At 65.7% G+C, this 56,254-nt stretch carries 51 protein-coding genes and 1 tRNA gene (2 of these 52 running past the window's edge); 31 read left to right on the forward strand and 21 right to left on the reverse strand.

Going from position 1 to position 56,254, the window contains the following annotated elements:
* The 3 genes in view from ACQY78_RS23250 to ACQY78_RS23260 are tightly spaced (at most 20 nt apart) and all read left to right on the forward strand, a layout consistent with a single transcriptional unit that may run on beyond the window.
* A protein-coding gene (locus tag ACQY78_RS23250) for a VOC family protein (protein WP_428679332.1) crosses the window boundary here: on the forward strand, positions 1–520 show its 3' portion. It extends 335 nt beyond the left edge of the window; the window shows 520 of its 855 coding nt (coding positions 336–855); the start codon falls outside the window, past its left edge; the stop codon is at positions 518–520.
* 20 nt (positions 521–540) lie between these two features.
* Positions 541–1,086, forward strand: coding sequence for a hypothetical protein (locus ACQY78_RS23255; protein ID WP_428679335.1), 546 nt, complete (start codon positions 541–543; stop codon positions 1,084–1,086).
* Position 1,087: 1 nt separating this feature from the next.
* Positions 1,088–2,074 carry a ketopantoate reductase family protein gene (locus ACQY78_RS23260; RefSeq protein WP_428679338.1) on the forward strand — a complete coding sequence of 329 codons (987 nt, stop codon included), beginning with the start codon at positions 1,088–1,090 and terminating at the stop codon, positions 2,072–2,074.
* 167 nt (positions 2,075–2,241) lie between these two features.
* On the opposite strand, the gene tldD is transcribed toward ACQY78_RS23260, so the two are convergent.
* From tldD to ACQY78_RS23285, 5 genes are all read right to left on the reverse strand, one after another.
* A complete protein-coding gene (gene tldD / locus ACQY78_RS23265; RefSeq protein ID WP_428686470.1) occupies positions 2,242–3,603 on the reverse strand; it encodes a metalloprotease TldD in 1,362 nt (453 codons plus the stop codon).
* Positions 3,604–3,823: 220 nt separating this feature from the next.
* Positions 3,824–4,747, reverse strand: a complete 924-nt coding sequence (locus tag ACQY78_RS23270) for an NADP-dependent oxidoreductase (RefSeq protein WP_428679340.1) — start codon at positions 4,745–4,747, stop codon at positions 3,824–3,826.
* Positions 4,748–4,757: 10 nt separating this feature from the next.
* Entirely contained in the window at positions 4,758–5,729 is a 972-nt protein-coding gene (locus tag ACQY78_RS23275) for a zinc-binding dehydrogenase (protein ID WP_428679342.1), read from the reverse strand.
* A gap of 58 nt (positions 5,730–5,787) precedes the next feature.
* Positions 5,788–7,329, reverse strand: a complete 1,542-nt coding sequence (locus ACQY78_RS23280; RefSeq protein ID WP_428679345.1) for an AMP-binding protein — start codon at positions 7,327–7,329, stop codon at positions 5,788–5,790.
* A 122-nt stretch (positions 7,330–7,451) separates the two neighbouring features.
* Positions 7,452–9,785 carry a Tex family protein gene (locus tag ACQY78_RS23285; RefSeq protein ID WP_428686472.1) on the reverse strand — a complete coding sequence of 778 codons (2,334 nt, stop codon included), beginning with the start codon at positions 9,783–9,785 and terminating at the stop codon, positions 7,452–7,454.
* A 200-nt stretch (positions 9,786–9,985) separates the two neighbouring features.
* Here ACQY78_RS23285 and fghA point away from each other — a divergent pair, with 200 nt between their 5' ends.
* Together fghA and ACQY78_RS23295 are read left to right on the forward strand one after the other, a co-directional pair.
* Positions 9,986–10,825: an S-formylglutathione hydrolase gene (gene fghA, locus ACQY78_RS23290; protein ID WP_428679347.1), complete on the forward strand. Its 840-nt coding sequence runs from the start codon at positions 9,986–9,988 to the stop codon at positions 10,823–10,825.
* A 91-nt stretch (positions 10,826–10,916) separates the two neighbouring features.
* A tRNA-Leu gene (locus ACQY78_RS23295) sits at positions 10,917–11,001 on the forward strand.
* A gap of 1,137 nt (positions 11,002–12,138) precedes the next feature.
* Here the strand turns inward: ACQY78_RS23295 and ACQY78_RS23300 are convergent.
* From ACQY78_RS23300 to ACQY78_RS23310, 3 genes are all read right to left on the reverse strand, one after another.
* Entirely contained in the window at positions 12,139–12,780 is a 642-nt protein-coding gene (locus ACQY78_RS23300) for a Crp/Fnr family transcriptional regulator (RefSeq protein ID WP_428679349.1), read from the reverse strand.
* A gap of 381 nt (positions 12,781–13,161) precedes the next feature.
* Entirely contained in the window at positions 13,162–14,328 is a 1,167-nt protein-coding gene (locus ACQY78_RS23305) for a hypothetical protein (protein WP_428679352.1), read from the reverse strand.
* A gap of 9 nt (positions 14,329–14,337) precedes the next feature.
* Positions 14,338–15,630 (reverse strand): aspartate aminotransferase family protein, encoded by a 1,293-nt coding sequence (locus ACQY78_RS23310; RefSeq protein ID WP_428679354.1) that lies wholly within the window; start codon positions 15,628–15,630, stop codon positions 14,338–14,340.
* 103 nt (positions 15,631–15,733) lie between these two features.
* On the opposite strand from ACQY78_RS23310, the gene ACQY78_RS23315 reads away from it, so the two are divergent.
* The 5 genes from ACQY78_RS23315 (at position 15,734) to ACQY78_RS23335 (ending at position 21,540) form a co-directional block, all read left to right on the forward strand.
* The gene (locus ACQY78_RS23315) at positions 15,734–16,672 is read left to right on the forward strand and encodes a LysR substrate-binding domain-containing protein (RefSeq protein ID WP_428679357.1); all 939 of its coding nucleotides are present in this window, start codon (positions 15,734–15,736) and stop codon (positions 16,670–16,672) included.
* Between the two features lie 82 nt (positions 16,673–16,754).
* A complete protein-coding gene (locus ACQY78_RS23320; protein WP_428679360.1) occupies positions 16,755–19,127 on the forward strand; it encodes a molybdopterin-containing oxidoreductase family protein in 2,373 nt (790 codons plus the stop codon).
* Positions 19,128–19,292: 165 nt separating this feature from the next.
* Positions 19,293–19,961: a methyltransferase gene (locus ACQY78_RS23325; RefSeq protein WP_428679363.1), complete on the forward strand. Its 669-nt coding sequence runs from the start codon at positions 19,293–19,295 to the stop codon at positions 19,959–19,961.
* On the forward strand, positions 19,958–20,800 hold the full coding sequence (locus ACQY78_RS23330; protein WP_428679366.1) for a hypothetical protein: 843 nt from the start codon (positions 19,958–19,960) through the stop codon (positions 20,798–20,800). The genes ACQY78_RS23325 and ACQY78_RS23330 overlap by 4 nt, the downstream gene beginning before the upstream one ends.
* 35 nt (positions 20,801–20,835) lie before the next feature.
* Entirely contained in the window at positions 20,836–21,540 is a 705-nt protein-coding gene (locus tag ACQY78_RS23335) for a hypothetical protein (RefSeq protein ID WP_428679368.1), read from the forward strand.
* On the opposite strand, the gene ACQY78_RS23340 is transcribed toward ACQY78_RS23335, so the two are convergent.
* A complete protein-coding gene (locus ACQY78_RS23340) occupies positions 21,523–23,247 on the reverse strand; it encodes an aminotransferase class III-fold pyridoxal phosphate-dependent enzyme (RefSeq protein WP_428686474.1) in 1,725 nt (574 codons plus the stop codon). The genes ACQY78_RS23335 and ACQY78_RS23340 overlap by 18 nt on opposite strands.
* Positions 23,248–23,273: 26 nt before the next feature.
* Between ACQY78_RS23340 and asd the strand changes: the two genes are divergently transcribed.
* A complete protein-coding gene (gene asd / locus ACQY78_RS23345) occupies positions 23,274–24,146 on the forward strand; it encodes an archaetidylserine decarboxylase (protein ID WP_428679370.1) in 873 nt (290 codons plus the stop codon).
* A 234-nt stretch (positions 24,147–24,380) separates the two neighbouring features.
* On the opposite strand, the gene mnhG is transcribed toward asd, so the two are convergent.
* The 6 genes from mnhG to ACQY78_RS23375 are packed head-to-tail and all read right to left on the reverse strand — an operon-like array spanning position 24,381 to position 30,393.
* Positions 24,381–24,761 (reverse strand): monovalent cation/H(+) antiporter subunit G, encoded by a 381-nt coding sequence (gene mnhG, locus ACQY78_RS23350; RefSeq protein WP_428679373.1) that lies wholly within the window; start codon positions 24,759–24,761, stop codon positions 24,381–24,383.
* Positions 24,758–25,039, reverse strand: a complete 282-nt coding sequence (locus tag ACQY78_RS23355) for a K+/H+ antiporter subunit F (RefSeq protein WP_428679375.1) — start codon at positions 25,037–25,039, stop codon at positions 24,758–24,760. Before ACQY78_RS23355 ends, mnhG begins: the two co-directional genes overlap by 4 nt.
* Positions 25,036–25,521 (reverse strand): Na+/H+ antiporter subunit E, encoded by a 486-nt coding sequence (locus ACQY78_RS23360; RefSeq protein WP_428679378.1) that lies wholly within the window; start codon positions 25,519–25,521, stop codon positions 25,036–25,038. Before ACQY78_RS23360 ends, ACQY78_RS23355 begins: the two co-directional genes overlap by 4 nt.
* The gene (locus ACQY78_RS23365) at positions 25,518–27,137 is read right to left on the reverse strand and encodes a monovalent cation/H+ antiporter subunit D (RefSeq protein WP_428679380.1); all 1,620 of its coding nucleotides are present in this window, start codon (positions 27,135–27,137) and stop codon (positions 25,518–25,520) included. Before ACQY78_RS23365 ends, ACQY78_RS23360 begins: the two co-directional genes overlap by 4 nt.
* Entirely contained in the window at positions 27,137–27,472 is a 336-nt protein-coding gene (locus ACQY78_RS23370; RefSeq protein ID WP_428679382.1) for a Na+/H+ antiporter subunit C, read from the reverse strand. The genes ACQY78_RS23365 and ACQY78_RS23370 overlap by 1 nt, the downstream gene beginning before the upstream one ends.
* Complete coding sequence (locus ACQY78_RS23375; RefSeq protein WP_428679384.1) at positions 27,472–30,393, reverse strand: monovalent cation/H+ antiporter subunit A; 2,922 nt, start codon at positions 30,391–30,393, stop codon at positions 27,472–27,474. Before ACQY78_RS23375 ends, ACQY78_RS23370 begins: the two co-directional genes overlap by 1 nt.
* Before the next feature lie 300 nt (positions 30,394–30,693).
* On the opposite strand from ACQY78_RS23375, the gene ACQY78_RS23380 reads away from it, so the two are divergent.
* A complete protein-coding gene (locus ACQY78_RS23380; protein WP_428679386.1) occupies positions 30,694–31,524 on the forward strand; it encodes an alpha/beta fold hydrolase in 831 nt (276 codons plus the stop codon).
* 41 nt (positions 31,525–31,565) lie between these two features.
* Positions 31,566–32,912, forward strand: coding sequence for a dihydrolipoyl dehydrogenase family protein (locus ACQY78_RS23385; RefSeq protein ID WP_428679388.1), 1,347 nt, complete (start codon positions 31,566–31,568; stop codon positions 32,910–32,912).
* Positions 32,913–33,086: 174 nt separating this feature from the next.
* Here the strand turns inward: ACQY78_RS23385 and ACQY78_RS23390 are convergent, their stop codons facing one another.
* Positions 33,087–33,503, reverse strand: coding sequence for a response regulator transcription factor (locus ACQY78_RS23390; RefSeq protein ID WP_428679391.1), 417 nt, complete (start codon positions 33,501–33,503; stop codon positions 33,087–33,089).
* Between the two features lie 362 nt (positions 33,504–33,865).
* On the opposite strand from ACQY78_RS23390, the gene ACQY78_RS23395 reads away from it, so the two are divergent.
* From ACQY78_RS23395 to ACQY78_RS23405, 3 genes are all read left to right on the forward strand, one after another.
* Entirely contained in the window at positions 33,866–36,205 is a 2,340-nt protein-coding gene (locus ACQY78_RS23395) for a PAS domain-containing sensor histidine kinase (RefSeq protein ID WP_428679394.1), read from the forward strand.
* Positions 36,206–36,375: 170 nt separating this feature from the next.
* A complete protein-coding gene (gene rclC / locus ACQY78_RS23400; protein ID WP_428679397.1) occupies positions 36,376–37,026 on the forward strand; it encodes a reactive chlorine resistance membrane protein RclC in 651 nt (216 codons plus the stop codon).
* Between the two features lie 175 nt (positions 37,027–37,201).
* Complete coding sequence (locus ACQY78_RS23405; protein WP_428679399.1) at positions 37,202–37,855, forward strand: response regulator transcription factor; 654 nt, start codon at positions 37,202–37,204, stop codon at positions 37,853–37,855.
* 131 nt (positions 37,856–37,986) lie between these two features.
* Here the strand turns inward: ACQY78_RS23405 and ACQY78_RS23410 are convergent, their stop codons facing one another.
* Positions 37,987–38,706 carry a hypothetical protein gene (locus ACQY78_RS23410; protein ID WP_428679402.1) on the reverse strand — a complete coding sequence of 240 codons (720 nt, stop codon included), beginning with the start codon at positions 38,704–38,706 and terminating at the stop codon, positions 37,987–37,989.
* Positions 38,707–38,895: 189 nt separating this feature from the next.
* Here ACQY78_RS23410 and ACQY78_RS23415 point away from each other — a divergent pair, with 189 nt between their 5' ends.
* Positions 38,896–39,615 (forward strand): cysteine hydrolase, encoded by a 720-nt coding sequence (locus ACQY78_RS23415; RefSeq protein WP_428679405.1) that lies wholly within the window; start codon positions 38,896–38,898, stop codon positions 39,613–39,615.
* A 68-nt stretch (positions 39,616–39,683) separates the two neighbouring features.
* Here the strand turns inward: ACQY78_RS23415 and ACQY78_RS23420 are convergent, their stop codons facing one another.
* Positions 39,684–40,388: a carbonic anhydrase gene (locus ACQY78_RS23420; RefSeq protein WP_428679408.1), complete on the reverse strand. Its 705-nt coding sequence runs from the start codon at positions 40,386–40,388 to the stop codon at positions 39,684–39,686.
* A 129-nt stretch (positions 40,389–40,517) separates the two neighbouring features.
* Between ACQY78_RS23420 and ACQY78_RS23425 the strand changes: the two genes are divergently transcribed.
* The 3 genes from ACQY78_RS23425 to ACQY78_RS23435 are packed head-to-tail and all read left to right on the forward strand — an operon-like array spanning position 40,518 to position 43,405.
* Positions 40,518–41,294, forward strand: a complete 777-nt coding sequence (locus tag ACQY78_RS23425) for an SDR family NAD(P)-dependent oxidoreductase (RefSeq protein ID WP_428679410.1) — start codon at positions 40,518–40,520, stop codon at positions 41,292–41,294.
* 28 nt (positions 41,295–41,322) lie between these two features.
* Positions 41,323–41,799 (forward strand): hypothetical protein, encoded by a 477-nt coding sequence (locus tag ACQY78_RS23430; protein ID WP_428679413.1) that lies wholly within the window; start codon positions 41,323–41,325, stop codon positions 41,797–41,799.
* Position 41,800: 1 nt separating this feature from the next.
* Positions 41,801–43,405: a GMC family oxidoreductase gene (locus ACQY78_RS23435; RefSeq protein ID WP_428679416.1), complete on the forward strand. Its 1,605-nt coding sequence runs from the start codon at positions 41,801–41,803 to the stop codon at positions 43,403–43,405.
* A gap of 14 nt (positions 43,406–43,419) precedes the next feature.
* On the opposite strand, the gene ACQY78_RS23440 is transcribed toward ACQY78_RS23435, so the two are convergent.
* Positions 43,420–43,884: an Lrp/AsnC family transcriptional regulator gene (locus ACQY78_RS23440; protein ID WP_428679419.1), complete on the reverse strand. Its 465-nt coding sequence runs from the start codon at positions 43,882–43,884 to the stop codon at positions 43,420–43,422.
* Positions 43,885–44,046: 162 nt separating this feature from the next.
* On the opposite strand from ACQY78_RS23440, the gene ACQY78_RS23445 reads away from it, so the two are divergent.
* The 3 genes from ACQY78_RS23445 to ACQY78_RS23455 are packed head-to-tail and all read left to right on the forward strand — an operon-like array spanning position 44,047 to position 46,390.
* Complete coding sequence (locus ACQY78_RS23445; RefSeq protein ID WP_428679421.1) at positions 44,047–45,060, forward strand: 1-aminocyclopropane-1-carboxylate deaminase; 1,014 nt, start codon at positions 44,047–44,049, stop codon at positions 45,058–45,060.
* A gap of 6 nt (positions 45,061–45,066) precedes the next feature.
* Entirely contained in the window at positions 45,067–45,372 is a 306-nt protein-coding gene (locus ACQY78_RS23450; protein ID WP_428679424.1) for a hypothetical protein, read from the forward strand.
* Complete coding sequence (locus ACQY78_RS23455; protein WP_428679427.1) at positions 45,350–46,390, forward strand: succinylglutamate desuccinylase/aspartoacylase family protein; 1,041 nt, start codon at positions 45,350–45,352, stop codon at positions 46,388–46,390. Before ACQY78_RS23450 ends, ACQY78_RS23455 begins: the two co-directional genes overlap by 23 nt.
* Before the next feature lie 7 nt (positions 46,391–46,397).
* On the opposite strand, the gene ACQY78_RS23460 is transcribed toward ACQY78_RS23455, so the two are convergent.
* Entirely contained in the window at positions 46,398–47,690 is a 1,293-nt protein-coding gene (locus ACQY78_RS23460; RefSeq protein ID WP_428679429.1) for a tetratricopeptide repeat protein, read from the reverse strand.
* 137 nt (positions 47,691–47,827) lie between these two features.
* On the opposite strand from ACQY78_RS23460, the gene ACQY78_RS23465 reads away from it, so the two are divergent.
* Together ACQY78_RS23465 and ACQY78_RS23470 are read left to right on the forward strand one after the other, a co-directional pair.
* Positions 47,828–48,478 (forward strand): LysE family translocator, encoded by a 651-nt coding sequence (locus ACQY78_RS23465; RefSeq protein ID WP_428679432.1) that lies wholly within the window; start codon positions 47,828–47,830, stop codon positions 48,476–48,478.
* A 34-nt stretch (positions 48,479–48,512) separates the two neighbouring features.
* On the forward strand, positions 48,513–49,676 hold the full coding sequence (locus tag ACQY78_RS23470; RefSeq protein WP_428679434.1) for an MFS transporter: 1,164 nt from the start codon (positions 48,513–48,515) through the stop codon (positions 49,674–49,676).
* A 15-nt stretch (positions 49,677–49,691) separates the two neighbouring features.
* Here the strand turns inward: ACQY78_RS23470 and ACQY78_RS23475 are convergent, their stop codons facing one another.
* Complete coding sequence (locus ACQY78_RS23475) at positions 49,692–51,323, reverse strand: GMC family oxidoreductase (protein ID WP_428679436.1); 1,632 nt, start codon at positions 51,321–51,323, stop codon at positions 49,692–49,694.
* 183 nt (positions 51,324–51,506) lie between these two features.
* Here ACQY78_RS23475 and ACQY78_RS23480 point away from each other — a divergent pair, with 183 nt between their 5' ends.
* The 6 genes from ACQY78_RS23480 to ACQY78_RS23505 all read left to right on the forward strand — a co-directional run.
* Positions 51,507–52,511 (forward strand): Bug family tripartite tricarboxylate transporter substrate binding protein, encoded by a 1,005-nt coding sequence (locus ACQY78_RS23480; protein WP_428679438.1) that lies wholly within the window; start codon positions 51,507–51,509, stop codon positions 52,509–52,511.
* Between the two features lie 24 nt (positions 52,512–52,535).
* Positions 52,536–53,372: a phytanoyl-CoA dioxygenase family protein gene (locus ACQY78_RS23485; RefSeq protein ID WP_428679441.1), complete on the forward strand. Its 837-nt coding sequence runs from the start codon at positions 52,536–52,538 to the stop codon at positions 53,370–53,372.
* 13 nt (positions 53,373–53,385) lie between these two features.
* Positions 53,386–54,150 carry an SDR family NAD(P)-dependent oxidoreductase gene (locus ACQY78_RS23490; protein ID WP_428679443.1) on the forward strand — a complete coding sequence of 255 codons (765 nt, stop codon included), beginning with the start codon at positions 53,386–53,388 and terminating at the stop codon, positions 54,148–54,150.
* 82 nt (positions 54,151–54,232) lie between these two features.
* Positions 54,233–54,640 (forward strand): hypothetical protein, encoded by a 408-nt coding sequence (locus ACQY78_RS23495; protein WP_428679445.1) that lies wholly within the window; start codon positions 54,233–54,235, stop codon positions 54,638–54,640.
* Positions 54,562–55,674 (forward strand): two-component system sensor histidine kinase NtrB, encoded by a 1,113-nt coding sequence (locus tag ACQY78_RS23500; RefSeq protein ID WP_428679447.1) that lies wholly within the window; start codon positions 54,562–54,564, stop codon positions 55,672–55,674. Before ACQY78_RS23495 ends, ACQY78_RS23500 begins: the two co-directional genes overlap by 79 nt.
* Positions 55,671–56,254, forward strand: the 5' portion of a protein-coding gene (locus ACQY78_RS23505; protein WP_428679449.1) for a response regulator transcription factor. The gene runs 70 nt beyond the window's last position; only the first 584 of its 654 coding nucleotides appear in the window; its start codon is at positions 55,671–55,673; its stop codon lies off the right edge, out of view. The genes ACQY78_RS23500 and ACQY78_RS23505 overlap by 4 nt, the downstream gene beginning before the upstream one ends.

The following is a 56,254-nucleotide window of genomic DNA, read 5'->3' on the forward strand; positions in this document are numbered from 1 at the left end:
GACCTTTGGGCTGCCGATGGTGATTTCCGAGAGCACTTATCGCCCAAGGGTCGGGCCGGTATCGTTCCTCTACGAGACCACCAACACGCTGATGAGCGACTGGCGACGAGCCGCCGCGGTCTATGCCGGGCTGTTCGGACTTGATCCGTCGCGCTTCAGCGACATCGGCAGCGAGCGCTTCGGCTATATCGGCACGCTCACTTTGTTCGATCCGCCCAACCGGCTCGACCGCATCGAACTGAGCCAGGTCACCGACAACGTCCATGCGATGGGCCGCTACGCCCACAAGCACGGCGACTCGCTCTACATGTGCTACGTCGAGGTCCACGACTGGCCGAACGTGCGCCAGCGCCTGCTCGACGCCGGTGCGCGCTACACGCCCCGCGGATCCGATCCCGTCACCGATCCCGACGGCGGCTGGATCCACCCGAAGGAACTGCACGGGGTGCTGCTCGGCGTCTCGCGCACCGGGCTGGCCTGGGACTGGTCTGGCCGCGAAGAATTGGTGCCCCCCGCATGAGTTTGTTGAAGAGTATTGGAATGACCCGTCGTTCGTTCGTATTCACCGCTCCGGCCCTGTCGGCGGTACCGACGGTCGCCTATGCCCAGGCGGCCGAGTGGCAGACCGTGGTCGGTCCCGACCTGCGCTTCCGGCTGGAGATGCCGGCGCCGGCCAACAAGAGTGCGGCGGCCGAGAAGGAAAAGGGTCATGCCGGCGAGCGGGTCGCCTGGGCCGCCAAGCGTGCCGACGAGATGTTCGACTTCGACTATGTCGACTACGAGCCCGGCTGGTTCTCGTCGAAGGACAGCAAGGAGATGGCACGCGAGCTGGGGCGCGGCGAGGCCGAGAAGGCTTTCCCGCGCGCCACGTTCAAGTACGTGCTCGACGAGCCGGTGACCCTGCAGGGTTGGGACGGCTACGCGCTCGACATCGCCGATCAGCAGGGCGCGCTGGTGATGATGCGCACCTATATCGTCAAGGACCGGCTCTATCGCCTGCTGGTCACGGCCAAGAACGACGAGGAGACGAAGGCGGCGGCCGCGCGTTTCCTCGGCTCGCTCAGATTTGCGGAGACCAAGAGCTAGGATGCGTATCTGCATTTTCGGCGCCGGCGCGATCGGCGGCAACTATGCCACGCGCCTCGCGGCCGCCGGCAATGACGTTTCCGTCGTCGCCCGCGGTCCCCATCTCGAGGCGATCCGGGCCAACGGCCTCACGCTCCTGACCGGCGACAAGACGATCGTCGCCAAGGTGAAGGCGAGCGACAGACCGGCCGATCTCGGCCCGCAGGACGTGGTGATCTCGACCTTGAAGGCCTCCAGCCTGTCGGCGGTCGCCGAAACGGTGGCGCCGCTGCTGGGCCCCGGCACGCCCGTCGTGTTTGCCCAGAACGGCATTCCCTGGTGGTACGGCCACGGGCTGGGCAAGGGCCGGCCCAAGGCGCCCGACCTGTCGCGGCTCGATCCCGGCGGCGCGCTGCTCAAGGCGGTGGGGTTCGACCGCACCCTGGGTGGCGTCATCACCTCGTCCAACCACGTGATCGAGCCCGGCGTGGTGCGCAACATCTCGCCCGAGCGCAACGTGCTGTGGGTCGGCGAGCCGGACGATCGCCAGACGCCGCGCATCGAAAAGCTGCGCGAGACTCTGATCGCGGCCGGCATCTCCTCGCCCTCGACCACCGACATCCGCTACGACATCTGGCACAAGCTGATGGCCAACTTCACCGGCTCGACGCTCTGCCTCATCCTGCGCCAGCCCACGACCATCCAGGCGACGCCGATGGTCAATCGCCTGGCGCGCCGCGCCCATGCCGAGGCGCTGGCCATCGCCGCCGCGAACGGCGTCGTGCTCGACGATTCGCCCGAGGTCCGCTACGGGCCGAAGCGCGTCTATCCCGACCACCGCCCGTCGATTTTGCAGGACTATGAGGGTGGCCGTCCGATGGAGGTCGAGGCCATCGTGCGTGCGCCGCTTGCCTTTGCGCGGAGCGCCGGCCTCGACACGCCCACGCTCGACGCCATCGAATCGATTTGCGTCAGCCTCGCGGAATCGAAGGGCCTCTATCAGTCCTGAGGATTCGCGCTGCCGCCTCGGCGGCCAAGGAAGAGCTGCGCGCATGACCCCTCCGTCGGCGTGAGACGCCGCCACCTCCCCATTTGAATGGGGAGGATAGGACTTGTGACATCGCCTCCCCATTCAAATGGGGAGGTGCCCGCGTCGTCGCGGGCGGAGGGTCGAAATCAGGTCGCGGTGCCGCCCACGGTGAGGGCGTCGATGCGCAGGGTCGGCTGGCCGACGCCGACCGGAACGCCCTGGCCGTCCTTGCCGCAGGTGCCGATCCCGGGATCGAGCGACATGTCGTTGCCGACCATGCCGACGCGGGTCAGTGCCTCGGAGCCGGCGCCGATCAGGGTGGCGCCCTTCACGGGGCGGCCGATCTTGCCGTCCTCGATCAGGTAGCCTTCGGTCACGCTGAACACGAACTTGCCCGAGACGATGTCGACCTGGCCGCCACCGAAGTTGGCGCAGTACAGGCCCTTCTTCACGGAGGAGATGATCTCCTTCGGGTCCTTGTCGCCACCCAGCATGAAGGTGTTGGTCATGCGCGGCATCGGTGCGTAGGCATGGCCCTGGCGGCGGCCGTTGCCGGTCGGCTTCACGCCCATCAGGCGGGCGTTCATGCGGTCCTGCATCAGGCCGACCAGGCGGCCGTCCTCGATCAGCACGTTGCGCTGCGTCGGCGTGCCCTCGTCATCGATGGTCAGCGAGCCGCGGCGGTCGTTCAGCGTGCCGTCGTCGACCACGGTGACACCCGGCGAGGCGATCATCTCGCCCATCAGGTGGCTGAACATCGAGGTCTTCTTGCGGTGGAAGTCGCCTTCCAGCCCGTGCCCGACCGCCTCGTGCCACAGCACGCCCGACCAGCCGGCGCCCAGCACGACCGGCATCTCGCCGGCCGGCGCGTCAACGGAGTCGAGGTTGACCAGCGACTGGCGGATCGCCTCGTCGGCTTCCTTCTGCCAGTAGGACGGCAGGAAGATGTCGCCATAGGCGGCGCGGCGGCCGCTGCCGGTGCTGCCGGCCTCCATGCGCGTGCCGTCGGCGCAAACCACGCTGACGTTCAGGCGCACCAGCGGGCGCACGTCGGCGGCGCGCCAGCCGCCGGCGCGCACGATCTCGACGACCTGCCACGAGCCCGACAGCGAGACCGAAACCTGGCGCGCCTTGGGCTCCTTGGCCCGGACGTAGGCGTCGATCTCCTGCATCAGCGCGACCTTCTGGGCGAAGGGCACGCCGTCGATCGGATTGTCGTCGGCATAGAGCAGCCGATTGGTGCCGCGCGGCGATTCGTCGGAGGTGCCGCCGCGGCCGGACCGGACGGTCTTCACCGTCTCGGTCGCGCGCTTCAGCGCCTGCTCGTCGAGCGCCGAGGCGTGGGCGAAGCCCGTCACGTCGCCCGCCACCGAGCGCAGGCCGAAGCCCTGCGAGGTGTCGTAGGACGCGCTCTTCAGCTTGCCGTCGTCGAACGACAGGCTCTCGCTCTGGACATATTCGAGGAACAGCTCGCCGTCGTCGGTGCCGGCCAGCGCGTCGTCGACCATCTTCTCGGTCTTGCGCTTGTCGAGGCCGCCCTTGCCGAAGAACAGGCCGTCGGCGGTGGCGAGATGGTTGATCGATTTGCTCATGGGGAACCTTTCCGACTTCGCGTCATCCTGCCTTCGTCCTGTCATCCTTCGCTACGCTCAGGACGGCATCGAGGCCTCGGACGGCACGGACAATCTATTCAAAATGGGCATTGGCCTTCCTGCGTGCAAGCGCCGCTCACCGCAGTTTGAGCACCAGCTTGCCCTTGAGGTGACGGCGGGCGCTGACCCGCAGCGCATCCGCCGCCTGGGCCAAGCTGAATTCAGTGATTGGAGGTACGCGAACGGCGCCGATGCGGTGAAGCTCCACGATGCGTTCGAGGTGTGCGCGGGTGCGGGGAACGGCGGGCCGCAAGGCGGTGACATCCCCGCGGTTGGGCTTGGGTGCCTGGGCCCCCGAGGCGATGAAGGCCGCGCGTCCACCAGGCTTCAGAACCGAAAACGATCGCATCGCGACGTCGCCGCCCACGGTATCGAACACTGCATCGCAATCGCTTGCCGCCTTAGTGAAGTCGGTCGAATTGTAATCGATGACCTGATCGGCGCCGATCTCGCGCAGATACGGAGCGTTGGCAGCACTTGCCGTGGTGATGACATGGGCGCCGAGATGCTTGGCGAGCTGAATGGCGAAGCTCGCCACGCCGCCAGCACCGCCTTGGATCAGGATCGTTTCGCCCTTCTGCAGCTTAAGGGCGTTTTCGATGGTGCACAAAGCCGTAAGGCCAATAAGCGCCAAGGCTGCGGCTTCGACATGCGTGAGCGTCGCTGGCTTCCTCGCAACGATGGGCGCGCCAATTGCCAGCTTCTCGGCATAGGTGCCATCGCGGCCGGTTTCCAGGACACCGAACACCGCGTCGCCGACACGCAAGTCCGACACGCCATCGCCAAGCGTCGCGACAACGCCGGAGAAGTCGCGTCCCAGGCTCAAGGGAAAGCGGGGCTGACCGGGATATTCGCCGGCACAGACTTTCGCATCGGCGCCATTGATGCTGGCTGCCGCCGTGTCGACGACGATCTGGCCTGGGCCGGCGACGGGATCGGGGAGCTCACCGACGATCAGAACCTCGGGTCCGCCGAATTTTTCGATGTATGCGGCTTTCATGAGGTACCTCTCAGACCACCAGGACGATTTTACCGAAATGAGCGTTCGCCTTCATGTGCGCAAGCGCGGCGGCGGCCTCCGACAGGGGGAAGGTCTTGTCGATCGGCAGGCTGAGCTTGCCCTCCTCGATGGCGGTCCACAGGTCCTTGCGGGCCGCCTGCACGATGTCGCGGACCTCCTCGGGGCTGCGGGTGCGGAAGGTGACGCCGATATAGTCGATGCGCTTCAGCGCATGCAGGTCGAAGTTGAACTCGCCCTTCATGCCGCCCAGCCGGCCGACATTGACGATGCGGCCGAGGATGGCGGCGGCCTCCATGTTCTGGTTCATCACGCCGCCCGAGACCTGGTCGACGATCAGGTCGACGCCCTTGCCGCCGGTCGCTTCCTTGACCTTCTCCGGCCATTTCGGGTCGCGCGTGTCGATCGCCACGTCGCAGCCGAACTCGCCCAGCCGCGCGCGGCGGCCGTCGTTGGTCGAGCTGCCGAGCACGACCGAGGCGCCCATGATCTTGGCGATCTGCATGCCGAGCAGGCCGACGCCCGAGCTGGCGCCCTGGATCAGCACGGTCTCGCCCTTCTTGAGACGGCCGGCGCCGACCAGCGCGTTGTGCATGGTCTGAACGGCCACGGGCATGCAGGCGGCCTGCTCGTAGCTCATGTTGTTGGCCGGGATCTTGTGGGCGCGGCCGGAATCGGTGACGGCGTATTCCGCGAAGCCGCCGGCCGCCGCGCTCATGACCCGGTCGCCCGGCTTGAAGTCCTTCACGTCGGGGCCGACCGCCTCGACTTCGCCGGCGCATTCCAGGCCGACGATGGTGCCGGGACCGCCGATGCGGCCGTGCGAATGGCCGGACGCCACCGCGAGGTCGGCGCGGTTGAGCGACGCCGCCTTCACCTTGATCAGGATTTCGCCCGCCTTGGGCACGGGCTTGGGGGCGTCGGTGAACTGGACGCCCTTATCGGTGACGACGGCTGCCTTCATGGTGATCTCCCTAAACTGTGGAGACACCCTTAGCACATCGGCGGAGGCCGGCGACCGCCTAGGCGATCTTGCTCGTCCGGCCCTGCCAGTAGCGGTCGCGCAGCAGGCGCTTGTAGAGCTTGCCGGTCGGATGGCGCGGCAGCTCCTCCTCGAAGTCGACGCTGCGCGGGCACTTGATGGCGGAGAGGTGCTGCTTGCAGTAGGCGATCAACTCCTCCGCGAGCGCCGGGCCGGCGTCGGCCATGTCGCGCGGCTGCACGACGGCCTTCACTTCCTCGCCGAAGTCCGGGTTCGGCACGCCGAACACGGCGCAGTCCATTACCTTGGGATGGTTGATCAGCAGGTTCTCGCATTCCTGGGGGTAGATGTTCACCCCGCCGGAGATGATCATGAAGGCCTTGCGGTCGGTCAGGTGCAGGAAGCCGTCGGCATCGACATAGCCCACGTCGCCCAAAGTGCTCCAGCCCTTGGGATGGCGCGACTCCGCGGTCTTCTTCGGATCGTTGTGATACTCGAAGGAACGGCCCTCGGCGAAATAGACGGTGCCGGATTCGCCGGTCGGCAGCTCGTTGCCCTCGTCGTCGCAGATCTTGAGCTTGCCGATGATGGCGCGGCCGACCGTGCCTTTGTGCGCCATCCATTCCTGGGCGTTGCACATGGTGAGGCCGTTGCCTTCGGTGCCGCCGTAATACTCCCAGATGATCGGGCCCCACCATTCGATCATCGCTTCCTTGGTCGGGATCGGGCAGGGCGCCGCGGCATGGATCACGCACTTGAGCGACGAGACATCGTACTTCGCGCGCACGTCCTCGGGCAGCTTGAGGAAGCGGACGAACATGGTCGGCACGACCTGGGTGTGCGTGATCCGGTGCCTGGGAATCAGCGACAGATATTCCTCGGCGTCGAAATGCTCCATGATCACCGAAGTGCCGCCCAGCCGCATGACGCTCATGTTGAAGCGCAGCGGAGCCGCATGATAGAGCGGCGCCGGCGACAGATAGACCGTGTCGCTGTCGATGCCGTAGAGCCTGCGACTCACCGCCAGCAGCGGATTGTCGAAGTCGATCGGCTGCTTCTCGACCACCGGCATGACGCCCTTGGGCCGTCCCGTCGTTCCCGACGAGTAGAGCATATCGTGGCCGGCCGTCTCGTCGGCGATCGGCGTGGCAGGAAAGCGCGCAACCGCGTCTTCCCAGGAGTCATAGCCGGGGACCGTGCCGTCGATCATGAAGCGATGCGGCGCACCCTTCATCAGCGGCACCAGCTCGGCGGCCTTGTCGGCCAGCGCCTTCGAGGTGACGAACAGCCGGGCGCCGCAGTCGGTGACGATATAGTCGACCTCGGCGGCAGTGAGCCGCGAACTGATCGCCGTGTAGACTAGGCCCGAGCGCTGCGCGCCCCAGCAGATCTCGAAGAAGCGCGGGTTGTTTTCGAGGAAGATCGCGACATGGTCGCCGGCCTGGAGGCCGAGAGAGCGGAAGAGCTGCGCGATGCGGTTGGACTGCTCGTCGAGCTGGCGATAGGTCACCGTCTCGCCGCTGCCGGCCATGATGTAGGCGGGCTTGTCGGGATGGGTGCGGGCGTGATGATAAGGATGCATGACGGCCGCATAAGAGCCGACCGGCACAACACTCGCAAGCGTTGTGCCAGTTCCGCTCTTCGGTTCTGAATGCGCGCGCTTCAATGGCGCGCGCGACACCGTTGCTGCGCGAGCGAGTGTGCCTACTTGCGAGCAGCGACACCAGCGCGGCGCAAGGCGTCGGCCAATGCACCGCCCGGGGAAGGCGCCTTCGGCGGCTGCACGCGCGCCTGATCGCGCCGGGACGCGCCGCCGCTATCGGGACGGGACGAGCGCGGAGATTGGGCGCCGGCCTCGTCGTCGAGCCGCAACGACAGGGCGATGCGCTTGCGCGGCTTGTCCACGTCGAGGACCTTGACGCGCACGATGTCGCCCGGCTTCACCACGCTGCGCGGATCCTTCACGAAGGTCTTCGACAGCGCCGACACGTGCACCAGCCCGTCCTGGTGGACGCCGATATCGACGAAGGCCCCGAAGGCGGCGACGTTGGTGACGACGCCTTCGAGGATCATGCCCGGCTCGAGATCGTTCAGCGTCTCGATGCCGGCCTTGAACTCTGCCGTCTTGAAGGCCGGGCGCGGATCGCGGCCCGGCTTCTCCAGCTCGCGCAGGATGTCCGTGACGGTGGGCAGGCCGAACCGGTCGTCGACGAAGGCGCTGGGCGACAGGGCGCGCAGCACGGGGGCATTGCCCAGCACGGCATCGATCCGGCTCTTGGTCGCCTCCAGGATCCGGTGCACCACCGGATAGGATTCGGGATGCACCGCGGAGGCGTCGAGCGGGTCCTCGCCGCCGGGGATGCGCAGGAAGCCGGCGCACTGTTCGAAGGCCTTGGGCCCGAGACGCGGTACGTCCTTCAGCGCCTTGCGCGAGCGGAAGGCGCCATTCGCGTCACGATGGGAGACGATGCTCTGTGCCAGCGACGTGCCGATGCCGGAGACGCGCGCCAGCAGCGGCGCCGATGCGGTGTTCAGGTCCACGCCAACGCCGTTCACGCAATCCTCGACCACCGCATCGAGCGATCGCGACAGCTTGAACTCGCTGAGATCGTGCTGGTACTGGCCGACGCCGATCGACTTGGGATCGATCTTCACCAGTTCCGCCAGCGGGTCCTGCAGCCGGCGCGCGATCGACACGGCGCCGCGCAGGGTCACGTCGAGGCCGGGCAGTTCCTCCGACGCATAGGCCGACGCCGAATAGACGGAGGCGCCGGCTTCCGACACCACGATCTTCTGCAGCTTGAGGTCCGGCAGACCTTTCACCACCTCGATCGCCAGCTTGTCGGTCTCGCGCGACGCGGTGCCGTTACCGATCGCGATCAGCTCGACCTTATGCTCGCGCACCAGCCTCGCCAGGATGGCGAGCGATTCGTCCCAGCGCCGCTGCGGCTCGTGCGGATAGATCGTGCTGGTCGCCACCACCTTGCCGGTGGCGTCGACCACCGCGACCTTCACGCCGGAGCGGAAGCCGGGATCGAGCCCGAGGGTCGGCCGCGTGCCCGCCGGCGCGGCCAGCAGCAGGTCGCGCAGGTTCGAGGCGAACACCCGCACCGCTTCTTCCTCGGCCGCCGTCCACAGGCGCAGCCTGAGGTCGATCGACAGCATGATCGTGATCTTGGTGCGCCACGCCCAGCGCACCGTATCGGCCAGCCATTTGTCGCCGGGCCGTCCCTGGGCGGAGATGCCGTAGGTCCGCATGATGCGAAGCTCGTAGGCGGTGGGGACCGCCTGTGCCGCTGGCGGGCGCGTCGCGGGATCGTCCGGCTCAACGGTCAGGCCGAGGATTTCCTCGCGCTCGCCGCGGCACAGGGCCAGCACGCGATGTGAGGGCATCTTGGCCAGCGCTTCGGAGAAGTCGAAATAGTCGCTGAACTTGGCGCCGGCTTCCTGCTTGCCTTCGCGCACCTTGGAAACGAGGCGGCCATTGGCCCAGAATTCCTCGCGCAGCGCGCCGATCAGGTCGGCGTTCTCGGCAAAGCGCTCGACCAGGATGGCGCGCGCGCCTTCCAGCGCCGCCGCTGCCGTGGCGACGTTCTTGTCCTCCGAAACGAAAGGCTCGGCGCGGACCAGCGGGTCGACGGTCGGATCGCCGAGCAGCAGGTTGGCCAGCGCCTCCAGACCCGCTTCCTTGGCGATCTCGGCCTTGGTGCGGCGCTTGGGCTTGTAGGGAAGATAGATGTCCTCGAGGCGGCCCTTGCTGTCGGCGGCCATGATCGCCGCTTCCAGCGTCGCATCGAGCTTTCCCTGCTCGCGCACGGAATCGAGGATGACCTTGCGCCGGGCTTCGAGCTCGCGCAGGTAGCCCAGGCGCTCCTCGAGGGTGCGGAGCTGGGCATCGTCCAGCGAGCCGGTGACTTCCTTCCTGTAGCGCGCGATGAAAGGGACCGTCGCGCCGCCGTCGAGCAGCTCGACCGTGGCCTGGACCTGTTGTTCCTTGACCCCGAGTTCTCCGGCAATGCGCGCCTGGATGGATAGCACCAAGTAACACCTCTGGGTCGGATGAGAGAGACGGGAGCGCACGCACGTGCCACTCCGGGGCGCGGATATGAACGGCGCGCCTGTGGGACTTCAAGCTGATTGTTCGCTTGCACAATGGCTTGCGAAGAGCTGTGCTCGGCGACGTCTTCCTGTATTCAGAGGGCCGTGTAGCCGTTGAGTGTGGTGAGCAGATGGCCGGTATGACGACGCGGAGCGAGCAGGCCTGCTTCGGCGGGACGATCGGCTTCTACAGCCACGCCTCGACGGAGATCGGCGCCGAGATGAAGTTCTCGGTCTTCGTGCCCGGCAAGGGCCCGGCGCGGCCGCTCCCGGCACTCTACTTCCTGGCGGGTCTCACCTGCACGGAAGAGACCTTCATGATGAAGGCAAATGCACTGCGGCATGCCGCCGAACTCGGTCTCGTTCTCGTGGCGCCGGATACCAGCCCGCGCGGCCTCGGCCTGCCGCGCGAGGAGGATGACTGGGATTTCGGCACCGGGGCGGGCTTCTATCTCGATGCCGAGGCCGAGCCGTGGCGGCGGAACTATCGAATGTACTCCTATGTGACACGCGAACTCCCCGCGCTCGTCGAGGCGACCTTCCCGGTCGCGGCCGGGCGGCGCGGCGTGTTCGGCCACTCGATGGGCGGCCATGGCGCGCTGGTGGCGGCGCTGAAGAACCCGCAGGCCTATCGGTCGGTCTCGGCCTTCGCGCCGATCTGCAATCCTGTCGCCGTGCCGTGGGGCGAGAAGGCGTTCGGCAACTATCTCGGCCCGGATCGTGCGCGCTGGGCCGAGTGGGACGCGAGCGAGCTGCTGAAGCAGGGGAGCCGCTTTGCGGGCCCGATCCTCGTCGACCAGGGGATGAAGGACCAGTTCCTCGCAGGCCAGTTGCGGCCCGACGCCCTCGAAGCGGCAGCCCAGGCCGCTGGCCAGGAGCTGGTGCTGCGGCGGCACGAGGGCTACGACCATTCCTACTGGTTCATCCAGACCTTCATCGAAGATCATCTGAAATGGCACGCCGAGAGGCTCCGCGCGTAAGGGCAGCATCTGCCGGGGGGGGGCGCGGGACGCGGCCACCGCAGTTGACCCGGTTCCACCCTTCGGCTTTATTCCCCGCGCACGACAGTGTGCCCCCGTGGCGGAATTGGTAGACGCGCCTGACTCAAAATCAGGTTCCTCACGGAGTGTTGGTTCGAGCCCGACCGGGGGTACCATCGTGCGGAAAACGTCGGACTTTCGGCGTTTCAGGGCGGATTCAGTCTAGTCTGTCCGCTGGACCAAATTCGTAAGGCAAGACCGCGAACGCGCGGCCAAAAAGGGCGGGTGTAAAGCCTGCCGCCATTCCTCAACATGCGCATGGCGAGCGGCGCAAGCCGCTTCGCGGCTGCCATGTTCTCCATGCCGAGATCTGGCGGTCCTTGTCTTCCTAGAATTCGACCACGGGAGGGCGACGCCGGGACTATATCAAATCTCGTGTTCATCGCTGCCTGGGGCCGACCCTCGTCCCGGTTCACGGCTCGTCGTTGCCGTTCAAGCAGCAACCGACAACCTTCCCGTGCCCGCCGGAAAAGGTCTCTCGCCAGCGGTGGGAAGATGTGACGTTGGCTATCGTAAGACCGACATGGAGTAGATCACGATCGCTGAAACCCCAATCACGAAGCCGACCGCTGCGCATAGTGCGAGGATCTCGTTGTTCACGGGCCGAAGCTGAACGATTTGTTCTGGAATCGCCAGCAGATTGGGGCCTTGCCACAACTATTAAGTGGTATGGCAATCCCATTGCCACTCCACCGGAGGGACTGCAGTTGGAAGGCGTCGCCCGCCGTCTGGGTGCGGAGCTGCTTTTCGTGCGCGCGTCCGGCTGAAGGCCGCCGCCAGCGAGAGGGGTCGTCGATACTGCCTGGCGGGGATCCCCAGGAGTTTCTGTTGCAGGAGAATCCAACCAAGATTGCACGAGCTGCGGATGACGCGACGCGAACCCTTCAGGGATCGTCAACGGAATGCCGGCGTAGCGGGTGGAGAGGTTTTCGGGCCGACCGTAAATGCGCGTTGGGTGGGGCATCGGGGTTTCCGGTGCCGGCCTGTTCTCAACCGGGAAACGCTACCCACCGCTGCATCGATCAGGCTTCGGCCGCAGCGGCATGTGGATCACATGCGGTGGGGCGTGCATCGCGCGCCGAGGGCGCTCGGCGCCCTATTGGCCTCTGCATGCAGGGAACGGAGATCATCACTTCGCCGGCTTGGAGTTCAAATCCTCGACACAGAACCGGGCGACGAGACGACGGGCCGATGTGATCCGAGTTCGAATGCCGCGCGCTGCAGCGAATCTTGTAAAAAGGAAAGCTCAGTCTTCAATACGCTGGCTTGTTTTGGATACTTCCCAACCCTGCGTGATCGCGAATGAGTATGAGCGTCCTGCGTGTCGTGATCAAACGCATGCCTTCAATCTCAGCGAGACTCGTCGTGATTGTTTGCCGCCTCGTGCCGAGCAGATTCGCCAAGTTTCCGTGAGTGATGACGAGAGACGCCCGTCCCGTGGCTTCGTAGCCACGGTACAGCCAGCGTGCCAGGTCCCCTATGCGCGATGCCCTTGCGCGGCCTACTGAAACAAGCGCCGACTGATAAAACGCAGCTTGGTACGCTTCAGCAAGGCCCGTTTGGATCGAGTCATCAGCCGCTGCCAGCGCCTGCAGCTTAGACGTTTCAATCGACCATGCGCGCCCCCCGATCGAGACCACGACGTCTAACGGAAGTGCAGCGGCACCCAGCGCAAGTTCAGGAAAACTCGAGCCCTCACGCCCGACACTTAGCGCTTCGATACCATCAGGCGATACGATGCTGAGAAGGCAATCGACCGGGAAATACGTAATGTCAGGTCGCTGACCCGCCACTCGGAGGAGCTGGCCGGCAACCAGCTCGGCTTCCGAGAGGTGAGGCATCAGAACGCCGGACGCGGTGTCTCCAAAACGGCGAATAGCGTGATAAAGTGTCAAGGTCGCGGTGGCGATATCTGCTTGTGAGGCGGCGTCGTTCGACGAGGCTATCCAGCCGTGTGCGGTTAGGGAACCGTTGGTCCGGTTTCGGACAGTCGACCTGTCAAGCGATCCTGGTCACGCGCTTTCAGCAAGCGCCATCCTGCAATCGACGTCACTCAGGAAAGCTGCCCTCACTGGAGAATGCGCGGGACGAGGGCTGCACACGGCCGCATCGTGTCGCAAAGGCATTTGCTCTGCCGGCCTGATCGTCGCGCCTAACGCGCGAGTGCTTCTGCACAAGAAAGGCACGCGGTAGTAGTAGGCGGACCCCACCGCCTCGATGCCAGCCAAGGGCAGATGGACCGACGCGTATTGAAGCCGAAGAGGAATGCGAGGCGTTCAGACGCTTTGATTGAGAGCGAGAATTGACCAGTCCTCTGACAGTTCGCGGAACAGACACTCAGCGATCCAGTAATTGCCATAGGGCATGACGTCTTCTTGCGGGAAGCGACCGAGGCGCGGATGGCCTGGTTCGATATGGCGCATACGGCCCCATGAGCCGTGAAGCAGCACGCCGCCCGGCGACAAGAAGTTTGCGATGAGCGCTTTCATGGTCTCTCGCGCGACGTGACGATATCGATCGGCGCGGTCGGGCAGCCAGCACGCCAGCCGCATCAGCTGCGCGGTCGCGATAGCGGCGGTGCAGGAGCAGTAAGGTAGGCTTTCTCGCTCGGGGTCCTGGAAGTCGTAGCGCGGCACCCATTCCGGCGGCACGTTCGCGACGTACCAGTCGGCGGCACGGCGCGCAGCATCGAGATAGGCAGGCTTGCCGCTTGCTTCGTAGCCGTGCGCGAAGTCGAGCATCGCCCAGCCCTGCCCACGTGCCCACACCGTGTCGTTGGAGTAACCCTGTAGGCTGAACAAGCCGGTAACGGTACGTTTCTGAGGATCGAGCGCGGCCGCATGGCAACTCGACCCGTCGGCTCGGATCAAGCCGATTTCCAGCACCGTGTCGAGATGGCGATAGGCCAGCGTGCCCCGCGCGGTGTCCTCCTGCGCGGCCCAGAGCATCGACGGCAGGTTCAGTCCGGTATCGATCACGATGCGGTCGGCGCCAGCGATCTGCAAGAATGCGCCGGCCTTATGATCGAAGATATTGGCGAAGTTGTCGCCGCCCGCAAGCGTCCACTGCTTCAGCCGCGGATCGCGCGTGATGCGATATCCGAGCACCAATGCGTAGTACATGTCGAGACCGGTCGACGAGAAGACGGTCGGGTGCCGCGCTAGCACCGGTCCGATACGCTCGCAAAGCTGCAACGCCGCGTCGGCGTAGCGCGGCTCGCGCGTCATCAAGTGCAGGAGCCACAGGCGGCCGGCGAGGAAGCCAACCCACTGGAAGTTGGCCCAGCTGTCCCAGACATAGTCTGCGTCTTCCCAGGTGTAGCCGCCGGTCAACGAGTTGAGCCGCGGCACGCGGTCCGGCGTCATGTCCTCGCAGATGACATCGGCACCGGCGCGGAGGGCGCGGAGTGCCTGCCCCAGCATCCGCGAGTAAGAGTCATCCATGGCTTCGGCTCAGGTGCCGACGACCTTGGCGATCGCCGTGTCGAGCAACGCCAGACCCTCGTCGAGTTCCTCGTCCTTCACGATCAGCGGTGGGGCGATGCGCATCGTGCCGCCGGCCGTTCCCGAGCGAACGATGTTCGCTGCGAGGCCGACCGCAAGGGAGGCCTCAGTGACGGCGTTGGAGATGGACGTGGCGTCCCGCGAGCCCACGCTGGTGAATTCGAGGCCGCGCAGCAGGCCGCGGCCACGCACGTCGCCTATACAGGTGTGGCGTTGCTTCAGGCGCAGGAGGCCCGCACCCAGCCGCTCGCCCGCTTCCTTTGCGCGCCCGATCAAGTTGTCGCGCAGGACGATCTCCAGGACCTTGAGGCCAACGGCCGCCGGCAGCGGGTCGTTCACGTGGGTCGTGTAAAAGAAGAACTTCTTCTCGTCGGCGAGCTTGGCGACGCGGTCGTTGGTCATGACCGCCGAGAGCGCCATGCCGGCGCCGAGCGTCTTGGAGAGCGTCAGGATGTCCGGCACGACGCCATCACGCTGGAACGCGAACATCGTGCCGGTGCGGCCGAGGCCGGTCTGCGCCTCGTCGAGGATCAGCAGCATGCCGCGGCGCTGGCAATGTTCCTTGAGCGCGGCGAGATAGCCTTCCGGCAGATCGATCACCCCGCCGCTCGACAGGATCGGCTCGCCAATGAAGGCCGCGAGATTACCGGTGCACTGGCCGTCAATCTGCTCGAAGGCGTCGTCGAGTTCCTGTCGCCAAGTCACGCCGGCGAAGCGCGGCTTGTACGCGTTGGGCGCGGGGATCGCGAAATAGCCAGGCGCCATTGGACCAACGCCGGTCCGACCGACCTTGAACGTCGCCGCCGCAGAGCCCGCCGTCACGCCGTGATACGACTTGGTGAAGGTCACGATCTCCCACTTGCCGGTCACCGTCTTGGCGAGCTTGATTGCGGCCTCGTTGGCTTCGCCGCCCGTTGACAGGAACATCGCCTTGGAGAGCTCGGGTTCCTGCTCCGAGAGCCGCTCGGCCAGCGCCACGACCGGCTCGGAGATCATCGCCGAGAAGAGGTGGTCGAGCGTGCCAGAGGCTTGCTTGATGGTCGCATGAATTTCGGGGTGTGAGTGGCCGAGAATGGAGCTCATTTGCCCGGACGTGAAGTCGAGCATCTTGTTGCCCTCGCCGTCGTATAGCCAGCATCCTGCGGCACGCACCGGCACGAAACTGGCGAAGTCGCAGCCATAATGGAGAAGGCTGTTGTTGGCGCGCGCCGCGAAGGCGCTCTGCAGGCTCGACTGACCCATACGGCAACTCCCCTGGATGGATATCGGAGCTTCAGGCGTTAACCCGCGCAGGTCGACCGCAAAGAATTTGTCAGTCAGGTGAAAAAAATGCACCTTAGAGCAGATGAAGCAACCTAGTTCGAGTCCGCGGCAATCTCGTTTACCGTTGCGGGGCATAGCCGTGTTCGAGGCGGCGGCGCGGCTCGGTAGCTTAAAGTCAGCTGCTCGCGAACTAAGCCTGTCGCCCTCCGCGGTCAGCCATCAGATCCGCGCACTGGAGGAGGAGCTGGGCGTCGAGCTCTTCAAGCGGGTAAGCCGTGGCGTGCAGCTCTCTGGCGATGCCGCCAAATATGCCGATGTGCTGCACGGACTTTTCGAGCGGCTGCGTCGCGCCACGATTTCGGTTGCGGCGCCGGGCTGGAGCAAGACCTCGGCGCGTGTGGTGCGCCTGATGACGCCGCCCTCGCTTGCGACGCACTGGCTGATGCCACGCCTGGTTAACTTCATCGCCGCCCATCCTGGCATCGATCTGAGAGTCTTCGCGCTGCGCACCGCCGATGGCAATCCGGAGGATTTCGACCTCACCATCGGCTACGGTGACGCTAGGCGATGGCGAGGACGCGCGCGGCCGCTGCTCAAGGAGAGAATCCAGCCGTATTGCGCGCCGGCGCGGCTGCTCGGAGCGAAGTCACTCACGCCCAAGCAATTGCTCGCTCAGCCGTTGATCCAGAGCCACGAGAACGCAGTGTCATGGGAAAGCTGGTTCGGTCAGCGCGGCCTTTCCTTCGACGATGCTGGGAGCAGCCCGCTGCAGCTCGATCCGAGCTATGTCGCTATCGAAGGCGCAGTGAAAGGTATGGGCGTGATCCTCGAAAGTAGCCTTCTGACGAGCGAGCATGTGGCGGCCGGGCGGCTCGTGGCGCCAGTTACCGAGCAGCGGCCGCCCTCCACGGCCTATTGGCTGCTGCCGATCCCCAGAGGGGCACGTCGGCCGGTCGTCGATGCGCATGCATGGTTGGCAACCCAGGCAAATTTCTCCTCGTCATCCCGGAAGAAGCGATAGCCGCTCGGCGGTATGCCCGGGGTGATGTCGACTTGTTGTATAATGCGGACCTCGTCTGACACCTACGGCCAGGAGATCACAGATGGCTGGAGCACAGAAAATTGCGGCCTTTTGCACGCAATGCCGGTCGCGCTGCGGCTGTGTCGCCGTCGTGGAAGACGGGCGGTTGCTGGGGATCGAGCCGTTGCCGGATCATCCCACAGGCCAGGCGCTGTGTCCCAAAGGGCGGGCAGCGCCCGAACTCGTCTATCATCCCGAGCGCGTGACGCGCCCGCTGCGCCGCACGCAACCGAAGGGCGCCGCCGATCCCGGCTGGCAGCCGATCGGCTGGGACGAGGCGCTGGCCGAGATCGCCGCACGCCTCTCCGATATCCGGGCGACGCACGGCGCCGAACAGGTTGCCTTCTCCGTCACCACGCCGAGCGGCTCGCACATTTCGGATTCGATCTCCTGGGTCGAGCGCTTCATCCGCGCCTATGGCAGCCCAAACACCATCTACGGAACGGAGATCTGCAACTGGCATAAGGATTATGCCTCGCGCTTCACCTATGGCCACGATATCGGGACGCCTGATTTCGCCAACACCGGATGCGTGGTGCTGTGGGGCAACAATCCCGCGGCCACCTGGCTGGCGCGCCAGGTGGAGATACAGAAGGGCCTGAAGAGCGGTGCGCGGCTGATCGTGATCGACCCGCGGCCCACGGTGCTGGCAAAGCGCGCGACCCAGTGGCTTCGGGTGCGCCCCGGCACCGACCAGGCGGTTGCCCTCGGGCTCGCGAACCTGCTGGTTTCGAGCGGACGCTTCGATCGCGACTTCGCAGCGACCTGGACGAACGCCAGCCTGCTGGTGCGCTCCGATACGGGCCGCTTCCTGCGCGAGAGCGACCTTCGGGCCGATGGCCGGATCGAGATTCTGTTTTCCCCCGCGGCCGAACGCGGCGGCCTGCTTTCGTTCGATGCGACGCGCGGGAGCTGGGATCCCGGAAGCGCCACGCCCGCCCTGCGCTGGCAGGGCACCGTCGAAACGCTGTCCGGCCCCGTGGTGTGTCACACCGCGCTGGAGTTGTTCGCCCGGGCGGCCGCCGAATATCCGCCCGAGCGGGTGGCCGAGGTGAGCGGGATCGAGCCTGACGACCTCATAAAAGCCGCCGACATCATCGCCGGCGCCCCGTCGATTGCCTATTACGCCTGGAACGGCGTCGGGCAGAGCGTCACGGCCACACAGACCGATCGTGCGATTTCGATCCTCTACGCACTCACCGGCAGCTATGGCCGCAAGGGCGGCAACGTGCCCGGCGGCGCGGCGCCCTTCGTCGATATTTCCGGCCAGGATCTGCTGCCCGCCACACAGCGCGACAAGGCGCTCGGCCTTGCCGAGCGGCCGCTCGGTCCTGGCCTTCACGGTTGGGTGACGGCACGCGACGTCTACAAAGCGGTGCTCGCGAAGGCGCCCTATCCGGTGCGCATGCTGATGTCGTTCGGCACCAACCTCCTGGTGTCGCAGCCGGATACGGAGATTGCCCGCAAGGCGCTGTCGGCGCTGGAATTCCATGTCCATGCGGACTTTTTCATCAACGCGACGGCGCGCTACGCCGATATCATCCTGCCCGTCGCGACCTCGTGGGAGAGGGAGGGACTGCGCACCGGGTTCGACGGCAGCCTCGAGGGGCTGCGGCACGTCCAGCTGAGGCCCCCAGTCGTCGAACCGGTCGGCGAGGCACGCTCCGACACCGACATCGTGATGGGGCTTGCCGCCGGGCTCGGTCTCGCCGATCGGATGTTCGATCTCGATGCCGACCGTGGCCACGATGCCGCTCTGGCCAAAGCCGGATTGACCGTCGAGAGGCTGCGCCGCTCTCCGGAGGGCATCGCGGTCGAGGGAGCGGCGCAGGTCGATGCCCAGTCGATCCTGCAGGACGGCCATCCGCGCGGCTACCCGACGCCGACCCGGAAGATCGAGATCTATTCGGAACGGCTGCTGCTCTCGGGCTACCGGCCGATCCCCGGTCTCGACGCCAACGATCTCGCACCACCGGAACCGGGTTACCCGTTGCGCCTCGGCAGCGCCAAGAGCGTCGCCTACTGCCACAGCCAGCATCGCAACATCGCCTCGCTGCGCCGGCTGGTGCCCGACCCGATCGTGGAGATGTCGCCGGCCGATGCTGCCGCCCGCGCCATCGCTCAGGGTGACTGGGTTCGCATCAGGACGCGGAGCGGTGACGTGGTCGCCCGGGCCGCCCTCGTGCCGGCTCTCGCCTCAGGGGCCGTGTTCGGCCAGCACGGCTGGTGGGTCGAAGGCGGGGAGGGCACGCCCTACGATCGCCGTCACCCTCTGGCGGCGAACCTGAACGGCGCCATCGGCACAGACCGGGCCGATCACGTCAGCGGCTCGATCCCGCTGCGGTGCTCATGGTGCCAGATCGAGAAGATTTCAGGTGAGCCCTCATCGGGGTGATGGCGTCTGGCGCTCTTCTCCGCTCGTAGGACGCCCAAGCGGATCCGGTCGGTCCGGCTCTCCCCGACCACGGTGCGGCTTCTGCAGCCGACCTGACACCGATCAACAAACCGACGCGGTTCCTTCATGGGCCGGCAACACGCCTGGCATAAGGGTTTTCCCGTGGTGTCCCGGAGTCGTAGCATCCTCGACCAGTGCAGGCCGTCTCTCGCCTGCTGGATGATCGTTGCCGCCGTGCTGGCCGGCGCCGCGATCAGCCGTGAGCCGGCCTTCGCGATCTACCTCGTCAGCTTCGTCTATTACGGCCTCTACTGGTACGCCTTCGCCTGGGGCGTCGACTCGTTCCGCGTCTTCAAGCGGGACGCGATGCTGCTCAAGGCCGTGTCGGTCGCCGCGCTCGCCTTCGTCTACCTCCAGGCACCGCCCGACTTTCTCTCGCTCGGCGTGATCGGGCTCGGCATTCTCCTCAACGCCCGTGCCGCCTCGGTGCTGAGGATCGACCGGACCTACTATGGCCACGAGCTCGCCGGGCTGACCGAGCGGCGGATCACCGCCTTTCCCTATTCCCTGATGTCCCATCCGATGATCGTCGGAAACGTGATGGCCTTCGGCGGGACTCTGCTCAATCCGGCCTTCCGCGCCGCCTGGTGGCCGCTTGCCACCCTTCATGTCGTGTTGAACCTCGGCCTGCTCGCGATGGAACGGGCCGGGACGCGCCGCCGGCCGGCCATCAGGCTGGCGGGGCTCCTCATCCTTGCGGTCACGGCGGCGACCGCAACGGTTGCCGCCGGCAACGACCCAGATTCGAGCCGCCTCAGCCAGGGAACCTCGTGACCGACATTCTCGACTCCACCGCTGCCGGCTCGACGCGGGGCGCGGTCTCGTCCTTGTTTCCCGCCACGCTCGGCCGTTTCGAGCCAGCCGAAGACCGCGCCCTGATCGACGGCCTGTCCCGATGGGTCGAGGCGCATTTCCGCGAGGAACTCGGCAAGCGGCCCTCCTGCCACGTCTATGTCCAGACGCTTCCCGCCGAGATCGTCGCCCTGATCGATCGGCTGCGCGACAGCCCGGTCATCCGCGAGCTGATCCTGCGGCAGGTTCCGGCCGGCAGCAGCTTCGAGCCGATGAAGCACACCGACGAACTCTACATCTCGCACTACAACAAGGACCGGGGTGGCGACCAGGGCCTGTTCGACCGGCATTATGACGGCAACCTGCGCTTCCTGTCGTCGAGCATGGTCGTGCGGGCGCTGATCTATCTCCAGTCCGACGCGAGCTACAAGGTGGTGTTCGGCGACAGCCGGGTCGAGAAGGCCTTCACCACCTACGAGTTCGGCCTGCTCGACTTCCATCGCGAGCTGCACTGGGTCGAGGGCAGCTACACGCAAGGCGCACCGCAGCGCATCCTGCTCAAGTGCAACTACCTCGTAACTGCCCCGGGCGCCGGCGCCCGCGGCCGCTTCGCGCTGGCGGCCAACACGGCCGTCTTCTACGTGGTCAAGGCGGCCATGGAATACTCGAAGAGCCCGCGCACGCCGGCAGAGAAGGCCGTGGGCTACCTGTGCAACCTGTTCCGTCGCCTCAACATCGTTCACCCGCTGGTTCCGCTCGCGGCGATTGCCGCGACCGCGATCGGCGTGGCCGCCCTCGGATATTCCGTCGTCAACCTGTAGCGCCGACCCCACACCCCCCGAGCAGAGGAAACGCCATGACCGGACTGTTGAACGAGTTGAAGGTCCAGCGATGGGACGACCATCGCTACTACCATCACAGCAAGGTCAACCAGTCGCTGCACCTGCTCAGCGCGACCAGCTTCCTGTTCGCCTACGTCGTTGCCTTCACGGATCCGGCCATGGCGGCCCTGATCGGCTGGCTGGTCGCGATGACGACCCGCCAGATCGGCCACCTGTTCTTCGAGCCGCGCGGCTACGACGCCGTCAACCAGGCGACGGACGAATACAAGGAGGAGATCAAGGTCGGCTACAACATCAAGCGCAAGCTCGTCCTGCTCGCGGTCTGGGCGGCGTCGCCGCTGCTGCTGGTGGCTGATCCGACCCTGCTCGGCGTCTTCACGCCGCACACCGACTGGACCGGCTTCGTGACGCATGTCGGCGAGCTGTGGCTGGTCGTCGGGCTGGCCGGGATCGCCTTCCGCGCCCTTCAGCTGTTCGTGACCAAGGACCTGACCACCGGCCTGGTGTGGGTGACCAAGATCGCCACCGATCCGTTCCACGACATCAAGCTCTATCACCGCGCGCCTTGGGAACTCCTCACTGGCCAGCACAGCCGCCACACGCCGGAGGCCGTGGCCGCTCCGATCCTTCCTGACGAGATCCTTCCCGAGGTCATGCCCGACCTGGCCCTGACCGTTGCCGAAGACGCCGTCGCCCCCGCCTCAAAGGGCGGCGTCTAGAGGACGCGGCTCGGCCAGGCGGGCCTTGCGTCCCCGTCCCGGGAAGCCCAGCAGGTGCGACGCCATCTCCCGCAGGATGCGCCGCTTGATCGCCCGGTCGGTGGCCAGCGCCCCCGGCTCCCACCAGCCGTCGCGCTGCATCGCTTCGGCCGCCGCGACGAAGCGGTCGGCCACTGCCTGGAACTGCTCCTCCGTGAAGTTCAGGCTGAAGATCAGGCGCCCCGTGCCCACCCAGCTCAGCGCAATGCCATGGGCCTTGAGGTAGTACTGGAACATCCAGTGATAGCGCGAGGCCGTCGGGTAGCAGACCGTCCAGATCGACGAGAGGTGCCCGATGCGCACCGGCAGCCGCCGCTCGGCCAGCCGGCGGTTGAGATCGCCAGCCCGTCCATCCCAGGTCTCGTCGAGCTCACGATAGACCTGCTTCATTTCGGGCGAGTCGAGATGGAGCAGGAACTCGTTCATCGCGCCCATCACGTAGGGATGCGCGTTGAACGTGCCGCGCGCGAAGCAGATGTCAGCCGGCCGGTCGTCCCGGAACCGCTTCATCAGCCGGTGGTCGCCGCACACGACGCCGATCGGCAAGCCGCCGCCCACTGTCTTGCCGTAGGTCACGAGGTCGGCCTCGATGCCGAAATATTCCTGGGCGCCGCCGGCCGCGAGCCGGAAGCCGACGAACACCTCGTCGAGGATGAGAACGATGCCGCGCTCGGTGCAGACCTGGCGCAGGGCCTTGAGCCAGGCGGCATAGGTTTCGCGGCTGACGCCGCGGTCGGGCCGGCTGGCGATCAGCGTGGAATCCGCGGGCGCGCCGTGGTTGGGGTGCATGGCCTGGATCGGATTGACCAGCACGCAGGCGATGTCGGTGCGGCGGCGCAGGACGTCGAGCGTCTTCTCCGAAAGATCCGCCAGCGTGTAGGTATCGTGGGCAGCTACCGGATTTCCGACGCCCGGCTGCACGTCGCCCCACCAGCCGTTGTAGGCGCCGCAGAAGCGCACGAGGTGGGAGCGGCCGGTGTGGTACCGCGCCAGCCGCACGGCCTGCATCACCGCTTCCGTGCCCGACATGTGGAACGACACTTCCGGCTTGCCGGAGATGCGGGTGAGCCGCTCGGCATTGTCGGCAACGAGATCGGGATAGGCCCCGAGAACGGGGCCGAGTCCGGCGACGCGCCGCGCCCCGCGCTCCATGCAGCCCTTGTAGAAGTCGTAGCCCAGCAGGTTCACGCCGTAGGAACCGCTCAGGTCGTAGCGCGCCGTGCCGTCGAGGTCGGTGACCTGGACGCCCTCGGAGGAGACGACGAAAGCGCCGGCGGGCAGCGCCGTCCGGACGCGCGGACTGAACTGGAACGGCACCCGGTAGCTTTCGGTGAACTGCAGGTCGGAGATGTGGCGCGTCGCCTCCGAGGTCAGCCGCAGTGTGCGTCCGTCTCCCGAGCGCAGGGTCTCCGCCAGCGCGTCGAAGCCCGCCCGGCGGCGGGCTGCGATGGCCTCGCTCGCCTCGTCGGAGCGGAAGAACAGGTCGCCCTCATAGACGTAGCTCGGCATCAGGCCGGCGATCCGTCGCGACATCCGCGCGTGGCCGGCGAGGGACCGGTGCTTGGCCCGCGAGAGCATCAGGCGGTTGCGCACCCTGGGTGCCAACAGGAACAGCGCCAGCCCCCCGGCCACCAGCGCCGCTACGGTCTCACCATCCATCAGGTTCATCATTCAGCTTCCCCGGAGTTTTCGACGTGGCCAAAAGCGTTCATTTGCAACTGCTGAAGGTCCTCCAGCAGGAGGACATCAATTTCCTGCTGACCAACCGCATCCCGCGAAGGCTCGCGACGCGGTGGATGGGTTGGTTCAGCCGCATCGAGAGTCCGGCCCTGGCGCGCGCCGCGATCGCGGTCTGGCGCCTGTTCACCGATCTCGATCTCGCCGAGTCGAAGAAGAAGTCCTTCGGAAGCCTGCGCGACTGCTTCACGCGCGAGCTGCGCGCCGGTGCGCGGCCGCTCGACGTCGATCCCGCGATGCTGGTCAGTCCCAGCGACGGGATCGTGGGCGCGTGCGGCACCGTTCGCGGGACCGAGCTGTTCCAGGCCAAGGGCTTTCCGTACCGGCTCGAGGATCTGCTGATCGATCCGCAGCTGGTCGAGACTTATCGCGACGGCACCTACGTCACGCTGCGCCTCACCTCGAGCATGTACCATCGCTTCCATGCGCCGCACGACGCCACCGTCGAGCGCGTGACCTACGTTTCGGGCGACACCTGGAACGTGAATCCGATTGCTCTGAAGCGCGTCGCGCGCCTGTTCTGCCGCAACGAGCGCGCCGTGCTGCGGCTTCGCCTCGCGTCTGGCGGCCACCCCGTGACGCTGGTGCCGGTCGCGGCGATCCTGGTCGCCAGCATCCGCCTGCACTTTCTCGATGTCGTGATGAACATGAACTATCGCGGGGCGGCCGACATCGCCTGTTCCACGCGCGTTCGACGCGGCGACGAGCTGGGCTGGTTCGAGCACGGGTCCACAATCATCGTCTTCGCGCCCCGCGGCTTCCGCCTGTGCGACGACATCGCCGACGGCACGAAGATCCAGATGGGCCAACGCCTGATGGTTCTGCCCTGATGCGACCGGGGAGCGAGAGGCGGACACTCCCTTCCCAGTGCAACAGTCTCGTTGCCGTCTCGTGAGGCTGGCATGTCAGTTCGGTGACCGGCCGCGCGCTCTTCCCGGCGAGCCGGAGCCGATTTGCGAGATCAGCGCGTGGGGAAGGCAGCCCGTGCCGTTGGTGCTGGCACACGGCATCGAAGTGACGGCTTACGTTTGTGGCTCGACCGAGGCCCCGTTCCGTTGGGGATGTCAGATCGCGTCGCCGGTCTTGGTTTCTCCATCGGTTCTGATCGGCGGCGGAAGATCGGCGACTCCCTCGCTGCGATCGCGATAGAGGGCGGCGCGGCCCAGCAGCATCAGCGTGACCGGTGTGGTCACCGTCAGGAACACCGCGATCAGCACTTCGTGCAGCACCGGGCGCGATTGCTGAATAGAGAAGAAGAGGATGGAACCGAGCAGGATCCCGCCGGCGCCCCAGGTGGCGCCCAGGCTGGGGGCGTGCAGGCGATCGTAGAAGGTCTTGAGGCGCACCAGTCCGATGGCGCCCACCAGCGTGAAGCTGGCGCCCAGCAGGACCAGGAAGGAGGCGAGGAGGGCGGCCCAGGCCGGCAGGTCGGCGGCGTGGCTCATTCGATGATCTCCCCGCGCATCAGGAACTTGGCAAGCGCCAGGGTGGCGATGAAGCCCAGCAGCGCGATCACCAGCGCCGCCTCGAAGTAAAGCGTGCTGCCCGTCCGGATGCCGAACACCAGCAGAAGCAGCATCGCGTTCACGTAGAAAGCATCGAATGCCATGATGCGATCCTGCGCCCGTGGACCGCGCAGCATGCGGAAAGCGGCGATCACCATCGCGAGCCCGAGCAGAACCAGGGCGACCAGCAAGGACCAGGAGAGGATTGTTGCGCTCATGCCAGGATCTCCAGCAGCAGCCGTTCGTAGCGGTTCTTGATCAGATCGATCCAGTGCATCTCGTCGACCAGGTCGAAGACGTGGATCAACAGTTTGTTGGCCGTCGAATCGTACTCGACCCAGGCCGTGCCCGGCGTGCAGGTCAGGATGCAGGCGAGGATCGCCAGCGCGGCCGGATCGCGCAGTTCGAGCGGCACGATGACGAAGCCCGACACGCGCTTGTGCTGGCCGGGAAACAGGATCAGCCGGGCAACTGCGACGTTCGAGCGCCAGACATCGAGCAGGACGATCGCCACGAGCTTGGGAATGAGATGCCAGCGCCTGATGCGCGACCTGTCCGGCTGCAGGGCGGCGGTCACGTTGGAGGCGGCGACTGCGATCACGCTGCCCAGCACGAAATGTCCCAGCGACAGGCCGTTCAGGAGCAGCCACATCGCCAGCAGCGAGACCGCCAGCAACGGATAGGGTAGGAGGCGGGTCATTGGAGGCCTGCCTTGGCCGGCGGAACGCGCGGCGCCGACAGAACGTCCTCGATGTAGGAGGCGGGTGCCAGCACGGAGCGCGCCGTCTCCTCCATATATTGCATCACCGGTCCGCCCTTGATGGCGAGGACGAGCGTGAGCAGCAGCAGGGCGAACACGGGGGCCACTTCGACCGCGAGAACCCGGGGCGCGACCGCATCGACCGGCGCCCAGAAGGCGCGGATGCCGACGCGCGACAAGGTCATCAGCGTCGCCACACCGGACAGAAGCAGCAGCACGATGAACGTCCAGTTCGCGGGCGAGAGGCCGGCCGCCGCACCTTCTCCGGCCGGCGCGAAGAGCGCCGCCAGCAGGGCCAGCTTGGCCACGAACCCCGACAGCGGCGGCAGCCCGATCAACAACAGGGCGCAGGCGACGAAGCCGGCGCCGAGGATGGCCAGCGTGCCGGGAAAGCCCATGCCCGCCTCGCTGCCGCCAACTTCGTCGGGCTCGGCATGCAACGTTTCGGCGGTGACGGCGATCAGGTCGGCGCCGGGGTTCTGGCCGCGCTCGATCAGCTCGATCAGCAGGAAGAAGGCGCTGATCGTGAGGGTCGAGCTGACGAGATAGAACAGGGCGCCGCCGGTCACCTGCGCGTCGGACAGGCCGATGGCGGCCAGCACCGTGCCGGAGGAGATCATCAGGCTGAAGCTCGCGATCCGGGTCATGGCCTGCGAGGCGAGCACGCCCAGAATGCCGAAGGCGATCGTTGCCAGGCCGCCGGCGAACAGGAGCGTGGCACCATAGCCCGCGACCTCGCCGGCCTCGCTCCCGAACAGCAGGGGGCGCAGGCGCAGCAGGGCGTAGAGGCCGACCTTGCTCAGAATGGCAAAGATCGCGGCGACCGGCGGCGCAGCGGCCGGATAGGCGCTGAGCAGCCAGAAGCCGAGCGGCCACATCGCGGCCTTCACCAGGAAAGCCATGCCGAGGATCGCCGCGCCGACTTCCAGCAGGACACGGTTCTCGCCGGCGAGGGCGGGAATGCGCGCGGCCAGATCGGCCATGTTCAGCGTTCCGGTGACGCCGTAGATCAGGGCGACGCCGACCAGGAAGAAGAAGGCGGCGGTCAGGTTCACGACGACATAGTGTACGCTCGCCTGGACGCGCCGCGGCCCCGATCCGTGCAGCAGCAGGCCGTAGGACGAGGCCAGCATGACCTCGAAGAAGACGAACAGGTTGAACAGGTCGCCGGTGAGAAAGGCGCCGTTCACGCCCATGACGAGGAACTGGAAGAGCGTATGGAAGTGGGGGCCGACCGTATGCCAGCGGGCCATCGAGAAGATCAGCGACGCGGTCGCGAGGACGGCCGTCAGCAGGACCAGCATCGCCGACAGTCGGTCGAGCACCAGCACGATGCCGAATGGCGCCGGCCAGTTGCCCAGCAGGTAGACGCCGGGCGCGTCCGTATCGGCGGCCTGCAGCAGGACGATGGCGATCGCCAGGTTCGCGAGCGTGGAAAAGAGGTTGATCAGTCCCTTCAAGAACTGCCGGCGCTCGTCGTAAACGGCCAGCAAGGCTCCCGCCACCAGCGGCAGCACGATGGGAGCGATGATCAGGTGACGTGCCCAGTCCGACATCACCGCTCCTGGCCGTCGACATGGTCGGTGCCGGTGAATCCGCGCGCCGCCAGCAGCACGACCAGCAACAGCGCGGTCGTCGCGAAGCCGATGACAATCGCCGTCAGGACCAGCGCCTGCGGCACCGGATCGGCGTATTGGGCGAGAGTGCCTGTCTGGCCCGCGAGGACCGGCGGCGCGCCGGAGCGCAGCCGGCCCATGCTGAAGATGAACAGGTTGACCGCCAGCGCGCAGAGCGAGAGGCCGATGACGACCTGATAGGTGCGCGGCCGAAGCAGCAGCCAGACGCCGGACCCGGCCAGGATGCCGATGCAGACGGCAAGGAGGAGCGCCATTACGCTTCCTCCCGCGCCGGCTGCGTGGGCGTCGCGCGCGAGGCGCGCAGGTTGCGCACCGACTGGTGGGCGAGCGCGATCAGCATCAGCACCGTCGCCCCCACGACCAGGCCGAAGACGCCCAGGTCGAAGAACAGGGCGGTGGCGGCCGGCACCGCCCCGATCAGCGGGACTTCGACATACTGCGAATGCGAGGTCAGGAAGGGATAGCCGTACAGCCACGACGCCATGCCGGTCATGGCGGCCAGCAACAGGCTCAGTCCGATCCAGTTGACCGGCAGGATGCGAAGCCTGTCCTCCACCCAGATCGTGCCGGACGCAAGGTATTGCAGGATGAAGGCGGTCGCGAGCGCGATGCCCGCGGCGAAGCCGCCGCCGGGCAGGTCGTGTCCGCGCAGGAAGAGGTAGATCGCCAACACGATGATCACCGGGAACAGCCACTTCATGATCACCGAGGGCACCAGCAGATAGTCGCCCAGCGTATCGCCCGCCTTGCGGTCGGGTTCGGCCTCGTCGAAGGCGTTCTGCCGGCGCTGCTGCAAGGGCGAGCCGATATTGTCGGAGGCCGGCCGGAAACGGCGCAACAGCGCGAAGATCGTGAGGGCGACCACCGCGAGCACGGTGATCTCGCCCATCGTATCGAAGCCGCGGAAGTCGACCAGGATCACGTTCACGACATTGCGGCCGCCACCTTCCGTATAGGCGCGTTCCAGGAAATAGCTTCCGATGGTTTCCGGCAGCGGCAGCACCATGACGGCATAGGCAAGGGTCGCCATGCCGGCGCCGACGATGAAGGCGATGCCGAGGTCGCGCGAACGCCGCAGCCGTCGTCGCCACGGATTTTCCCCGGTCTCTATTTCCTCGAAGCGCTTGGGCAGCCAGCGCAACCCCAGCAGGATCAGGATCGTGGTCACGACCTCGACCAGGAGCTGTGTCAGCGCCAGATCGGGCGCAGAGAACCACGCGAAGGTGATGCAGGTGGCGAGACCCGCGCCGCCCAGCAGGACGAGCGCGACCAGGCGATGATACTTGGCCTGGTAGGCCGCGCCGATTGCGCAGCCGGCGCCGGCCAACCAGACCAGGGCGAGCCCGGGGTCGAGGTCGCTCCAATCCGGTCCTTGCAGGCCGAGGCTGCCCATCGAGAACGGCACCAGCGCCGCCAGGGCGCCCGCCAGCAGCAGGATCCGGAGCTGCGGCTGCAGGCGGCGCGTGCTGAGGACCATCTCCGCGGCCCGCGCCCATTTCAGGGACAGTACGATCACGCCCCGTTCGAACAGGTGGCGGCCGTTCAGGTGCCGCAGCACCGGCGGTCCCTCCGGGCTATGCCGCAGGTAGTTCCTGAGCGCGAGGTAGAGCAGCGCCCCGACGACGAGGGCCACGGCACTCATGATCAGCGGCAGGTTGAAACCGTGCCAGACGGCGAGACTGAAAACCGGCGTGCGGGTGCCCAGCACGGACTGCACGGCCGTCAGCAGGTAGGGGCCGACGGTCGCCGCCGGAAAGATGCCGATCACCAGACAGGCCAGCACCAGGAACATGCTGGGCACGCGCATCCAGAATGGCGGCTCGTGCGGTTCCCGCGGCAGGTCGTCGGGCTTTCGACCGAAGAACACGGAGTGGATGAAGCGCAGCGAATAGGTGACGGCGAAGGTGCTGGCCAGCACCGCGACATAGGGCTGCGAGGTATCGAGCAGCGAGTGGACATGGGTCTCGATCGCCTCGGCGAAGAACATCTCCTTCGACAGGAACCCGTTGAGCAGCGGCACGCCCGCCATCGCCGCACTGGCCACCATCGCCAGGGTGGCGGTGACCGGCATGTAGTGGAACAGGCCCCCCAGTTTGCGCATGTCGCGCGTGCCGGTTTCATGGTCGATGATCCCGGCCGCCATGAACAGCGAGGCCTTGAAGGTCGCGTGGTTCATCATGTGGAAGATGGCGGCGACCGCGCCCAGCGGGCTGCCGAGGCTCAGCAGCATGGTGATCAGGCCGAGATGACTGATCGTCGAGTAGGCGAGCAGCCCCTTGAGGTCATGCTGGAAGATGGCGAAGAAGGCTCCCAGCACCAGCGCCGCCATGCCAGCGAGTCCCAGCAGCCAGAACCATTCGGGCGTGCCGGCCATCACCGGCCACAGGCGCGTCAGCAGGAAGACTCCGGCCTTCACCATGGTCGCCGAATGCAACAGGGCCGAGACCGGCGTCGGCGCGGCCATGGCATTGGGCAGCCAGAAATGGAACGGGAACTGCGCGCTCTTGGTCAGCGTGCCCAGCAGGATCAGAATGAGGGCCGGCAGATAGAGAACGTGCGAGCGGATGGCCTGGCCGGAGGCCAGCACCCGGTCGAGATCGTAGCTGCCCACGATCTGCCCGATCAGGATGACGCCTGCGAGGAGGGCCACGCCGCCGAAGCCGGTGACGACGAGGGCCATGCGGGCGCCGTCGCGCGCGCCGGCCGTGTGATTCCAGTATCCGATCAGCAGGAACGAGAAGATGCTGGTCAGCTCCCAGAAGAACAGGAGGATGATCAGGTTCCCGGCAATGACGATGCCGAGCATGCTGCCCATGAAGGCGAGCAGGAACGAAAAGAAGCGCGGCACCGGATCGTTCGGCGACATATAATAGCGCGCATAGAGAACGACCAGGAAGCTGATGCCTGTAACCAGCAGCGCGAACATCCAGGCGAAGCCGTCGAGGCGGAGGGAAAACCCGAGGCCGAGTGCGGGAATCCACTCGGCTTCGCTGCGCAGCACTCCGCGTTCGACAATCGCGGGATAGGCGGAAATCAGCAGGAAAAGGCAGACGAGCGCGACGCCGCCGGCCAGCCAGGCTTCCGAGTTACGCGCGTTGGGGCGGAACGTCGCAGCGAGGAGGCTGCCCACGAAGGGAAGAACGATCAGGATTGTCAGCAGTACGTCGTCGGTCATGAGCCTTGGCGATGCGTATCTGGGGTGTGTCTGCGGCTAACTCTAGCATTTTCGGCTCAAATAGTTCCCTTCGAGACGAGTCTGCGCGGCTGGCCTCACACTGTGCTGCATGAACCAGCCAATGCAAAGCTGCCGCCGGATCGTGGCGATGCGAGGGCCGTGGACGGCGAGCGATCCGTTCCGCGCGTGCGATGCGTGCACTGTACTTTGGTATAGGGCGCTGCCTGCTCATGTACGATGGCGGTGAGCAGCCTTCTGGGCCAACCTTGCGCTGCGTTTACAATCGCAAGGGGACTTCACATGGCTTTCATCACGACGAAGGACGGAACCCAGATCTTCTACAAGGATTGGGGTCCCAAGGACGCGCAGCCCATCGTGTTCCATCATGGCTGGCCGCTGAGCGCGGACGACTGGGATGCGCAGATGCTCTTCTTCCTGGGCAAGGGATTCCGGGTGATTGCCCATGATCGTCGCGGCCATGGCCGTTCGACGCAGACCGATACCGGCAACGAGATGGACACCTATGCCGCCGATGTCATCGAGCTCACCGACCATCTCGATCTGAAGAACGCCGTCCATATCGGCCATTCGACCGGCGGCGGTGAGGTCGCTCGCTATGTCGCGCGCGCCAAGCCGGGTCGGGTTGCCAAGGCGGTGCTGGTCAGTGCCGTGCCGCCGATCATGGTGAAGTCGGACAAGAATCCGAAGGGCTTGCCCATCGAGGTGTTCGACGGTTTCCGCGACGCCCTCGCGGCCAACCGCGCGCAGTTCTATCTCGATGTGGCCAGCGGTCCGTTCTACGGCTTCAACCGTGAAGGCGTGAAGGCCCTTCCGGGCACCATCCAGAATTGGTGGCGCCAGGGCATGATCGGCGGCGCCAAGGCGCATTACGATTGTATTGCCGCCTTCTCCGAAACCGATTTCACGGAAGATCTCAAGGCGATCACGGTGCCGACGCTCGTGATGCACGGGGACGACGACCAGGTGGTGCCGATCGCCGACGCGGCCGAGCTCTCGATCAAGCTGCTGAAGCACGGCACGCTCAAGGTCTACAAGGGCTATCCGCACGGCATGCTGACCGTCCATGCCGATGTCCTCAACCCCGACCTGCTCGCCTTCATCAAGGCTTGAGGGAGGGGATCGACATGGATGCGGAGACCTTCGATCTCATCGTGTTCGGCGGTGGCAAGGCTGGCAAGACGCTGGCCATGGATCAGGCGCGCGCTGGCAAGCGCGTGGCCATGGTCGAGCGCGGTCTGATCGGAGGTTCCTGCATCAATGTCGCCTGCATTCCGAGCAAGGCGCTCATCCGCAGCGCCCAGATGCATGCCCTCGTCCGCCGGGCCGCAGATTACGGAACGCCTGTCGAGGCGGGACTCGACATGCCCGCCGTCGCCGGTCGGACCGCCGGTGTCGTCGCCGAAATGGTTGCCTTCAACCGAAAGGGCTTCGAGGCCTCCGGTCTCGAGCTTGTCCTCGGTTGGGGGCGTTTCGTGGCGCCGCGAGTGATTGAGGTGCAGTCGGGGGACGGGCCCCGTCGTCTGACCGCACCGGCGATCTACCTCAATCTCGGGACGGTCGCGGCTGTTCCGCCGGTGCCCGGCCTGGCGGATGCGGAGCCCTTGACGCACGTAGAGGCCCTTCGGGTCGAGGAGCTCCCTCGCCACCTGTTGATCCTGGGTGGCGGCTATATCGGGCTCGAACTGGGCCAGGCCTATCGCCTGCTCGGTGCCGAGGTGACGATCATCGAGCAGGCGCCGCGCGTCGCGGCGCGCGAGGATGACGATGTCTCCGACGCGCTGCTGAAGGTGCTGGAAGGAGACGGGGTCGCTTTCGCAACCGGTGTCGCGGTTTCGCAGGTTGCCGGTCGATCGGGCAACGCCGTGACGGTGACACTTGCCGACGGTCGCTCGATCGGGGGATCGCATATCCTGGTGGCCGCGGGCCGCAAGCCCATGACGCGCGACATCGGCCTCGAAATCGCTGGCGTCGCTCTGGACGAGCGCGGGTTCGTACGGACCGATCCTTCACTGCGTACCACGGCTGAAGGGATCTGGGCCCTGGGTGAGGTCGCCGGCACACCGATGTTCACCCACGCCTCGCTCGACGACTACCGGATCATCAAGAGCGGTCTTGCTGGTGGCGGCTACGTCTCCACAGCCCGGATCATTCCCTATTGCGTGTTCATCGAACCGGAACTGGCGCGCATCGGCCTGAACGAGAAGGAAGCCCGCGCCCGGCGCCTGTCCTGCCGTGTCTTCAGGATGCCGATGGACGCCGTCCCGCGCGCCCGCACTTCTGGCGAGCGCAAGGGCATGATGAAGGCGCTGGTCGATGATACCGATCGAATCGTCGGCTTCACGATGTTCGGCGCCCACGCGGGCGAAGTGATGACGGCGGTGCAGATGGCAATGCTGGGTGGCCTTCCATACCAGGCTGTGCGTGACGCGATCATCGCGCACCCGACATTGGCTGAAGGGCTCGGTCTGCTCTTCGGAACGGCACCGGGCAATACGTGATCGGGCATACCACAGGCGGATCAGCTGGACCGCGATCCGTCCAGCCCGAGTGGCAGACGACGTTGTCTCGCTGATCCCAGCTACGCGCCGCACTCCCTCATCGTGGATGCGGTCCCGACAGATCCTTGCGGCAAGACGCTATGCCCAGCGGTGCGGTGCCGCCGGATTTGGCGTTCATCCCAGCAAACCAGCCAATTCGGCAATGAGTCCGACAGTGTCGAAAGGTTTGACCAGGAGCCGTCGGACGCCGGCAGCTGCCGCCTGCTGCGCGATTTCGGCTGTCGGGAATGCGGTGATCAGAATAATCGGGATCATCCTCGACTGCATGATGCGGGCGAGCTGCAGGCCGCTGGTGCCGGGCATCTGGACATCGCTGACGACGCAATCAATCCGGGCTGCACTGGCAGATTCCAGAAACGAATCGGCCGTCTCGAACAGCTCCGCCGAGTAACCACAGCTCCTCAGAAGGTCATGCAGTGATGTGCGAACATCCTCGTCGTCGTCGATGATCGCAACAAGAGGCGTTGTGTTCGGGGAACGAAAAGACACCGGCTCTGGATCTCCAATTGACCTGCCAAGCGTGGTGGTCACTCGAGGTTGTCGCAATCGTCCTAAGGTAGGCGCGTCGGTTTCAAAAGGGAGCGTCGGCTCCGCGCCCACACTACGTCGCAGCATCCGCAGGCGATCGCATCCCATACCATGGTATGGCTGGGGGTGAGAGCCGCAGGAAAGGTAGGTAGGTTCGTTGGATATTGGAGCGATCGGACTTCGATGCCTTCGACTGCGTCCCTGCATCTTGGCCGAGGCAATCCACTATGCGCCTCTGAAGGTCCTTGATATCGTCAAACTGCCGGATTCGGCGAACGGAGCAGGACTCGTCGTGCCCCGACTGCGGGTCAATTTAGCATTTCAAGAAGAGCCGTCGCGGCATGAATGAGCGATTGAGAAGTCCCTTGATCTTGACGCTGGCCGCGCTGCTGGCGGTGCTCGTCTTCTGGATCGACTGTACCGCAGAGCGCGAGTTTTCAGTCTCCATCGTCTACTTGGCTGTCCTGGTCATTGTTTCTGCTGTGGGCAAGATAAAGGCGATTACGCGCGCGGCTCAGGCGTGTGTGGTGTTGACGATCGTCGCCTGGATCGTCAGCCATATCGATCAGCCTTCGTCGGCGAGCGCCGTTCGATGCCTGTTCATCTGCTTTGCCATAATCGTCACCGCTGCCTTACTCGTCAGCCGCAAGCGGCTGGAAGGAACCCAGCGGGACCTCGAAAGGAGCAGGTCCGAGGTCGAACTCTTTGCCAATTCCGTTCCATACGTCCTGTGGCGTTCCAATCCGCGGGGTGAGATCGAATACTTGAACGAGAGCTGGACCGCCGTGACGGGACTGGACCGGTGGTCGGTGCTCGCGGGGCAGCGCTACAACGACGTGGTGCATCCGGACGATATTCCCGTACTCAACGACACGGTGTCGACCGCCGTTGCGACCCGCACCATGACCGATCTCAAAGTACGGATACGCCAGGCGGACGGGTCCTACCGGTGGATGCAGATCTACGACAATCCGGCATATTCACCTCTTACCGGCGAAGTGGAGCGCTTCGGCGGTCTTTCGGACGTGCATGATGAGGTTCTCGCGAAGGAGGAGCTGCAACGGGTCCAGAAAGAGTTGGAAGCAAGCAGGGCCGAGTTGATCAACTTCACCGACTCAGTACCGCAGATCCTATGGCGTGCCGATGCAGATGCCAGGATTGATTTCTACAACCGCCGATACACTGAGGTGACCGGGAGGCAGTTTCAGGAGACGATCGAACTTCAGGATTACATCGAAGACTACCATCCGGCGGATCGGGAAGAATTTCGCCGTCTGCAGCACGATGCATTCTCCACGCGTTCCGAACTGCGCGCGAGCTTCCGACTGCGTCATGCGGATGGAAGCTACCGGTGGATGTCGCTCGTGGGGCGGCCGGCCCGTGTCGCGGAGGGCTCCGAAGCGGTGCGCTACTATGGCGGTATCTCGGACATACACGACGAGGTGATTGCGCATCAGAGGGTCCGGGAACTCAACGATACGCTGGAGCAGCGCGTCGCGTTGCGAACTGCAGAGTTGTTGCGTACGGAACGCCGATATGCCGCGCTGTTCGATGTCAGCAATATGACCTTCGCGGAGATGGACTTCAGTGCCGCGGAGAAGATCCTCGACTCTCTGAAGGCGACCGGCGTTGCCGACCTCCGGGCTTATATGGCGGCGCGTCCGGACGAGCTGGCCCACGTCTTGAAGACGGTAAAGACGACGCGGGTCAACGACGCGCTGGCGCGCCTCATGGGGTACGAAAGCGTGTCCGACCTCGTCGCAAACCCGCCAGCGGAGAACGCTGACGACGGTCCGGAAGTGCTCCTGCGACAGCTCGAAATGCATTACTACGGCATCGATCACATCGACGGTCGGACGGTGCTCATCGGGAAGCAGGGCCGGCGAATCCCCGTATATTTCACGGTGATCAGACTGGCTGACGGATTGCATCTGTCGAGCCACGTGGACCTGTCGGAGCAGGAGCGGATCGAGGGGCTGCGCCGGGCCGCACAAGCAGAGCTGGCGCGGGCGAACCGTGTGGCCACAGTCGGGGCCTTCTCTGCGTCCATAGCCCATGAATTGAACCAGCCTATCGCGTCCATACTCATCGATGCCCAGACCGGATTGCGCCATATAGCTCGCGAAAGCCCCGACCTGGAGGCTCTCGGCCGCATCCTGCAGCGTGTCGAGAGGACCGCACAGCGCGTCGCCCGCATCGTACAGCGGACCCGGGAGAACATCGTCAAGGGCCGAGGCGTGGCACAGGCCATCGACCTCCCGCGTCTTGTCTCGGACACGCGCGATCTCCTGGACCACGATCTCGAGCGTGCGGGAGTCGAGCTGGATATCGTCAGTGCGGAATACATCCCGATGATCAAGGGCGATCCAGTCGAGCTCCAGCAAGTGTTCGTGAATCTCGTGAACAACGCGGTCGAAGCGATGCGCGACAGGGCCGGCGTACGATCGATAACGATCGAGATCGTTGCGGAGGAAGCGGGCGTGCTTGTAAGGGTCGCAGACACCGGGCCGGGGATTCCCGAGGAGCATATCGAGAAGCTGTTCGAGCCGTTCTTTACGACCAGGTCGGCTGGTATCGGCATGGGACTGCAGATCTGCCGGTCGGCGGTAGAGGCGATGGGGGGCCAGTTGACGGTAGCGAACCGGCCTGGTGGCGGAGCTTGCTTCTCGTTCGATCTTCCGGCTGCAGTTGAGGTGTCTACATAGGTTGAGCGAGTCGGCTCGCTGCCGGGATTGGTTGCCTTCAGGCCCACACACTAACGTATTGGTCTCTACGTGATACGGTAGAATGGCCTCGCCTTATTCGTTGCAGCATCCTTCCCGTCAGAGAGGGCGATACGCTCTTGTCGCTGACGATGCCATGAAAGAGGTTGGCAATGACGAATTCGGTTATTCACACTGGACTTTCGATTGTGGCGTCACCCCGTTCCGGACGAATCGGGATCAGTGCGATGCAGGTCGCGATCGCGATCATTTTCCTTTGGATCGGTGCCCTGAAGTTCGTGCCATACGAAGCAGACAGCATTACCCCTTTCGTCGCCAACAGTCCGGTGATGTCGTTCTTCTACAAGGATCCAGAGAACTACAAAGCGCATATGACGCACGAAGGCGAGCTGAAGCCCACCGAGCGCGCCTGGCAGACGGCGAACAACACTTACGGCTTCTCAAAGGGGCTGGGCACGCTGGAGCTTTTGATCGGCGGCCTTGTCCTCGCAGGACTGGCTTCCCCGCGGCTGGGCTTCGCCGGCGCCGTGCTCGCCTTTGCGACGCCGTTCGTCACTCTGTCCTTCCTGCTGACAACGCCTGAGGCGTGGGTACCGGCCGTTGGCGACGCCCATCACGGCTTCCCCTATCTTTCGGGTGCGGGACGATTGGTATTGAAAGACGTTGCGCTTCTCGCAGGCGCCTGGTTGCTCATGGTGAGCAACGCCCGGGTGCTGTTGCAGGAGAGTGAAGAGGCGAGGGGTCTTCAATTGGCTCAGGCAGCCACGGTCGGTACCCACCGCTTGTCCCGAGTCACCAATTGAGACGTCTGGAGCCGCCGGTTGGAGAGACAATGGGCCTGCGCAGGCGCGCCATGGGCTCAGCATGGCGCTGTGTCTGCACCATACCGAAGTATGGGGGGCGGGTTCTGGTCGGAGTGATCTCTTGGCGATAGATTGCGAGGTGCCGACGATCGTGCGGCCCTGAGGGAGCCCATATATGAATGCAGCAATAGGGGCGGAAAGGCGTGAACTGGCCGCGAGGAACTCCGCCGCCCCGCTGGTACTCATCGTGGATGACGATCCCGATATGCGATCGAGTCTTCAGGACATGTTCCTGGCGGTGCGGATCGACGCCATCGCCTTCGAGACGACGGCCGCTCTCCTTTCGCACGGCTTCCCGGACAGACCCTGCTGTCTTGTTCTCGATCTGAGGTTACCCGGATCTAGCGGTTTGGATCTGCAAGCATATCTTACCTCGCACAATGTCCAGATTCCGATCGTCTTCATCACCGGACATGCGGACGTGCCGACTTCGGTGAGGGCAATGAAGGCAGGGGCTGTGGATTTTCTGCCCAAGCCTTTTGCCGAGCAGGAGTTGCTCGATGCCGTGAACCAATCGCTGCGGGCGGACGGCCTGCGGCGTGTCGAGGTCAGCATCAAAGGTGAATTGCAGCGACTGGCAGAGCAGCTAACTCCACGCGAGATCGAAGTATTGCGAGGCGTGGCTCGAGGCCTACTCAACAAGCAGATCGCTTACGAGATGGGGATCACCGAGATCACCGTTAAGATGCATCGATCGAGCGCGGGCCGAAAGCTCAAGTCGGTTTCCGTAGCCGATATGATCAACAAGATCGAGCTGCTCGATCTATAGGATGCTTGCCGGCGCAATGACTGATGTTGCTTCGTACGGCGTGATCGCCCATTCCGTAGCGTGCGGGGCGTATCACGTGGTGTCGTCGCTCCTGCGCCAGAGCGTAGATGGCTCGTACGGCCTTTCCGGGTTCAGGTGAGTACGATGCTGTCGAGATCGATCGAGACGACGAGGGGCTCAGCCAGCGCCTGACCATCGGGCTGACGCGGGAAAATGCGGCGCCTTGTCGGGAACTTGAGCCCTTGAAACTCGGCGTAGTCGGATACGTAGTGGGCGCCAGGGGTGTTGCCCGCGATCTCGACGTCATAGTCGTGACGCCTCAGCAAGCCGTCGCGACCGCAGTAAAGAGTCTGGACGGTGCTGTGCGTGGCGATGGACGGCGGGAACTCGACACGCAGCCGGCGCCAGGTCTCCCCTTTCTCTTCCCAAGAGTCGACTTCGCGCGATTGCACGCCCTCTTCGGCAAGAAGGAAGGGCATCGTGAGGTAAGTCCACATGGCGACCCCTGCGAAGTAGGCGAGTTGGAGATCGCTCCAGGGAGTCTCGAGTTTGTGTCCCGCGAACGAGTCCCGCGGGTTGGCGAGCGACTCAAGGAGCTCTCCCTCTGTCGTCCGAAGCTCGACGAGATCGGGGGTGAACGAGGACTTCCGCGAGGCACTTCCGAAAGGCGCATGAGAAACTGCCTCGCGCCAAAAGTCGATCGTGACGCTGGTGTCGTCGAGAACGCCGGCCTTGCCCTTCAGACCCCATAGAGCGCCTCCCTGGACGAGGTGAGCGCTGACGGTATTGAACGACTTCCAGCGCTCGAGCCCGCCATGCGCGTTGATGATGTCCGAAGTGAGTTTGTCCATGATGCCCTCCGTTCGATCGAACCTACGGACGGCGGAGGAATCTGGGAATGACTACCAAGGTATGACCGATCCTGGCGGAAGGTATCACCAAACCTTGGTATGGTATGGAGCCTGCTTTGGTGCGATGGCACGGCCGAAGCTTCCGGGACAATGTCGAACCGCACTGTCCTTTGAGAGATTGGAAGCCAGATGATCGAGACTCCGCGCAACCCCGCTTATGCCGACCCGCCCAATCCCGCCCTTCCGGCATCGACCTTCAAATTCGACCGGCGACGAGCCGCGCTCGTGGTGACCGATCCACAGATCGATTTCCTCGGTGAAACGGGAGCCGCCTTCGCCGTGTTCAAGGAAAGCATCGAGGAGCAACGCACCGTCCCCAATCTTCGCCGCCTGTTCGAGGCGGCTAAGCAGGCGGAGGTGCCGGTGATCATTTCCCCGCATTACTATTACCCGCACGATCACCATTGGGAGTTCGCGGCGCCCGGCGAGATCCTGATGCACAAGCTCGGCATGTTCCAGCGCCGGTCTCCGCTCTCGGCAGAGGGTTTCGAAGGATCAGGGGCGGACTGGCTGCCGGCGTTCAAGGATCTGATCGACGACGGTAAGACGATCGTCTGCTCGCCGCACAAGATTGCGGGTCCCCAGACAAACGATACGCTGTTTCAGGTGCGCAAGACCGGCGCCACCCAGGTCATACTGGCCGGGATGGCGGCGAACTTCTGCGTCGAGTCTCACTTGCGGGACTTTGTCGAGCATGGTCTGGAAGTGGCCGTCATCCGCGACGCAACCGCCGGCAGCAAGATTCCTGAAGGAGATGCCTATGCGGCGGCTCTTCTGAATTTTCGCTGGTTCGCGAACGCCCTGTGGTCGACCGACGAGGCGGTTCGCCATTTGGCCGGCTCGCCCTGACCGGGAGCGTGCCATCGATGCAGGGTCCTTTCCTGCATCGATGTCACCACCCGGCTCGGCGTGGGTCGTCAGACCATCATCACCTTGCCGGTGGGCAGGTCGTAGTAGGCACCCACGACCTTGAGCTTACCGGCCGCGACCATGTCGCCCAGGATCGGCTTCTCGGTCTGCAGGCGGCGAACGTTGGCCTGGACGTTGGCGATCATGGCGCGCTGCTGGAGATCGGCGCCCGGCGTCTTGAGGACCGGCTCGATGCCGGGCTTCATGGCGCGCACGAGATCCGCGATGTGGCCGGGCAGGTTGTTGCCCTTCTGCAGGGCGTCGACCGTGGCGTTCACCGCGCCGCAGCTCGTATGGCCCAGCACCATGATCACCTTCGTGCCCAGCACGGCGGCGCCGTATTCGAGGCTGCCCAGCCCGTCTGGCGTGACGAAGTTGCCGGCGACGCGGACGACGAAGAGCTCACCCGGCGCCTGGTCGAACGCCAACTCGGGCGCCACGCGCGAATCTGCGCAGCCGAGAATCGCGGCGAAGGGCGCCTGGCCCTGTGTGCGGGCGACACGGCCGGCGGAGAAGTCACGCTCCGACATCTGGCCGGAGGCGTAACGCGCATTGCCTTCCATCAGGCGGGCCAGCGCCGCATCGGGCGTCTCGACCGAACGGGTCGGTTGCGCCTGGGCGGAATTCGACGCCAAGGCGCCGAGCGCGGCCGTGGCCGCGAGACTGCCGATTCCCGAAAACAGACCGCGACGTGACGGACAGAAATTGCACATTGGGCTTCCTCCAAGATTGGGTGCCCACCATACGTTCCACGTCTCGAGGAGCAACCGGCGTCGATGCATAGCTTGGCGGGCGCTTGAGAAATGTTCCGACACTGCCATGCTGGTGGCACTGGAGCCTTCATGTCGCCCAACGTGCTCGACCGCTTTCGTCTGACGAACCGCACTGCCCTGGTGACCGGCGCGCGCCGCGAAATCGGCCGGGCCATCGCGCTTGCCTTGAGCAGTGCTGGCGCGCGGCTCGCGATCCATCACGCCGACACCGAGGAGGAGGAGGCGGATGCCGCCTCCGTCGTGCGCGAGATCGAGCTGGCGGGAGGCACCGCACGCGCTTTCGCCCAGGACTTCTCTCTCGCGGACGCGGGACACCGGCTGTCGGAGTCTGTTTCGGCCTGGTCGCCGGTCGACATCCTGGTGCTGAATGCCTCGATCGAGATTCCGGAATCCTACGATGCGATCACGCGCGAGCGGTTCGACCGGCAGATCGCCGTCAACCTGCGCAGCCCGCTGGAGCTGCTGCAGGAACTCGTGCCGCCCATGGGGCGGCGTGGCTGGGGACGTGTCGTGACGATCGGCAGCGTGCAGCAGGTCAGGCCGCATCCCCAGATGATGGTCTATGCCGGGACGAAGGCCGCTCAATTGAACTGGGTCTGGAATCTCGCCCGTCAGTTCGGCGGGCAGGGCGTCACGGTGAACAACCTGGCGCCCGGCGCGATCATGACGGCGCGCAATCGCCAGCAGATGGCGGTCGAGGGCGAGGCGCTGGTGCAGCGCATCCCGACCGGCCGGTTCGGCCAGCCCGACGATCTCGCGGGCGCGGCGTTGCTCCTGTGTTCGGACGCGGGCGCCTACATCAACGGCGTCAATCTTTACGTCGATGGGGGCCGCGCGATCGCCTAGGATCGCTGCGTACGTCACCAGGGTTCACATGGCCGCCGCTCCCCAAACGCCCCTTTCCGCCGCCGAAACCAACGCACTCAAGACAATTGCCGGAACGATGATTCCCGAAGAGGCCACCCTCGGCATGCCGGGCGCGGACGATCCGGCCATCCTCGACGACATCGTTCGATCGATCGGACGCGACCTTCCGCTGGTGCGCGAGGCTCTGGCTGCCATCATGGTCAAGGCCGGCGATGGCTTCGCCGGTCTGGAGCGCAGCGGCCGGGAGGCTCTCATCAACGACTGGTACGCGAGCGGCGGGGCGCCGGCGGCGGCGCTCGGGCGGGTGATCCTCAGCGCCTATTATCGCGACGATCGGGTCCTCGTGGCGCTTGGACACGAAGCCCGCTCGCCCTTCCCGAAGGGCTACGTGCTGGAGCCGGGCGACTGGTCGCTGCTCGACGCGGTCCGCGACCGGCCGCCCTTCTGGCGCGACGATCGCATCGTTCCTGACGGAGAGCGCTGACATGGCCGCCCACGAGAAGGTCGATGTCCTCATCATCGGGTCCGGCGCATCGGGCGCGGCAGTGGCCTGGAGTCTCGCCGAAACGAAAATGCGCATCCTGTGCCTGGAGCAGGGCGACTGGATGAAGTCGACCGAGTTCCCCAGCAACGGCCGCGACTGGGAGGCTCGGCGCTATACCGATTTCGAGATCAGCCCCAACCGTCGCGGGCGCGACACCGACTATCCGGTCAACGACGACAATTCGCTGATGAAGATCGCCAACTTCAACGGCGTCGGCGGCGGCACCCTGATCTACACCGCCCACTGGCCGCGCATGCATCCCTCGGACTTCAAGGTGAAGTCGCTCGATGGCGTGGCCGACGACTGGCCCGTCGACTATTGGGCGCTCGAGAAGTTCTACGAAGAGAACGACCGGATGATGGGCGTCTCGGGCCTCGCCGGCGATCCCGGCGTGCCGCCGCGCCATCCGCCCATGCCGCCGATCGCGCTCGGCAAGACCGGCACCCGCTACGGCCAGGCGATGAACCGGCTCGGCTGGCACTGGTGGCCGTCGGACACCACCATCGCCACGACCGACTATGACGGCCGGGCGAAGTGCATCAATCTCGGCCACTGCACGCCGGGCTGCGCGCAGGGCGCCAAGGCCAGCACCGACATCACCTACTGGCCGCTGGCGCTACGCGCCGGCGTCGAGCTGCGCACCCGCTGCCGGGTGCGCGAGATCACCACCGACGAAAACGGCATGGCGGCCGGCGCGATCTACTACGATGCCGATGGCGTGGAGCAGTTCCAGCCGGCCGAGGTCGTGATCCTGGCCTGCAACGGGGTCGGCACGCCGCGCCTGCTGCTGAACTCGGCCTCGGCGAAGTTCCCGAACGGCCTCGCCAATTCGTCCGGGCTGGTCGGCCGGAACCTGATGCTGCACCCCTGGCCGATCGTGAGTGGCTATGTCGAGGAAACGATGGATGGCGGGCGCGGTCCCATCAACTGCATCTGGAGCAAGCAGTTCTACGAGACCGATCCGTCGCGCGACTTCGTGCGCGGCTACACGCTGCAATTCGGCCGTGGCACCGGGCCGGCCACACAGGCCGTGATGGGCGCCGCCTCCGGCCTGCTGCCCTGGGGTCGCGATCATCATCGCCGCTACGCCAAGATGCTCGATCACCGGCTGAGCATCGGTGTCGCCTGCGAGGATCTGCCCGAGGAGCACAACCGGGTCACTCTCGATCCGGTGCTGAAGGACAGCCACGGCATCCCGGCACCGAAAATCGACTATACGATCAGCGAGAACACGCGCCGCATGATGGAGCACGGCATCGCCCGCGCCGAGGAGATCCTCACCGAGGCCGGCGCCACCGATCTCTACGCCTCGCGCACCGCGCTCAACTATCCGGGCCACCTTCTCGGCACGGCGCGCATGGGCACCGATCCCGAGCGCTCGGTCGTGAACGAGTGGGGCCGCACGCACGACGTGAAGAACCTGTTCATCGTCGACGGCAGCATCTGGGTGACCTCGGGCGGCGTGAACCCGACCTCGACCATCCAGGCGCTCGCGCTCTATATCGCCGACCAGATGAAGCAGCGGCTGGCGACGCTGTTCGACTGAGTGACGCTACACTGTCAGAAATCAAGAGGTGCGTTGTCGATGACCTCTTTCATGACGAAGAACGTTCTCGTCTGCCGAACGCCGGGCAGGGCGATCAGCTTCTCGCCATGCATGCGGTTGAAGCCCTCGATATCCTTCACCCGGATCTTCAGGAAATAGTCGAAGTCCCCTGCCACAAGATGGCAGTCGAGGACGAACTTCAGCTTGGCGATGGCCTTCTCGAATTCGCCGAAGCTTTGAGGAGTCGAGCGGTCGAGCACGACGCCGACGATGACCAGGGCGCCCCTCTCGACCTTCCTGGGTGCCACCGTCGCCCGGACGCCGTCGATATAGCCTTTCTCGAAAAGGCGCTGCGTCCGGCGATGGCACGTGGCGGGGCTGACGGCGACCAGCTTCGCCAGCTCGGCATTGGAGAGTCGGCCGTTACTTTGCAGCAGGCGCAACATTCGGAGATCGATTCGGTCAAGTTGTTCTGACATGGAAGGATCTTCCGTAAAGGTCCGCTTACGCGGAAATATTAAACTGAATATTTATCAGTGATCTGTCGATCAGCCAAATGTGGCTCAGCATTCGAGAGCACCTTCTAATCCGGTTTCGCTACGATCCGACCAGATTGAAGCGTCTCAGCGGAAGGAACTTCCATGCTGTCCAAGTTCGAGCGGTATCCCCTCACATTCGGGCCAACCCATATCGAGAAACTCGAACGGCTTTCGGAGCATCTCGGCGGCAAGGTCGAGCTCTATGCCAAGCGGGAGGATTGCAATTCGGGTCTCGCCTTCGGCGGCAACAAGCTGCGCAAGCTCGAGTACATCATTCCCGACGCGATCGCGTCGAACGCCGACACGCTGGTTTCCATCGGGGGCGTGCAATCCAACCACACCCGCATGATCGCCGCGGTCGCCGCAAAGATCGGATTCAAGTGCCGTCTGGTTCAGGAGAGCTGGGTGCCGCACGAGGATGCGGTCTACGATCGCGTCGGCAACATCATGCTCAGCCGCATCATGGGCGCCGACGTGCAGATGGTCGACGAAGGTTTCGATATCGGTATCCGACGGAGCTGGGAAGAGGCCATCGAGGACGTCAAGGCCAAGGGCGGCAAACCCTATGCGATCCCCGCCGGGGCTTCGGTCCACAAATATGGCGGCCTGGGCTATGTCGGCTTTGCCGAAGAGGTCCGGGAGCAGGAGAAGGAACTGGGCTTCGCCTTCGACTACATCGTGGTCTGCACCGTCACCGGCTCGACGCATGCGGGGATGTTGGTGGGCTTCGCCAAGGACGGACGCGAGCGCAAGGTCGTTGGGATCGATGCGTCCTTTACGCCGGCGCAGACCAAAGCGCAGGTTCTCGAGATCGCGCGCAACACCGCCCGGCTGGTCGAGCTGGGCAGGGACATCGTCGAGGACGACGTCGTGCTCGTCGAAGACTATGCCTATCCCGTCTATGGCGTGCCGTCCGAAGAAACCAAGGAAGCCATTCGCCTATGCGCGCGCCTCGAAGGGATGATCACGGATCCCGTCTACGAGGGCAAGTCGATGCAAGGCATGATCGACCTTGTCCAGAAAGGCTATTTCCCCGCGGGCTCGAAGGTTCTCTATGCGCACCTGGGCGGCGCCCCGGCTCTCAACGGATACGGCTATGCGTTCAGGAATGGATAGCATCCCGTGGGCGCGTTGATCCTCTGTACGTTCCCCGCAGACCGGGCCGATATCCGGACGTGGATCCTCGACCGCGTCGTCGTGTTGGCCACCCGGAACGAAGCCGGCATCAAGTTCGTGGGAACGGAACAGGGCGAGCGAACCGGATCGGCCCTGAGCACCGTCGGCGTTCAGGTTGCGAGTGTGACGCGCGCCAGGTCGATCTTCTCCGAATGGCGATCGGAGGAGAGTTACATCCGCTCGGCCGACGTCAGACTGCTGCTGATGGAGGTGGTTGGTGGGAGCGAACATGCCGGCGCCCTGTTCCCCTGAAGAGTCCAGCAAGCGAGCCGCCCGGAGCCGGCTTTCGGCGGACATCGATCTCTATGCCGAGGGCAAGGCGGCGGGCTTCGTCCGCGTGCCACACTCGGTGCACCGCTCGGCGTACGGTTGGATTCCGGTGCCGATCGTGCGCATCCGCAACGGCGAAGGTCCGAATGTCCTGCTGGTGGCGGGCAATCACGGCGACGAGTGGGAAGGGCAGATCGGACTGGGAAACCTGATCCGGAACATCGAACCTGAGGATATCCGAGGGCGCCTGATCATCCTGCCCTCCGCCAATTTTCCGGCCGCACTGGAGGGCCGACGCACGTCTCCGATCGACCAGGGCAATCTCAATCGCGCTTTTCCCGGGGACGCCAACGGCACCATCACGCAACAGATCGCCTATTGGATCGAACATGCGCTGCTGCCAGGCTGTGACTATGCCGTCGACTTCCACTCGGGCGGCAGTTCCCTGATCTACATTCCAAGTGCCCTGGTCGCGCACCATCCGGAGCCCGCAATACTGGAGAAGACCATTGGCCTGGCAAAGGCCTTCGGTGCACCCGTGACCTTCATCTCAAGGGCGCCTGGGGGCGAGCGTGCGTTCACGTCTGCCGCGTCCCGGCAGGGCGTCGTTGCGTTGACGACCGAGCTGGGCGGTGGAGGGTTCGTTACACCGGAGTCGCTCTCCATTGCAGAGCAGGGCATGCGCCGCGTGCTGGCACACGTCGGACTGCTGCGGGGGCCCGTACCTCCGCCTGGCCCCACGCGGCTGACGGAAACCGTGGGCGATGACTACTACGTCCATGCCACCGAAAGCGGCCTGTTCGAGCCGCTCGTCGAGTTGGGCGAGGAAGTGAGCGCGCGTCAGCCGGCAGGTCGAATCCATTTCCACCACACGCCCTGGCGCGAACCGGAAGTCGTCGCTTTCCAGCGATCGGGGCTTGTGATCTGCAAGCGAGTGCCGGCGCACTGCGAGCGCGGCGACTGTCTGTTCCAGTTGGCGACGACCACAAGCGCGTACTAGCCGAACTTTAAAAACCCGCCACCGGGACGCTGGCCGGGCCCGGGCGCCGGGCCGCGGTCAGATGCTTGGCCTCTGCCTCGCGCCCGGCGGCCAGGTAAGCCCGGAGCAGCGTCGCTTCCACCAGGTCGCCCTGCGCGCGGCTGCCGCCGATCCGTTCGCGCTCGGGCAGCATCGGCTCGATGAGCTCGATGGTCGCCGCATAATCTCCGCGCTGGTAGGCCGCGAAGGCACGGGCCACGGCGGGGATCACGGATCCGGAAGGATAGCGGCCGGCGCGCGCCAGCTCCTCGATCGCCTGGACCCAGTCCTCGAGCGCGGCATCGTCGCCGGTGGCGGCAAGAGTGAGCCCGACATGCCAGTCCGCGAGCGACATGCCGGGGCGCGGCAGCTTCTCGCGTGCATAGTCCTTGAGCTTCGCCCAGCGGGCGGGATCGCGCGGATGGCCGGCCAGTTCGGAGCGCCAGAGGAAGGACGCTGAATCGGAGAGCTTCTGGTGAACGGCGCCGCGATGGTCGTCGGCGCAGAAGGCGTCGCCGTAGAGGCGGAGCCCGCCTTCGAGATTGCCGGCATGCAGTTCGAACAGGCCGAGGTGCCAGTTGAGATGGCCGAACAGCCCTCCGCCACGATCGTAGATCGGCAGCCAGTCGCGCAGGAAGGCAATGCCGGTGTCGCGTTCCCCGGTCTCGTAACAAAGATGGGCGAAGGCATGCGCCCCATAGCCATTGCGCCGATACCGGGCGAGCGAACGCTCGATCATCGGGCGCGCCTCGTCGTGCCGGCCGATCTCCGACAGTGCCATCCCGCGATGCCCCTCGAACCACCAATCCTCGCCGTAGTGCGGGGCGAGCCCGTCGAGGAAGTCGGCGAGGTCCTGCTCGCGGCCCGAGAGGCCGGACATGCCGATCAATCCGCCCTGGTTGGCGGCGAGGCTGAGCACCAGCGCGTCGCGCGGCCAGGTCTGCACGTGGGCGCGCAGCGTCGCCAGCGCGGCGACCGGCTGGCCGGCGAAGAGCGACCGAAAGACCTCAATCTGGCTCCGCTCGCGCGCCGACACGCCCTCGGCGAGCGACGAGGCCGTGGCGAGGTCCGCGCGCATCGCCTCCAACTTGCCCGCGAGCTGGGAAGCCCGCGCCCGGCCGATATAGGCCAGCGCCAAGGCGGGATCGGCGGCGATGGCTCTATCGAAGGCGGCAGCCGCACCGGGAAAGACCGTCAGCAGCAGGTCGACGCCCTCGACATAGGCATCGCGCGCGGTGACGTTCGCGGTCGAGAGGAGAAGGCCGTAGCGGTCTGTCAGCATGTCGTCACCAGAGCCAATTGTTGTCGATCGTCACCGTGCGTCGACCGTGACGCGCTTTCAAGCTTCCGGAAGAGCGGAAGCCATCGCATTGTGAATTTGTTATCGGGCCATGGCCCTGTTGCTCAAGGACGTATGCAATGGACTTCGTGCCCAATCTGGTCGGTCTTGCCACCATGCACCTTCTGATGGCCATGCTGCCGGGGCCGAACACCGTCGTCGTGGGGTGGTACGCCGCAACGCGCTCGCGGAGCGATGGTCTCAAGGCCGTCGCAGGTGTGGTCGTGGCCTCGCTGCTGTGGGTCGTGCTCGCCATCGGAGGAGTCGGGGCGCTGCTCCTCGAGGCGGGATGGCTGTATCGCGCGCTGCGCTTCGTCGGCGCGGCCTACCTGATCTATGTCGGCGTCCGCTTGTTGCGGGCCGGGTTCGGCCCGAAAGGGAACGCACGGGGAGCGCCCCCGCAGCTGGCGGGGCGCAGCCCCTTCATGGCCGGCGTCATGACCACGCTTAGCAATCCGAAGTCGGCGGTGTTCTGGACCAGCGCCTTCCTCGTGGCGCTGCCGCCGCATGCACCGGGCTGGGTCTATCCCACGATCGTGGCAATCGTCGGTGTCCAGTCCGCGATCTGGTACGGCACGCTGGCGCTGTTCTTCTCGACGGGCGCCGCCCAGAAGCTCTACCAGCGCATTGCGCGTTATCTCGACCTGCTGGCCGGTGGGGTAATGATCGCTCTGGGGCTCAAGCTGGTGGACGAACTGCGGCGCGAGGTCTTCATCAAGGCCGCTTCCTGACTTTCGGTGCGATCTACCGACTTGTGAATGTCCGATGCGACGTCATCTCCGTGTCCTTGTCGTCCTCGCCCTGACCCAGATTGCCGGCTGGGGCGTGATCGGCATCCTGCCGGTGATTGCGCCCAGGGTGGCGGGGGAGTTCGGACTCTCCCTGTCGTCCGTGTTCCTCGGTACCTCGGCGATGTTCGTTGCGATGGGACTCGCCGCTCCCTGGGCGGGGCGAGCCTTTCGCCGCTTCGGATCGCGGGAGGTCATGACCGTGGGCGCCGCCGGGATCGGTCTCGGCCTGTGCCTGCTGGCGCTGTCTCCGAACCTCGCCGTCTTCCTGATGGGCTGGGGGACGGTCGGATTGGCCGGCGCGCTGTTCCTGACGACGGCCGCTTATGCCTACATCGCGTCCTATGCCGGTGAACAAGCGCGCAGCCTGATCGGCACGCTGATGCTGGTGACGGGCCTCGCCGGCAGCGTCTTCTGGCCCGTGACCGCCTTCCTGGAAGATCAGGTGGGCTGGCGCGGCGTCGGCTTTGCCTATGCTGCGATCATGGTTCTCGTAGCCTGCCCACTGGTCTGGTTCGGCTTGCCCGCGCTTGAAGATGCGACCGACACGGCACCCGCCGCGGGACGACTGCGCAAGGGCCGGGTCTTCGTCCTGATGGTGGCCGCCATCGCCCTGAACAGCTTCGTCACCTTCGGCATCGACGCGGTGGGAATTCAGCTCCTGAAGGCGATGGGCATGGACCTCGCCGGCGCCGTCGCCATCGCCTCGCTGCTGGGCGTCTTCAAGGTCGGCGGGCGGGTGATCGACCTGCTGGGCGGGCGGCGATGGAACGGCCTGTCCACCGGGCTCGTCGCCGGGGCGATGATCCCGATGGGGTTGGCGGTGATCTGGATCGGCGGCGCGGGAGTCATCTCCGTGGCCGGCTATCTCGCGCTGTTCGGACTGGGGAGCGGCGCCTTCGCCGTGGCGCGGGCGACGATGCCGCTCGTCTTCTTCCAGAAGGCCGACTATGCGGCGGCGATGTCGACCATCGCCTTGCCCATGAACCTGATCAACGCTCTGGCGCCACCCGTTCTCGCCGGACTCATGTCCGGCATCGGTGCGCAGGCGACATTCGCAGTCCTCGGCGGACTGAGCGTGACCGCTCTCGCTCTCCTGCTGCTGTTGAACCGTATGAGGGGCAACGCCCGCAGCGCCTGATCGCGCGTCTGTTGATCAGGCAGCCCGCGCCAGCTCGGCCGCGGCCAGCACCATCGCTGCGCACTTCTCGCCGATCATGATCGTGGGGGCGTTGGTGTTGCCGCTGGTGAGGGTCGGCATGATCGAGGCGTCGGCGACCCGCAGCCCGGCGATGCCGTGGACTCGCAGTTCGGAATCGACCACGGCGCGCGGATCGTTGCCCATCTTGCAGGTGCCGACCGGGTGATAGGTCGTCTCGGCATTGTTGCGCACCCATTCGAGCAGTTCGGCATCGGTCTGCAGATGGGCGCCGGGGGCGATCTCCTGGCCGGTGACTTCCTTGAGCGGCGAGGTGGCCATCAGCTCGCGGCCCTTGCGCAGCACGTTCACGATGCCGGTGCGATCGTGGTCGGTGGACAGGAAGTTGAAGCGGATCGCCGGCGGTTCGGCGGGATCGGCCGACTTGATGTGGACCGACCCGGTGCTTTCGGAGCGCAGCACGTTCACGTTCATGGTGATGCCCTTCTGCGCCGAGACGCGCCGCTCCTTGCCGACCATCTCGTAGAGGAAGGGCGCGATCGAGATGGTGGCGTCGGGCGAATCGAGCCCGACGCGCGTGCGGAAGTAGAGCCGGATCGGCACCGACGTGGAGGCGAGGAAGCCCTCGCGGAGCACCGCGTACTTCAGCGCCTCGCGGGCCAGCCGCCAGCCGCGCGCATTGTCGTTGAAGGTGAGGTTCTTGCCCGTGATCTCGAACTTCATGCGCGGCGAGTAGTGGTCGCGCAAATTCTCGCCGACGCCTGGCAACTCGTGCACCGGCGTGATGCCGAGCGCGCGCAGCCGCTCGCCCTGGCCGATGCCGGAGAGTTCGAGCAGCTTCGGCGAATTGATCGAGCCGCCCGAGACGATGACCTCGCGCGTGGCGCGGGCTTCGTGCTTCACGCCATCGATGGAATAGCGCACGCCGACGCAGCGCCGGCCTTCGAGGATCAGGGACTCGGCGATGGCGCCCTGGTCGATCTGCAGGTTGGCGCGGCTGCGGGCGGGGTCGAGGTAGCAGAAGGCGGTGCTCTGGCGTCGGCCCTTGGTGATGGTCACCTGGGACATGCCGATGCCTTCCTGCGAGGCGCCGTTCTGGTCGGGATTGTAGGGCAGGCCCATCTTCTCGGCCGCCTCGATCATCTTCTCGAGCAGCGGCACCTTGTTGCGCGGCGTGTGAGTGACGGGGAGGATGCCGTCGCGGCCGCGGAACTCGTCGGAGCCGCCCTCGAACCGCTCCATGCGCTTGAAGATCGGCAGCACGTCCTGGAAGCTCCAGCCGCGATTGCCGAGCTGGGCCCAGTGATCGTAATCCTGCGCCTGGCCGCGGATATAGACCATGCCGTTGATCGAGCTGGAGCCGCCCAGCATGCGGCCGCGCGGCACGGCGATGCGGCGTCCGCCCGAGCCTTCGTCGGGCTCCGACGAGTAGCACCAGTTGACCGCCGGATCGTCGATCATCTTGGCGACGCCGACCGGCACCTTCGACCAGAAGAAGTTGGAGCCCTGGGTGCCCGCTTCGAGCAGCAGGACGCGATGCTGGCCGCTCTCGGTCAGCCGGCTCGCGACGACCGCGCCCGCGGACCCGGCACCGACGACGATGTAGTCATAGGTCGAGTCTCTCTGCATTTCGTTTCTCCCTTGGGCGCAAGGGGAGCAGTCCGCATGGGGGCTGACAAGGCTCGATGCACGCAAAAGGGCCCGTTGGTTTCGCCAATGGGAATGCCGCGCGGGATCCCGCCCTGCGACGTGGGCTTCGGCATCATTGTTGCTGGCGTCGCGGTGCCGGCAATAGAGTTGGAGGCGCTTCCCATGTCCAATCCCACACGTACCAGCATGCCCACCCGCAAGAGCTTCCTCAGGCTTGGCCTCGCTGCTGCGGCGAGCGCCGGCCTTCCTCGGTTCGCTGCCGCACAGGACGCCTATCCCGACAAGCCGGTGCGGGTCGTCGTCTCCTATGGCGCGGGCGGTGCGATCGACGTCGTCGCGCGCATCGTGGCCGAGCATATGACCGGTACGTTCGGCAAGACGGTGCTGGTCGAGAACAAGCCGGGCGCCGGATCGACGATCGCCGCCGACCTGATCGCGCGCGCCGCGCCGGACGGCTACAATCTCCTGGTCACGGGCATGGCGCATTCGGTCATTCCCGAACTCTTCCCGCAGGTCACTTTCGATCCGGCGACGGCGTTCCAGCCGATCAGCCATCTCGGCCTCATGCCGTTCGTGCTCGCGGTGCATCCTTCCGTGCCGGCCACCGACTACAAGAGCTTCATCGCCTACCTCCGGGCCCATCCCGGCACCGTGAACTGCGGGTCCGCCGGTCCCGGCAGCTCGGCCGATCTGGCCCAGATGCTGCTGGCCAAGCTGGAGAACGTCGAGTTCACGCGCGTGCCCTATCGCTCGACGCCGGCGGCGATGAACGATCTCGTCGCGGGCCGGGTCGGCTTCATGATGGATTCGCAGAACGTGCTGGTGCCGCATGTGAGGAGCGGCGCGGTGCGCGCCTTCGCCGTCTCGTCGCTCGAACGCTCGCGGCTGGTGCCCGAGGTGCCGACGCTCGACGAACTCGGCCTCAAGGGCTTCGAGGTCGGGAGCTGGCAGGCCATGCTGGCCCCGGCGAAGACGCCGCGGCCCATCGTCGACCGCATCGTCAAGGCAGTAGATGCGACGCTGAACGATCCTGCCGTGCGCGCCCGCTACATCGAGCTGGGCTACAACCTGCCGCAGAAGACCGGGCCCGAGGCGCTGTCGATGTTCCTCGCGGCCGAGGCGGCCAAGTGGGGGCCGCTGGCCAAGGCGACCGGCACTGGCGGCTGATCGCACCAGGAAGGGACGAGACACGTGACCAAGCTCAGCCAGGCGGAGGTCGACGCCTTTCATCGCGACGGGTACTTCGCGCCCGTCGATGTCTTTTCGCGCGTAGAGGCGAGGGCCTGGCGCGCCGACCTCGAAGCCTTCGAGCGCACCCTGCCGCCCGGGCCGGTCTCGGCAGGCGACCGGCGCAAGCTGCATGTGCGGCTGCCTTGGGCGCGCGACCTCGTGGAGGATCCGCGGCTGCTCGACGTGATGGAGCAACTGCTGGGCCCCGATATCCTGGTGTTCACCAGCACCTTCTTCATCAAGGAGCCGAACACCGACGCCATCACCGCCTGGCACCAGGATGCGACCTTCTTCGGCCTGTCTCCCTACGAGCACGTCACCGCCTGGGTGGCGCTGTCCGAGGCCTCGATAGAGGCGGGCTGCATGGAGTTCGCGCCGGGCAGCCATCGCCTCGGCCAGCTGGCGCACGGGCAGACGGCCACGCCCGGCACCATCAATGCCGGTGCCCGCTCGATCAGCGAGCCGCTCGATACCTCGCGCGCCGTCTTCGCGCCGGTGAAGACCGGCCAGGTGTCGCTGCATCACACGCTGGTCGCGCACAATTCGCGGCCCAACCGCAGCGACGACCGCCGCATCGGCTTCGGCATCAGCTACATCCCCGCCCATGTGCGCCATGGCGGCAGCAAGCGCATGACGGCCACGCTGGTGCGTGGCGTCGATCGCTACGGGCACTTCGATCTCGAGGACGATCCGCGGACCCTCGACGCCGACGCGCAGGCCGAGGCGCACAAGCGCGCCTACGGCCGCTATCGCGAAGGCCACGCCGAACAGCAGGCGCGCTACGGCGTCATCGCCTGAGCCCGGAGAGAGAATGAAACCGTTGCAGGGAAAAGTCGCGATCGTGACGGGCGCCTCGTCGCCCGTGGGCATCGGCGCCGCCGTGGCGCGCCGGCTGGCGGCATCGGGCGCGAGGCTGCTGCTGGTGGCGGACGATTCGCCGGAGGCGGTGGCGACGGAATGCGCCGGATTGCTGGGCGATGCCCGCGGCGTCGTGCCGCTCACCGCCGATCTCGGCGATGCCGACGCGGTGCTGGCCATGGTCGCCGAGGCGGAGAAGCGCTTTGGCCGGATCGACCTCCTGGTCAACAATGCCGCCATCCGCCTGAACCGCAATTTCGGCGAGTTCACCGCCGCGGAGTTCGACAAGGCCGTCGCGGTCAACCTGCGGGCGCCGTTCCTCGCCAGCCAGGCGGTCCTGCCGTCGATGCGGCGCCAGGGCGGCGGCCGCATCGTGCATGTCGCGAGCCAGCTCGGCTCGGTCGCCTATCAGACGCGCACGATCTACGGCATGACGAAGGCGGCGTTGATCCATCTCGCCAAGTCGATGGCGCTGGAACTGGCGCGCGAGAACATCCAGGTCAACACCGTGTCGCCGGGACCGATCGCCACCCAGCCGCTGCTCGACCGCGCGCGCGACCAGCCCGAGGAATCCGCCCGGCGCATGGACTACGTGCCGATGGGACGCTTCGGTCGGCCGGAGGAGATCGGCGAGGTCGTGCACTGGCTGCTGACCACGGACGCCTCGTTCCTGACCGGCCAGGATCTCATCGTCGACGGCGGCTATACGATTCACTGATCCGCGAGGGCGCCAAAGACTGCTCGCTCGGGTTGGCGGGGCGAGGCTACCATGCGCGCCAACGCTGCGGAGTCTCCCCCTAATGTCGCCTCATGTCTTCGCGCCGGCTCGAACGAAGATCGTCGTGCCGGTGCTCACGGCCATCGTCGCCGTGGCGATCTTCGTCGTCGACACGCTGACGCCGCTCGATATCGCCGTCGCCGTTCTCTATGTCGCCGTCGTCCTGCTGGCGATCGATTTTGCCGGATATACCGGCATTCTGGCGATCGCCGCGGGATGCGCCGTGCTGACGATCGTGAGTTTCGTTCTCACGCACGATCTCACGCCGGGCACGGGTCCGATGCTGCGCTGCTTCGTCAGCCTCGCCGCCATCGCCATCACCGCGCTGCTGGCGGGCGCAACCAGCTGGCCGTGGCGGCGCTGCGCGAGCAGGCGGATCTCCTCGACCTCACGCACGACACGGTGTTCGTGCGTGACCGCAACGACGTGATCAAGTACTGGAATCGCGCGGCGGAGAATCTCTACGGCTGGAGCAGCGACGAGGCGGTCGGAAAGCCGGCGGCGACGCTGCTGAAGAAGGTTTTCCCGGTGCCCTATCCGACGATCCTCGCCGAGCTGGAGCGCGACGGCCGTTGGGAAGGCGACATCGTCCACACCTGCCGCGACGGCCGGCAGGTCACCGTGAGCACGCGCTGGTCGTTGCAGCGTGATTCGCAGGGCCGTCCTGCCGCCGTGCTCGAGACCAACACCGACATCACCGCCCAGCGCGCGGCCGAGGACAAGTTCGACCGCACGCGCAGCGAACTGGCCCATCTCTCGCGCATCTCGACGATGGGCGAGCTCACCGCCTCGATCGCCCACGAGGTCAACCAGCCGCTCGCCGCCATCGTCGCCAATGGCGAGGCCGGCCTGCGCTGGCTTGGGCGGAACACGCCAGATCTCGGCGAGACGAAGAAATCGATCGAGGCGATGCTGCGCAACGCGCAGCGCGCCAGCGACGTCGTCCGCCGACTGCGCGCCCTGTCGGCCAAGTCGGCGCCCGCAACCGCACCACTCGATCTCACCGAGGTCGCAGAAGAAACTGTCCAGCTCGTCGAGCGGGAACTGCGCGCGCAGGGCGTGCAGCTGTCCGCCGATCTGCCGGCAGGCCTGCCGCCGGTCGACGGCGACAGGGTCCAGCTCCAACAGGTCCTGCTCAATCTTCTGCTGAACGCTATCCAGGCGCTGGGCACGGTCCCGCCCGAACGGCGCACGATTTCTGTTAGAGTGCAGCGTGGTGCGAGAGAGAGCCTGGGAGATGCCATCGTGGTGACAGTCGAGGATAGCGGCGCGGGAATTGCCGAAGCCGACCTTGCCCATCTGTTCGACGCCTTCTTCACGACCCGAAGCGACGGCATGGGCATGGGCCTCTCCATCTCGCGCTCGATCGTCGAGGCCCATGGCGGTCGCATCGAGGCCGCCAACCGGCCCGAAGGCGGGGCGTCCTTCCGCGTTTGCCTGCCGGTCGCCGGGAGGGCGGCATGAACCGCCGGCTGCCCGCGCCGGCCCCGGCAGAGCTGACGCCGGTGGTCTTCGTCGTCGACGACGACGAGGAACTGCGGCTGGCGCTCGACAATCTCTTCCGCTCCGTCGGCCTGCAGGCAAGGCTGTTCGGCTCGGCCGCCGAATTCCTGAAGGCGGGTCCGGGCGACGCGCCCGGCTGCCTCGTCCTCGACATCCGCCTGCCGGGCGTGAGCGGCCTCGAGTTCCAGGGGCAGCTCGCCCGCACCGGCATCGAACTGCCCATCGTGTTCATGACCGGGCATGGCGACGTGCCGATGTCGGTGCGCGCGATGAAGGCCGGCGCCGTCGACTTCCTCACCAAGCCGTTCCGCGACCAGGACATGCTCGATGCGGTCTCCTCGGCGATCGAGGCGGACCGGCGGCGGCGCGCTGCGGCCGAAGCGGGGCGGGACGTGCGGTCGCGCTTCGAGAGCCTGTCGCCGCGCGAGCGGGAGGTGATGACCCTGGTCACGCGTGGCCTGATGAACAAGCAGGTTGCCGGCGAGCTGGGATTGAGCGAGATCACCGTGAAGCTCTATCGCGCCCAGGCGATGCGCAAGAT

This window comes from Reyranella sp., from assembly GCF_965279625.1.
Taxonomy (GTDB): Bacteria; Pseudomonadota; Alphaproteobacteria; order Reyranellales; family Reyranellaceae; genus Reyranella.

Coding starts and splice junctions, on each gene's coding strand:
- ACQY78_RS23255 (WP_428679335.1), top strand. CDS start 541: ATGACCCGTCGTTCGTTCGTATTCACCGCTCCGGCCCTGTCGGCGGTA.
- ACQY78_RS23260 (WP_428679338.1), top strand. CDS start 1,088: ATGCGTATCTGCATTTTCGGCGCCGGCGCGATCGGCGGCAACTATGCC.
- tldD (WP_428686470.1), bottom strand. CDS start 3,603: ATGGTCGACGACGCGCTGGCCGGCACCGACGACGGCGAGCTGTTCCTC.
- ACQY78_RS23270 (WP_428679340.1), bottom strand. CDS start 4,747: ATGAAAGCCGCATACATCGAAAAATTCGGCGGACCCGAGGTTCTGATC.
- ACQY78_RS23275 (WP_428679342.1), bottom strand. CDS start 5,729: ATGAAGGCAGCCGTCGTCACCGATAAGGGCGTCCAGTTCACCGACGCC.
- ACQY78_RS23280 (WP_428679345.1), bottom strand. CDS start 7,329: ATGCATCCTTATCATCACGCCCGCACCCATCCCGACAAGCCCGCCTAC.
- fghA (WP_428679347.1), top strand. CDS start 9,986: ATGACGACGCGGAGCGAGCAGGCCTGCTTCGGCGGGACGATCGGCTTC.
- ACQY78_RS23305 (WP_428679352.1), bottom strand. CDS start 14,328: ATGGATGACTCTTACTCGCGGATGCTGGGGCAGGCACTCCGCGCCCTC.
- ACQY78_RS23310 (WP_428679354.1), bottom strand. CDS start 15,630: ATGGGTCAGTCGAGCCTGCAGAGCGCCTTCGCGGCGCGCGCCAACAAC.
- ACQY78_RS23315 (WP_428679357.1), top strand. CDS start 15,734: ATGAAGCAACCTAGTTCGAGTCCGCGGCAATCTCGTTTACCGTTGCGG.
- ACQY78_RS23320 (WP_428679360.1), top strand. CDS start 16,755: ATGGCTGGAGCACAGAAAATTGCGGCCTTTTGCACGCAATGCCGGTCG.
- ACQY78_RS23335 (WP_428679368.1), top strand. CDS start 20,836: ATGACCGGACTGTTGAACGAGTTGAAGGTCCAGCGATGGGACGACCAT.
- ACQY78_RS23340 (WP_428686474.1), bottom strand. CDS start 23,247: ATGAACCTGATGGATGGTGAGACCGTAGCGGCGCTGGTGGCCGGGGGG.
- mnhG (WP_428679373.1), bottom strand. CDS start 24,761: ATGAGCCACGCCGCCGACCTGCCGGCCTGGGCCGCCCTCCTCGCCTCC.
- ACQY78_RS23355 (WP_428679375.1), bottom strand. CDS start 25,039: ATGAGCGCAACAATCCTCTCCTGGTCCTTGCTGGTCGCCCTGGTTCTG.
- ACQY78_RS23360 (WP_428679378.1), bottom strand. CDS start 25,521: ATGACCCGCCTCCTACCCTATCCGTTGCTGGCGGTCTCGCTGCTGGCG.
- ACQY78_RS23365 (WP_428679380.1), bottom strand. CDS start 27,137: ATGTCGGACTGGGCACGTCACCTGATCATCGCTCCCATCGTGCTGCCG.
- ACQY78_RS23370 (WP_428679382.1), bottom strand. CDS start 27,472: ATGGCGCTCCTCCTTGCCGTCTGCATCGGCATCCTGGCCGGGTCCGGC.
- ACQY78_RS23375 (WP_428679384.1), bottom strand. CDS start 30,393: ATGACCGACGACGTACTGCTGACAATCCTGATCGTTCTTCCCTTCGTG.
- ACQY78_RS23380 (WP_428679386.1), top strand. CDS start 30,694: ATGGCTTTCATCACGACGAAGGACGGAACCCAGATCTTCTACAAGGAT.
- rclC (WP_428679397.1), top strand. CDS start 36,376: ATGACGAATTCGGTTATTCACACTGGACTTTCGATTGTGGCGTCACCC.
- ACQY78_RS23405 (WP_428679399.1), top strand. CDS start 37,202: ATGAATGCAGCAATAGGGGCGGAAAGGCGTGAACTGGCCGCGAGGAAC.
- ACQY78_RS23410 (WP_428679402.1), bottom strand. CDS start 38,706: ATGGACAAACTCACTTCGGACATCATCAACGCGCATGGCGGGCTCGAG.
- ACQY78_RS23415 (WP_428679405.1), top strand. CDS start 38,896: ATGATCGAGACTCCGCGCAACCCCGCTTATGCCGACCCGCCCAATCCC.
- ACQY78_RS23420 (WP_428679408.1), bottom strand. CDS start 40,388: ATGTGCAATTTCTGTCCGTCACGTCGCGGTCTGTTTTCGGGAATCGGC.
- ACQY78_RS23425 (WP_428679410.1), top strand. CDS start 40,518: ATGTCGCCCAACGTGCTCGACCGCTTTCGTCTGACGAACCGCACTGCC.
- ACQY78_RS23430 (WP_428679413.1), top strand. CDS start 41,323: ATGGCCGCCGCTCCCCAAACGCCCCTTTCCGCCGCCGAAACCAACGCA.
- ACQY78_RS23435 (WP_428679416.1), top strand. CDS start 41,801: ATGGCCGCCCACGAGAAGGTCGATGTCCTCATCATCGGGTCCGGCGCA.
- ACQY78_RS23440 (WP_428679419.1), bottom strand. CDS start 43,884: ATGTCAGAACAACTTGACCGAATCGATCTCCGAATGTTGCGCCTGCTG.
- ACQY78_RS23445 (WP_428679421.1), top strand. CDS start 44,047: ATGCTGTCCAAGTTCGAGCGGTATCCCCTCACATTCGGGCCAACCCAT.
- ACQY78_RS23455 (WP_428679427.1), top strand. CDS start 45,350: ATGCCGGCGCCCTGTTCCCCTGAAGAGTCCAGCAAGCGAGCCGCCCGG.
- ACQY78_RS23460 (WP_428679429.1), bottom strand. CDS start 47,690: ATGCTGACAGACCGCTACGGCCTTCTCCTCTCGACCGCGAACGTCACC.
- ACQY78_RS23465 (WP_428679432.1), top strand. CDS start 47,828: ATGGACTTCGTGCCCAATCTGGTCGGTCTTGCCACCATGCACCTTCTG.
- ACQY78_RS23470 (WP_428679434.1), top strand. CDS start 48,513: ATGCGACGTCATCTCCGTGTCCTTGTCGTCCTCGCCCTGACCCAGATT.
- ACQY78_RS23475 (WP_428679436.1), bottom strand. CDS start 51,323: ATGCAGAGAGACTCGACCTATGACTACATCGTCGTCGGTGCCGGGTCC.
- ACQY78_RS23480 (WP_428679438.1), top strand. CDS start 51,507: ATGTCCAATCCCACACGTACCAGCATGCCCACCCGCAAGAGCTTCCTC.
- ACQY78_RS23490 (WP_428679443.1), top strand. CDS start 53,386: ATGAAACCGTTGCAGGGAAAAGTCGCGATCGTGACGGGCGCCTCGTCG.
- ACQY78_RS23495 (WP_428679445.1), top strand. CDS start 54,233: ATGTCGCCTCATGTCTTCGCGCCGGCTCGAACGAAGATCGTCGTGCCG.